The sequence below is a fragment of the Rhodococcus daqingensis genome, assembly GCF_042665615.1.
Taxonomy (GTDB): Bacteria; Actinomycetota; Actinomycetes; order Mycobacteriales; family Mycobacteriaceae; genus Rhodococcus_G; species Rhodococcus_G daqingensis.
The window spans coordinates 1-56,497 of sequence record NZ_JBHTCS010000029.1; the positions used below are offsets into that span (position 1 = coordinate 1).

General features: G+C 68.5%; 53 protein-coding genes and 1 pseudogene (1 of these 54 cut by a window edge). 36 read left to right on the top strand and 18 right to left on the bottom strand.

The window, feature by feature from the left end:
• Positions 1-15 precede the first annotated feature (15 nt).
• On the bottom strand, positions 16-996 hold the full coding sequence (locus ACFQS9_RS23980) for an NAD(P)H-dependent flavin oxidoreductase (protein ID WP_378409061.1): 981 nt from the start codon (positions 994-996) through the stop codon (positions 16-18).
• Between the two features lie 816 nt (positions 997-1,812).
• A complete protein-coding gene (locus ACFQS9_RS23985; RefSeq protein WP_378409127.1) occupies positions 1,813-2,475 on the bottom strand; it encodes an HNH endonuclease signature motif containing protein in 663 nt (220 codons plus the stop codon).
• Positions 2,476-2,570: 95 nt separating this feature from the next.
• Between ACFQS9_RS23985 and ACFQS9_RS26480 the strand changes: the two are divergent.
• A pseudogene (locus tag ACFQS9_RS26480) lies at positions 2,571-3,098 on the top strand (IS110 family transposase); the annotation flags it as partial.
• Positions 3,099-3,334: 236 nt separating this feature from the next.
• Here ACFQS9_RS26480 and ACFQS9_RS23995 read toward each other — a convergent pair.
• Positions 3,335-4,063, bottom strand: a complete 729-nt coding sequence (locus ACFQS9_RS23995) for a MerR family transcriptional regulator (protein ID WP_378409063.1) — start codon at positions 4,061-4,063, stop codon at positions 3,335-3,337.
• Between ACFQS9_RS23995 and ACFQS9_RS24000 the strand changes: the two genes are divergently transcribed.
• Positions 4,050-4,196, top strand: coding sequence for a hypothetical protein (locus ACFQS9_RS24000; RefSeq protein ID WP_378409064.1), 147 nt, complete (start codon positions 4,050-4,052; stop codon positions 4,194-4,196). The two genes, ACFQS9_RS23995 and ACFQS9_RS24000, sit on opposite strands and share 14 nt — an antisense overlap.
• A gap of 223 nt (positions 4,197-4,419) precedes the next feature.
• Here ACFQS9_RS24000 and yaaA read toward each other — a convergent pair whose 3' ends face one another.
• A complete protein-coding gene (gene yaaA / locus ACFQS9_RS24005) occupies positions 4,420-5,160 on the bottom strand; it encodes a peroxide stress protein YaaA (protein WP_378409065.1) in 741 nt (246 codons plus the stop codon).
• Positions 5,161-5,219: 59 nt separating this feature from the next.
• Here yaaA and ACFQS9_RS24010 point away from each other — a divergent pair, with 59 nt between their 5' ends.
• Positions 5,220-6,965 (top strand): proline--tRNA ligase, encoded by a 1,746-nt coding sequence (locus ACFQS9_RS24010; protein WP_378409066.1) that lies wholly within the window; start codon positions 5,220-5,222, stop codon positions 6,963-6,965.
• Positions 6,966-6,995: 30 nt separating this feature from the next.
• Here ACFQS9_RS24010 and ACFQS9_RS24015 read toward each other — a convergent pair whose 3' ends face one another.
• The 7 genes from ACFQS9_RS24015 to ACFQS9_RS24045 all read right to left on the bottom strand — a co-directional run bounded on the left by ACFQS9_RS24015 (position 6,996) and on the right by ACFQS9_RS24045 (position 14,490).
• Complete coding sequence (locus ACFQS9_RS24015) at positions 6,996-7,553, bottom strand: hypothetical protein (RefSeq protein ID WP_378409067.1); 558 nt, start codon at positions 7,551-7,553, stop codon at positions 6,996-6,998.
• 71 nt (positions 7,554-7,624) lie between these two features.
• On the bottom strand, positions 7,625-8,449 hold the full coding sequence (locus ACFQS9_RS24020; RefSeq protein WP_378409068.1) for an SDR family NAD(P)-dependent oxidoreductase: 825 nt from the start codon (positions 8,447-8,449) through the stop codon (positions 7,625-7,627).
• A complete protein-coding gene (locus ACFQS9_RS24025) occupies positions 8,446-10,053 on the bottom strand; it encodes an AMP-binding protein (RefSeq protein WP_378409069.1) in 1,608 nt (535 codons plus the stop codon). The genes ACFQS9_RS24020 and ACFQS9_RS24025 overlap by 4 nt, the downstream gene beginning before the upstream one ends.
• Positions 10,054-10,061: 8 nt before the next feature.
• Positions 10,062-11,588, bottom strand: a complete 1,527-nt coding sequence (locus tag ACFQS9_RS24030; RefSeq protein WP_378409070.1) for a succinic semialdehyde dehydrogenase — start codon at positions 11,586-11,588, stop codon at positions 10,062-10,064.
• A gap of 4 nt (positions 11,589-11,592) precedes the next feature.
• Positions 11,593-12,183: a TetR/AcrR family transcriptional regulator gene (locus ACFQS9_RS24035; RefSeq protein WP_378409071.1), complete on the bottom strand. Its 591-nt coding sequence runs from the start codon at positions 12,181-12,183 to the stop codon at positions 11,593-11,595.
• Between the two features lie 21 nt (positions 12,184-12,204).
• A complete protein-coding gene (locus ACFQS9_RS24040) occupies positions 12,205-13,548 on the bottom strand; it encodes a cytochrome P450 (protein ID WP_378409072.1) in 1,344 nt (447 codons plus the stop codon).
• A gap of 9 nt (positions 13,549-13,557) precedes the next feature.
• The gene (locus ACFQS9_RS24045; protein ID WP_378409073.1) at positions 13,558-14,490 is read right to left on the bottom strand and encodes an oxygenase MpaB family protein; all 933 of its coding nucleotides are present in this window, start codon (positions 14,488-14,490) and stop codon (positions 13,558-13,560) included.
• A gap of 153 nt (positions 14,491-14,643) precedes the next feature.
• Between ACFQS9_RS24045 and ACFQS9_RS24050 the strand changes: the two genes are divergently transcribed.
• From ACFQS9_RS24050 to ACFQS9_RS24075, 6 genes are all read left to right on the top strand, one after another.
• Entirely contained in the window at positions 14,644-16,377 is a 1,734-nt protein-coding gene (locus ACFQS9_RS24050) for an acyl-CoA dehydrogenase family protein (RefSeq protein ID WP_378409074.1), read from the top strand.
• Positions 16,378-16,399: 22 nt separating this feature from the next.
• Positions 16,400-16,876 (top strand): hypothetical protein, encoded by a 477-nt coding sequence (locus ACFQS9_RS24055; protein WP_378409075.1) that lies wholly within the window; start codon positions 16,400-16,402, stop codon positions 16,874-16,876.
• A 209-nt stretch (positions 16,877-17,085) separates the two neighbouring features.
• Positions 17,086-17,940 (top strand): LLM class F420-dependent oxidoreductase, encoded by an 855-nt coding sequence (locus ACFQS9_RS24060; protein ID WP_378409076.1) that lies wholly within the window; start codon positions 17,086-17,088, stop codon positions 17,938-17,940.
• A gap of 316 nt (positions 17,941-18,256) precedes the next feature.
• The gene (locus ACFQS9_RS24065) at positions 18,257-19,690 is read left to right on the top strand and encodes a UDP-glucose dehydrogenase family protein (protein WP_378409077.1); all 1,434 of its coding nucleotides are present in this window, start codon (positions 18,257-18,259) and stop codon (positions 19,688-19,690) included.
• A 9-nt stretch (positions 19,691-19,699) separates the two neighbouring features.
• The gene (locus ACFQS9_RS24070) at positions 19,700-20,674 is read left to right on the top strand and encodes a UDP-glucuronic acid decarboxylase family protein (RefSeq protein ID WP_378409078.1); all 975 of its coding nucleotides are present in this window, start codon (positions 19,700-19,702) and stop codon (positions 20,672-20,674) included.
• 238 nt (positions 20,675-20,912) lie between these two features.
• On the top strand, positions 20,913-22,106 hold the full coding sequence (locus ACFQS9_RS24075; RefSeq protein ID WP_378409079.1) for a glycosyltransferase: 1,194 nt from the start codon (positions 20,913-20,915) through the stop codon (positions 22,104-22,106).
• Between the two features lie 35 nt (positions 22,107-22,141).
• Here ACFQS9_RS24075 and ACFQS9_RS24080 read toward each other — a convergent pair whose 3' ends face one another.
• From ACFQS9_RS24080 to ACFQS9_RS24100, 5 genes are read right to left on the bottom strand one after another with little or no spacing between them, the layout of a single operon-like run.
• The gene (locus tag ACFQS9_RS24080; protein ID WP_378409080.1) at positions 22,142-23,644 is read right to left on the bottom strand and encodes an FAD-dependent oxidoreductase; all 1,503 of its coding nucleotides are present in this window, start codon (positions 23,642-23,644) and stop codon (positions 22,142-22,144) included.
• Positions 23,645-23,701: 57 nt separating this feature from the next.
• Entirely contained in the window at positions 23,702-24,139 is a 438-nt protein-coding gene (locus ACFQS9_RS24085) for a carboxymuconolactone decarboxylase family protein (protein WP_378409081.1), read from the bottom strand.
• Complete coding sequence (locus tag ACFQS9_RS24090; protein WP_378409082.1) at positions 24,136-25,035, bottom strand: NAD(P)-dependent oxidoreductase; 900 nt, start codon at positions 25,033-25,035, stop codon at positions 24,136-24,138. Before ACFQS9_RS24090 ends, ACFQS9_RS24085 begins: the two co-directional genes overlap by 4 nt.
• Positions 25,032-25,781: an SDR family oxidoreductase gene (locus tag ACFQS9_RS24095; protein ID WP_378409083.1), complete on the bottom strand. Its 750-nt coding sequence runs from the start codon at positions 25,779-25,781 to the stop codon at positions 25,032-25,034. The genes ACFQS9_RS24090 and ACFQS9_RS24095 overlap by 4 nt, the downstream gene beginning before the upstream one ends.
• Positions 25,782-25,823: 42 nt before the next feature.
• Positions 25,824-27,293 carry an aldehyde dehydrogenase gene (locus tag ACFQS9_RS24100; protein ID WP_378409084.1) on the bottom strand — a complete coding sequence of 490 codons (1,470 nt, stop codon included), beginning with the start codon at positions 27,291-27,293 and terminating at the stop codon, positions 25,824-25,826.
• A 114-nt stretch (positions 27,294-27,407) separates the two neighbouring features.
• On the opposite strand from ACFQS9_RS24100, the gene ACFQS9_RS24105 reads away from it, so the two are divergent.
• From ACFQS9_RS24105 to ACFQS9_RS24210, 22 genes are all read left to right on the top strand, one after another.
• Positions 27,408-28,265 (top strand): mycofactocin-coupled SDR family oxidoreductase, encoded by an 858-nt coding sequence (locus tag ACFQS9_RS24105; RefSeq protein WP_378409085.1) that lies wholly within the window; start codon positions 27,408-27,410, stop codon positions 28,263-28,265.
• Positions 28,266-28,302: 37 nt separating this feature from the next.
• The gene (locus ACFQS9_RS24110; protein WP_378409086.1) at positions 28,303-28,890 is read left to right on the top strand and encodes a TetR/AcrR family transcriptional regulator; all 588 of its coding nucleotides are present in this window, start codon (positions 28,303-28,305) and stop codon (positions 28,888-28,890) included.
• Positions 28,887-30,092, top strand: coding sequence for a cytochrome P450 (locus ACFQS9_RS24115; RefSeq protein ID WP_378409087.1), 1,206 nt, complete (start codon positions 28,887-28,889; stop codon positions 30,090-30,092). The genes ACFQS9_RS24110 and ACFQS9_RS24115 overlap by 4 nt, the downstream gene beginning before the upstream one ends.
• The gene (locus tag ACFQS9_RS24120) at positions 30,092-30,910 is read left to right on the top strand and encodes an SDR family oxidoreductase (protein ID WP_378409088.1); all 819 of its coding nucleotides are present in this window, start codon (positions 30,092-30,094) and stop codon (positions 30,908-30,910) included. The genes ACFQS9_RS24115 and ACFQS9_RS24120 overlap by 1 nt, the downstream gene beginning before the upstream one ends.
• Complete coding sequence (locus tag ACFQS9_RS24125) at positions 30,907-32,262, top strand: cytochrome P450 (RefSeq protein WP_378409089.1); 1,356 nt, start codon at positions 30,907-30,909, stop codon at positions 32,260-32,262. The genes ACFQS9_RS24120 and ACFQS9_RS24125 overlap by 4 nt, the downstream gene beginning before the upstream one ends.
• Positions 32,259-32,465 (top strand): ferredoxin, encoded by a 207-nt coding sequence (locus ACFQS9_RS24130; RefSeq protein ID WP_378409090.1) that lies wholly within the window; start codon positions 32,259-32,261, stop codon positions 32,463-32,465. Before ACFQS9_RS24125 ends, ACFQS9_RS24130 begins: the two co-directional genes overlap by 4 nt.
• Positions 32,465-33,016: a Cif family virulence factor gene (locus tag ACFQS9_RS24135; RefSeq protein ID WP_378409091.1), complete on the top strand. Its 552-nt coding sequence runs from the start codon at positions 32,465-32,467 to the stop codon at positions 33,014-33,016. Before ACFQS9_RS24130 ends, ACFQS9_RS24135 begins: the two co-directional genes overlap by 1 nt.
• Positions 33,010-34,269, top strand: a complete 1,260-nt coding sequence (locus ACFQS9_RS24140; RefSeq protein ID WP_378409092.1) for a hypothetical protein — start codon at positions 33,010-33,012, stop codon at positions 34,267-34,269. Before ACFQS9_RS24135 ends, ACFQS9_RS24140 begins: the two co-directional genes overlap by 7 nt.
• Positions 34,270-34,293: 24 nt before the next feature.
• The gene (locus ACFQS9_RS24145; protein WP_378409093.1) at positions 34,294-35,922 is read left to right on the top strand and encodes an acyl-CoA synthetase; all 1,629 of its coding nucleotides are present in this window, start codon (positions 34,294-34,296) and stop codon (positions 35,920-35,922) included.
• 22 nt (positions 35,923-35,944) lie between these two features.
• Entirely contained in the window at positions 35,945-37,216 is a 1,272-nt protein-coding gene (locus ACFQS9_RS24150; RefSeq protein WP_378409094.1) for a cytochrome P450, read from the top strand.
• A 57-nt stretch (positions 37,217-37,273) separates the two neighbouring features.
• The gene (locus tag ACFQS9_RS24155; RefSeq protein ID WP_083576757.1) at positions 37,274-38,014 is read left to right on the top strand and encodes an MlaE family ABC transporter permease; all 741 of its coding nucleotides are present in this window, start codon (positions 37,274-37,276) and stop codon (positions 38,012-38,014) included.
• A gap of 4 nt (positions 38,015-38,018) precedes the next feature.
• A complete protein-coding gene (locus ACFQS9_RS24160; RefSeq protein ID WP_378409095.1) occupies positions 38,019-38,870 on the top strand; it encodes an MlaE family ABC transporter permease in 852 nt (283 codons plus the stop codon).
• A gap of 7 nt (positions 38,871-38,877) precedes the next feature.
• Positions 38,878-40,047 (top strand): MCE family protein, encoded by a 1,170-nt coding sequence (locus ACFQS9_RS24165; RefSeq protein ID WP_378409096.1) that lies wholly within the window; start codon positions 38,878-38,880, stop codon positions 40,045-40,047.
• Entirely contained in the window at positions 40,044-41,081 is a 1,038-nt protein-coding gene (locus ACFQS9_RS24170; RefSeq protein WP_378409097.1) for an MCE family protein, read from the top strand. Before ACFQS9_RS24165 ends, ACFQS9_RS24170 begins: the two co-directional genes overlap by 4 nt.
• Positions 41,078-42,100: an MCE family protein gene (locus ACFQS9_RS24175; protein WP_378409098.1), complete on the top strand. Its 1,023-nt coding sequence runs from the start codon at positions 41,078-41,080 to the stop codon at positions 42,098-42,100. The genes ACFQS9_RS24170 and ACFQS9_RS24175 overlap by 4 nt, the downstream gene beginning before the upstream one ends.
• Positions 42,100-43,359 (top strand): MCE family protein, encoded by a 1,260-nt coding sequence (locus ACFQS9_RS24180; RefSeq protein ID WP_378409099.1) that lies wholly within the window; start codon positions 42,100-42,102, stop codon positions 43,357-43,359. The genes ACFQS9_RS24175 and ACFQS9_RS24180 overlap by 1 nt, the downstream gene beginning before the upstream one ends.
• Positions 43,356-44,459 carry an MCE family protein gene (locus tag ACFQS9_RS24185; protein ID WP_378409100.1) on the top strand — a complete coding sequence of 368 codons (1,104 nt, stop codon included), beginning with the start codon at positions 43,356-43,358 and terminating at the stop codon, positions 44,457-44,459. The genes ACFQS9_RS24180 and ACFQS9_RS24185 overlap by 4 nt, the downstream gene beginning before the upstream one ends.
• Positions 44,456-45,766, top strand: a complete 1,311-nt coding sequence (locus ACFQS9_RS24190) for an MCE family protein (RefSeq protein ID WP_378409101.1) — start codon at positions 44,456-44,458, stop codon at positions 45,764-45,766. The genes ACFQS9_RS24185 and ACFQS9_RS24190 overlap by 4 nt, the downstream gene beginning before the upstream one ends.
• On the top strand, positions 45,733-46,311 hold the full coding sequence (locus ACFQS9_RS24195) for a hypothetical protein (RefSeq protein ID WP_378409102.1): 579 nt from the start codon (positions 45,733-45,735) through the stop codon (positions 46,309-46,311). Before ACFQS9_RS24190 ends, ACFQS9_RS24195 begins: the two co-directional genes overlap by 34 nt.
• The gene (locus ACFQS9_RS24200) at positions 46,308-46,796 is read left to right on the top strand and encodes a hypothetical protein (RefSeq protein ID WP_378409103.1); all 489 of its coding nucleotides are present in this window, start codon (positions 46,308-46,310) and stop codon (positions 46,794-46,796) included. Before ACFQS9_RS24195 ends, ACFQS9_RS24200 begins: the two co-directional genes overlap by 4 nt.
• Positions 46,797-46,844: 48 nt before the next feature.
• Positions 46,845-47,702: a hypothetical protein gene (locus ACFQS9_RS24205; RefSeq protein WP_378409104.1), complete on the top strand. Its 858-nt coding sequence runs from the start codon at positions 46,845-46,847 to the stop codon at positions 47,700-47,702.
• 99 nt (positions 47,703-47,801) lie between these two features.
• Positions 47,802-49,139: a DUF1254 domain-containing protein gene (locus ACFQS9_RS24210; RefSeq protein ID WP_378409105.1), complete on the top strand. Its 1,338-nt coding sequence runs from the start codon at positions 47,802-47,804 to the stop codon at positions 49,137-49,139.
• A 56-nt stretch (positions 49,140-49,195) separates the two neighbouring features.
• On the opposite strand, the gene ACFQS9_RS24215 is transcribed toward ACFQS9_RS24210, so the two are convergent.
• Positions 49,196-50,035, bottom strand: a complete 840-nt coding sequence (locus ACFQS9_RS24215; RefSeq protein WP_378409128.1) for an alpha/beta fold hydrolase — start codon at positions 50,033-50,035, stop codon at positions 49,196-49,198.
• A gap of 197 nt (positions 50,036-50,232) precedes the next feature.
• Between ACFQS9_RS24215 and ACFQS9_RS24220 the strand changes: the two genes are divergently transcribed.
• The 3 genes from ACFQS9_RS24220 (at position 50,233) to ACFQS9_RS24230 (ending at position 53,732) form a co-directional block, all read left to right on the top strand.
• Entirely contained in the window at positions 50,233-50,586 is a 354-nt protein-coding gene (locus tag ACFQS9_RS24220) for a VOC family protein (RefSeq protein ID WP_378409106.1), read from the top strand.
• A gap of 63 nt (positions 50,587-50,649) precedes the next feature.
• Entirely contained in the window at positions 50,650-52,542 is a 1,893-nt protein-coding gene (locus ACFQS9_RS24225; protein ID WP_378409107.1) for an HNH endonuclease signature motif containing protein, read from the top strand.
• A 221-nt stretch (positions 52,543-52,763) separates the two neighbouring features.
• Entirely contained in the window at positions 52,764-53,732 is a 969-nt protein-coding gene (locus tag ACFQS9_RS24230; protein ID WP_378409108.1) for an alpha/beta fold hydrolase, read from the top strand.
• A 17-nt stretch (positions 53,733-53,749) separates the two neighbouring features.
• Here the strand turns inward: ACFQS9_RS24230 and ACFQS9_RS24235 are convergent, their stop codons facing one another.
• Positions 53,750-54,394: an FHA domain-containing protein gene (locus ACFQS9_RS24235; protein ID WP_378409109.1), complete on the bottom strand. Its 645-nt coding sequence runs from the start codon at positions 54,392-54,394 to the stop codon at positions 53,750-53,752.
• A 192-nt stretch (positions 54,395-54,586) separates the two neighbouring features.
• On the opposite strand from ACFQS9_RS24235, the gene ACFQS9_RS24240 reads away from it, so the two are divergent.
• Together ACFQS9_RS24240 and ACFQS9_RS24245 are read left to right on the top strand one after the other, a co-directional pair.
• The gene (locus tag ACFQS9_RS24240; protein WP_378409110.1) at positions 54,587-54,721 is read left to right on the top strand and encodes a hypothetical protein; all 135 of its coding nucleotides are present in this window, start codon (positions 54,587-54,589) and stop codon (positions 54,719-54,721) included.
• Positions 54,722-54,729: 8 nt separating this feature from the next.
• Positions 54,730-56,497, top strand: the 5' portion of a protein-coding gene (locus ACFQS9_RS24245) for a Kelch repeat-containing protein (protein WP_378409111.1). The gene runs 1,196 nt beyond the window's last position; the window shows 1,768 of its 2,964 coding nt (coding positions 1-1,768); it begins with the start codon at positions 54,730-54,732; its stop codon lies off the right edge, out of view.

The window sequence follows — 56,497 nt, forward strand, 5'->3', positions numbered from 1 at the left end:
GGTTGCCGGGCTGATTCAGCCGCGGAGCTGATCGGGCAGTGCGCGGGAGATGATCTGCCGAGCGTCGGCGATGATCGAGCCGACCACTTCCTCGCAACTGCCGATGTCGTGAATCAGGCCTTGGGCCTGGCCGGCCCACCAGAGTCCGCCTTCGACGTCACCGTTGCCGTACACCTGCTCGCGGCCTCGGGCACCGCTGGCCAGGTGGGCGATGTCGTCGAATGTCGCACCCGGTCGGCGTGAGATGGTCACGATCTCTTCGGAGACCGAGTTTCGTGCCACGCGAGCGGTATTGCGAAATTCGCGGAAGACGATGACGCTGTCGCGTTCGGTGTTGTCGACGATCTGTTGTTTGACGTTGTCGTGAATGGGCGCCTCGGTGGTCGCCATGAAACGGGTGCCCATGTTGACCGCGGATGCCCCGAGCGCGAGGGCGGCGACAAGACCTGCGCCGGTGGCGATTCCGCCGCTGGCGATGATCGGGATGGACAGTGCCCTGGCCGCGGCGGGGATCAGCACGAGCCCGGGGACGTCGTCTTCGCCGGGGTGGCCGGCGCATTCGAAGCCGTCGATGCTGATGGCGTCGACGCCGAGTTGCTGGGCCTTGAGGGCGTGCCGGACCGAGACCGCCTTGTGGATGACCTTGACACCGGCTGCCTTGAACGCGGGCAGGTGCGGTTGCGGGTTGCCGCCGGCGGTTTCGACGATGGTGATGCCGCTGTCGACTATTGCGTCGCGGTATTCGTCGTAGGGCACCGGTTGGATGGTCGGCAGGATCGTCAGATTGACGCCGAACGGCTTATCGGTGAGATCGCGGCAGCGGGCGATCTCCTTGACCAGTGCCTCTGGGGTGGGTTGGGTGAGGGCGGTGAGGAATCCGAGTGCCCCGGCGTTGGCAACGGCGCTGATCAGATCCGCGGTGCCGACGGCGGTCATGCCGCCGCACACGATGGGGTGCTCGATCCCGAAGGTCTCGGTGAAGGTGTTGGTGAACATGTGCTTCCTTCTTCTGGGTGATCCGCGTACCAGCGGGTGGTCGGACTCGGCAACTGCGCTTGGTGGCTAGCGGGCTGCTCCCCGGCTCGATCTTGCAGGACAACGTGATTCCCGCGTGGTGTGGCCGCTCCTCCGCGTAGTGAGGTCACGGTACGAGCCCTGTGAGCGCCGGTACCGTGAGTCACCGAATCCTCTACGACGTGCAGGTTCGCTGGAGCGCGGAAATCGCACGCGAGCCCACGCCGGCTCGCTCAGCCACACGAAAACGTTGGCGGCCGCGTCATGTGTGCCGCTCCGGGCAGAAGATCATGATGTCGGCACAGTTGGTCCGCTGATCGTGCGTAACGTAGGTCATGATCTGTGCTCCTTGTCCAAATGAGCAGTAACACGAATCATGGTGCCGCTCACGGTGTGGTCGCGACTAGGTCCATAGCCGTGCAGATCAACTCACCAGGGTGTGCAACTTGCATCACCCGACTCCTGCGTCGCTGGACGCACGTCGCGGAGTTCAGGGCCAGTCGCCGCCCTATACGGATGCGCAGGTGGGGAGCTGGCGCCGACCTCGCGGTCCGCGGAGTCTCCGTCACCCCGCAATCGGCCGCGGAGGTGAGTCGGCGAAAAGTCGCTCGACACTGTCGGTAACCGGTCTGCTGGATGGTGCGGGTGCTGTGGCTGCGGGTCAGGCCATCAGGTGGAGGTCGCGCCGGTTGTGAGCCGGCCGTAGTCTTCGTAGTGGGTCCAGCCACGCTGGTGGGGTGAACCTGGGGGTCCCCCCTGCACGAAGTGCTCGGGGCGGGTGGCCGTCGTCGCTGATCTTCACGTCCCAGTGGATTTGTGGATGATGGTGTGGTGCTTGCGGCACAGGAGCACGAGGTTCGACAGTGTGGTCGGTCCCCCCTTCGCCCAGTGCCAAATGTGGTGTCCTTCAGTCCATTCGGCGGGGCGGCCGCAGCCGGGGAAGGCGCATCCGCAGCCCCGTGCGATGAGGGCTCTGCGGATCCTCGATGGGATGATTCGGGCGGTGCGGCCGACGTCGAGTGGGGTTCGGTTGCTGTCCACCAGGATCGCGGTGACCATGGCGTCGCAGGACAGGCGGGGAGGGATGGAGGGGGAGATGGGTCCGAGCCATGGCATCGAGGCGGGGGCGCCGGGCCCGTATGCGGTGCCGGAGTGGTAGTCCCAGCCGTTCGTCCCCCAGGATCCGGTGGCCGGTTCCTTCGCGGCAACGGATAACGCCGCTACCAGCGCGTCGAGGTCGATGGTGATGGTGACGTGGGGGCGTTCGCCGCCTTCGGTGGGGCCGCGGCCGGCGTCGAGGTGTCCGCGGATGATGTCTTCGAGGGCGTCGGCGCGGCGTTTGGCGGCGGTGCGTGGTTCGTGGACGGGGTTTCCGACTTGTATGGCGGGGCGGCTCGTGTTCGAACCGGCGGGTTCGTAACGTGCCGTAGGAGACCGTGGTGAGTGGCTCTCCGTCCGCAGCCTGGCTCAACACAGGAACGTCACCGATCCTTGGTGACCGAAAGTCGGAATGCCGGCCGCGGATACCCCATCCACTCGGCATGGAGTTCGCATCGGTGATCGTGTTCGGAATCGACCCGCACAAGTCCACCCACACCGCGACCGCGGTCGACTCCACAACGAATACCGATCTCGGCTCGATCCGGATCAACGCCTCGTTCGACGACTACGCCCAGCTGATGACATGGTCGAAGCAGAGGCCGGACCGTATCTGGGCGGTGGAGAACGCCTCCGGCCTCGGGCACCACCTCACCCAATGGCTCATCAGCCGGGGAGAGGCCGTGGTGGACGTGCCGTCGACCGCGACCGCACGGGTGCGCGAGCTCTCACGCGGGGGCCGGCGCAAGAACGATCGCATCGATGCGGCCGCGGCCGCGGCCGCGTGTGTCGCGTTCAGCCAGGGCGACTTCCGGCCGGTCGCCCCGGAGGGACACACCGATGTGCTGCGGATACTCGACGAACGCCGAACCGACCTGGTCAAACAGAACGGCCGACTCGTCAACCAACTTCATGCCGTCCTGCGGGAACTCTTCCCAGGAGGGATTGAGCGGGACTTCGCCACCGAGGACGCCGCCGCACAGCTAGGACTTTGGACGGTGACCCGCGGTCACGATGGCAACATCGGAGTTCATTGGAGGCCCGTTGAAGCCCGCTACGCGAGCAAATGGTGCGGGCCGACGCTTCCCTCGTCGACCCGCACCAAGTCCCAACGGCCGGGTGTTCGAACAATCCGGCGCTTGACAGCACACACAGGAACGTTCCGCATTGACCGCGGAGGGGAAGCTCCATTGTCCGGGATACCCGGCTCCCGGTCCGAGGACTACTCGCCGAGCCGCTCGTCCGCGTATACGACCATCGCGTCCCGCTGATACTCGGCCAGTCCCTCGGCGATCTTCTCGTAGTTCACCTTGAACCGCTCGTCCTCCACATACATCTGCCCCAGGCATATGTACGCGTCCCGGTTTGGGGTCCACATGCGGCATATGCCCTGGTATTGAGTGTGGATCTCTGTCTGGACCGCCGCGTCGCCGACCGGGGTGCCTGCGGCCATGAACTCGGCCATACGGATCATCGCCGCGGTCAGCTCACGCTGCATACGCTCGACGTCCCCGGCAGTCATTGTTGCGGTGTTGCGCTGAGACTGCTCGAACTCCTCCGGCCAGCGTTCGCGGGCCTCGTCGTCGTACTGCGTGTGGTCGAAGCCCTCGAACAGGTTCTCCGGGCGGTTGATCTTGACTGTCATTTCCGTCTTCCCTTCGAGTTCGGCGATGGTGTGCGCCACGGTGTCAGCCATCCGCGTCAGGCGGTTGCGCTCTCCGAGGAGGCGGATGTGCTGGCGTTTGAGGGCGGCGAGCGTGTCCGGCTCGGAGTCGACCGCCTCGGCGATCTCGGCGAGGCCCAGGCCGAGTTCGCGCAGCACGAGGATCTGCTGCAAGCGCAGCAGTTGTTCCTCCTCGTAGTAGCGGTAGCCGTTGGTGCCCACGCAGGCGGGCTCGAGCAATCCGATGTCGTCGTAATGCCGCAAGGTGCGGGCGGTGACGCCCGACATCCTCGCCACATCCGCGATCGACCAGCTCATGGTGCTTCCCATCTTCCGTGAGGCCGGTCCGTCCGGCCTCGTCTTCGACCGTAAAAGTTGCCGCTACGTGAAGGTCAAGCGGGAAATGCGCCGGATCAGCTGAGAATTCGGTCCGCGCGCCGCATCGATGATGATGACGACGACAGACTCATCATCCCGCCGGCGCCGACACCCGGACGTCGACACCATCGCGGGCCCACCCGTCGAGTTCCATGCAACTACGCTACTCGAACACATGTTCTATACTCAATGGGTTTCTGCTGGTAGAAAAGGTGTGCGATCTCAGGGGGAGGCGGGCCCCGCCACAGCGGAGACATCTCACCTGCCTACGTCAGGATGACCAGCTCGCGGTCGGAGGCGATCTCGACCCGCAGCCCGGCCTTGGCCGCGACCCGGGCGACGCCCTTGATGTCCGACGGTTCGGCGCGTGAGATCACCAGGGCGCGGGCGAGCAGGCCCTTGTGGTGCTTGTTGAAGTGGCTGACCACCGAGCGGCTGCCGTCCGGCTTCTCGGTGAGCACGGTGGCGATCACGGCGCCGGGCACCGGGCCGAGCTGCTGGTAGGTGCCCGAGCGCAGGTCCACCACCAGGCCGTCGGCCTCCGCCTCGAGCGCCGAGGTCAGCTCCGGCTTCCACACCGACTGCAGGGTGCCCATCCCAGGCAGCTTCGAGCCGCCGGACAGCCGGTACGCCGGGATCGGATCGCCCGCGCGGACCACGCCGAACAGTGCGGAGCCGACCGCGAGGCGGGTCAGCGCCTTCGCCTTCTGCGCGCGGGTGAACGACTTCGCGTCGAGGGCGTCGAACAGCACCCCCGTGTAGCGCTCCAGGGCGGGGCGCGTCGACGAGGTCCACAGCGCCGCGTTGCGCGCGATCTCGTCGGACTGCCCGGAGCTCAGCCCCAGCGCGAGGCTCGACGCCTCGGCGTCGGCGGCCAGCTCGACGAGCGCGTTCACCAGCACCTCGCGGGTCGCGGTGAGCTTAGGCAGCGACAGCTCGCCCAGGTCCAGGGGGGCGCCCTTGCCGCCGTCGGACTTGGTCTCGGAGGGGGGAAGCAGCACCAGCACGAGCGGTAACGGTACCGGGCGGGCCGCGCCGCCCCGTGGGCCGACTATCCTGATACCCCGTGATCACCCGCCTGTCTCAGCTGTTCCTCCGCACGCTCCGCGACGATCCGGCCGACGCCGAGGTCGCCAGCCACAAGCTGCTCGTCCGCGCCGGCTACGTGCGGCGCATCGCGCCGGGCGTGTACTCCTGGCTGCCGCTGGGCCTGCGGGTGCTGCGCGAGGTCGAGCGGGTCGTCCGCGAGGAGATGGATGCGATTGGCGCGCAGGAGATCCTGTTGCCCGCGCTGCTCCCGCGCGAGCCCTACGAGACGTCGAACCGCTGGACCGAGTACGGCGCCGGCCTGTTCCGCCTCAAGGACCGCAAGGGCAACGACTACATGCTCGGCCCCACCCACGAGGAGCTGTTCGCGCTCACCGTGAAGGGCGAGTACAACTCGTACAAGGACTTCCCGGTCACCCTGTACCAGGTGCAGACCAAGTACCGCGACGAGGAGCGCCCGCGTGCCGGCATCCTGCGCGGCCGCGAGTTCGTGATGAAGGACTCGTACTCCTTCGACCTCACCGACGAGGGCCTGGAGGCCTCCTACCAGGCGCACCGCGACGCCTACGAGCGCATCCTGGAGCGGCTCGGCGTCAAGTACGTCATCGTCTCCGCGACCTCGGGCGCGATGGGCGGCAGCGCCTCGGAGGAGTTCCTGGCCGAGAGCCCGATCGGTGAGGACACCTACGTCCGGTGCATCGAGTCCGGCTACGCCGCGAACGTCGAGGCCGTCAAGACGCTCGCGCCCGCCGCGATCCCGTTCGACGGGCAGCCCGAGGCGAAGGTGTTCGACACCCCGGACACCCCGACCATCGAGTCGCTGGTCGACTGGGCCAACGGCGCGGACCTCGGCAAGACGGTGACCGCCGCGGACACGCTGAAGAACATCATGGTCAAGACCCGTGTACCCGGTGGCGAGTGGGAGCTTCTCGGCATCGGCATCCCCGGTGACCGCGAGGTCGACGAGAAGCGCCTCGAGGCCGCGCTCACGCCCGCCGAGTACGTGCTGATCACCGAGACCGACTTCAAGAACAACCCTTTCCTGGTCAAGGGTTACATCGGTCCGAAGGCGCTGCAGGCCAACGGTATCCGCTACGTCGTTGATCCCCGCGTCGTCGACGGCACCAGCTGGATCACCGGCGCCGACGAGGAGGGCAAGCACGTCGTCGGCCTCGTCGCCGGCCGCGACTTCACCCCGGACGGCACCATCGAGGCCGCCGAGGTGCGCGACGGCGACCCCTCGCCCGACGGTGCCGGGCCGCTGGTCGCGGCCCGCGGCATCGAGGTCGGCCACGTCTTCCAGCTCGGCCGCAAGTACACCGACGCGTTCGGCGTCGACGTGCTCGGCGAGAACGGCAAGCCGGTCCGTCCGACGATGGGCTCGTACGGCATCGGCGTCTCGCGGTTGGTTGCGGTGATGGCCGAGCAGCAGCACGACGACAAGGGCCTGCGCTGGCCGGCGGAGGTGTCGCCCGCGAACGTGCACCTGGTGATCGCGAACAAGGACGATGCGGCCCGCGAGGGCGCCGAGGCGCTCGCCGCGGAGCTGGACCGGGCCGGACTGTCGGTGATCCTCGACGACCGCAAGGCCTCGCCCGGCGTGAAGTTCAAGGACTCCGAGTTGCTCGGTGTGCCGCTCGTCGTCGTCGTCGGCCGCGGGTTCGCCGAGGGCAACGTGGAACTGCGGGACCGCTTCACCGGGGAGTCCCGGGAGGTGCCTGTCGGCTCCGCGCTTGCCGAGGTGCTCGCCGCCGTCCGCGGCTGACCCACGAAACAGCAGTACCGGACCGGGCCGTCAGCTGACGGCCCGGTCCAGTGCGTCGAGGCGGGCGTCCTCCGCGGCCAGCCGGCGCCGTTGGACGCTTACGTGTGCGACCGCGGCTGCCGCGGCCGTCGCGACGACCGCGGACAGCGCCCAGCCGGAGCCCGGAACGTGCTGTGAGAGGACCGCGGTGAGCGCGACGAAACCGCGGAAACCCCCGATGCAGAAGTAGGCGAGTGCCCCCGCCGCCACCCAACGCGCCTGCAGCACAGCGACATTGACCAGCGGCCTGCGTGGCTCGAGACCCAGTTGAGCGCGGCGCGTGGACTCACGGACGGCGGCCCGGTCCTGCGCGGTGGCGCGGGCGGCGAGGGGGAGGACGAGTACGGCCGCGCAGGCGAGGACCAGTGCGGTCTCGCCCGTCGGCCCCCTCCAGACGGCCACGGCCGCCAGCGTCAACAGTCCGGCCGCCAGCGCGTACGTCCGGACACGGGCCCACAGGTCGGCGCGCAGCGCCGGGTCGCGGCGCAGTCGTCGGTAGCCGACGTATCCGACCGTGGCAACGATCAGAAGTGCGGCGGCGGTGAACATTGCTGAAGCGGTCCCTCGGCTCGAGTGGTGTGCGGCACTGGATGCTCTCACACGCGTCGCGGCACCAGGATCTAGGTCGACCCGTCGCGGATCCGTGCGTCGTACGCGGCGCGACCGGAATCGACGTCCAGGAACACCCGGTCGAGCCCGGTCGCCCGCCGCAGCAGGCGCGTCAGCGGCCGCGGGAACAGCGGCCACAGCAGGGACCCGGACAGCCGGCGCGGGACCACCGCCCGGCGCCGGCCGGACCGCAACGTCGCGACGACTGCGTCGGCGACCGTCTTCGGCGGGATCGGGGTGAGCAGTCGGCCGGGGTGGGTGCCGTCCAGCAGCGCGGTGTTCGTGAACGACGGCAGCACCGTCGACACCCGCACCCCGGAGGCGGACAATTCGGCGTCCGCGGCGTCGCCGAAGCAGAGCACCGCGGCTTTGGTGGCGTTGTAGACGGCCATGCCCGGAACCGGGATACAGCCGGCGATCGAGGCGATGTTGACGATTCGTCCGCCGCCGGCCGCGGTCATCGCGCGTCCCGCGGCGCGCGTGCCGTTCAGGACGCCGCGAAGGTTGACGTCCACCGCCGCGTCGACGATGGCGTCGTCCTGCTCGAGCAGCGGGCCGAGCGGCATGATGCCGGCGTTATTCACCCAGCCCCACGGTCGGCCGAGGGCCGATTCCACCTGGGCGAGAAACGATGACACCGATTTCGGATCGGTGACGTCCAGCACGGCGCCGAGCACGCCGAGTTGCGCGGCCGTGCGGACCACCTCGGGCTCGTCGATGTCGCCGATCGCGACCCGGGCTCCCTCGGCCCGCAGCGCGGTCGCCGTGGCGCGGCCGATGCCGCGGGCCCCGCCGGTCACGACCACCACCCGGTCGGTGAGATCTGTGCGCCTCATCTGTGCTCCTCCTGCAGTTCGTCGAGTGTGCGGCGGGTGAGCTTGCCCGTCGAGCCTCGCGAGAGGTGGTCGACGAACACGATCTCGCGCGGCATCCGTGATCGGGGCAGTTCCGCGGCGAGGTACCGGCGGACCGCCTGCTCGTCGAGCGCGTCCCGACCGGCGGGGGTGTCGGCACGGACGAGATAGGCGCGCAGTCGATGCCCGAACTCGGCGTCCCGCACCGGCGTGACGGCGGCGTCCGCCACCTCCGGATGCGCGAGCAGCGCCATCTCGAGTTCCTCCGGGAAGACGTTCTCGCCGCCGGAGACGATCATGGCGTCGGAGCGGCCCGCCACGTGCAGGCGGCCGGCGGCGTCCAGGCGGCCGCGGTCGCCGGTGTCGAGGAACCCGTCGGAATCGCTCTTCCTGGTGCCGTCGGTGTACGCGTCGATCTGGCCCGGCGTGCGCACGAGGATCCGGCCCTCGGCGCCGACCGGTGTGCTCTCGCCGTCGTCGTCGGCGATGCGGACGACGGTGCCGCGCGGCGGGATTCCCGCGCAGTCCGGGGCCACGGCCAGGTCCTCCGGGGTCGCGATGCTGATGTACGAGGCCTCGGTGGAACCGTAGAGGTTGTGCAGCACCGGGCCGAGCGCCTCGGTGACCTGGGCGACCAGGGTGCCGTCGAGCCGCGCGCCGCCGCTCGCGACGATCCGCAGCGCGGACAGGTCGGCCACCGGAACCGCGTCCCCGAGCGCCACCAGTCGGCGCAACATGGTCGGCACCGCCACCAGGGTCGAGCAGCGGCGGCGCTCCAGGTCCGCCAGCACCCGCCCGGCGTCGAACCGGCGGTGCAGCACCAGCGTCGAGCCCAGGGTGAGGGTGAGCGTCGCGATGATCAGGCCCCAGCCGTGAAAGACCGGTGCGGACAGCAGCACCCGCTCGCCGCCGCGCAGCGGGATCTTGGTGAGCAGGCCGGCGGGGACCAGCAGGGACGGGGCCTGCGACCGCGGGGCGCCCTTGGGTAGCCCGCTGGTCCCGCTGGTGAGCACCACCAGCGCCGGGGGCCGAGGCGGCCGGGCAGGCAGCGAGGCGGACTCGCCGGTCAACAGCGCGGCCAGTGAGCTCTCCGCCCGGGCGTCCTCGGTCCAGGCGCACCACCGCGGACCGCCGAAACCCGATGCCGCGGTTGTGAATTCCTCGTCGTAGACCAGCGCGTCGAGACGCTCACGAGCGGCCACCTGGGCCACCTGACGCGGGCCGAAATCCGAGTTGAGCAGCACCACCCGGGCGCCCGCCGCCGACGCCGCGCAGAGCGCGACGACGGCATCGGCGTGATTGCGGCACAGGATGCCGATCCCCGGTTGGGGCGCAGGCAACCGAGACCGCAGCGCGTGCGCGAGCCGGTGTGTGCGATGGGCGAACTCGGCGAACGTCAGCTGACCTCGGTCGTCCACGAGGGTGACGCGGTCCGGGAAGGCCGCCGCCCCGAAGGCGGGCAGTCCGCCGAACGGCCCGAGTCGGGCGAGCGCGCGGGCACCGGCGGCCAGGGCTCGAGGGTCGCGCGGCACCGCGCCCGCCCGCCAGAGCGTGCCCGCGGCGTGCGTCTCGTCGAGGATTCGCATCGTTCTCCTCATGGTCGGTGTCGAATCGCCAGCAGCGCACGGGTGCCCGCGTTCATCGCGCGGAGCAGGGGCCCGCGGAATCGGTCGGGGTAGGCCGTGGCGATGCGCTGGGTGGTGACCGTCTGCGGCTCGGTGTAGCGGACGATGCCCTCGCGGCCGTGCCTGCGCCCGGTGCCGCTGGTGCGCATCCCGCCCATCGGCGCGCCGAGCGAAGCGATCGCGGACAGGTAGCCGTCGTTGACGTTCACCGCGCCGGCGACCACCTGGGCCGCGATCCGGCGCCCGCGCCGCAGGTCCCGGGTCCAGACGCTGGCGCTGAGGCCGTAATCGCCCTCGTTCGCGAGGCGGATCGCCTCCGCCTCCGAGGTCACCCGGTAGAGGGAGACCACCGGCCCGAAGGTCTCCTCGGCGTACACCGCCATCTCGGCGGTGACGCCGGTCAGCACGGTGGGCTCGTGGAAGAACGGACCGAGGTCGGGCCGGGCTCGGCCGCCGGTCGCGACGGTCGCGCCCTTGGCGAGGGCGTCGGCCACGTGGCTCCGGGTGAGGTCCAGCTGCCTACGTGAGGTGAGCGAGCCCATGTCCACGTCGTAGTCGTATCCGGCGCCGAGTCGCAGCCGCGCGGTGCGGCGGATGAGCTCGTCGCGGAACCCGTCGAACACCTTCTCGTGGACGTAGATTCGCTCGATACCGATGCACATCTGCCCGGCATTGGAGAAGGCAGCCTGCACGGCGCCGCGAGCGGCCGCCCGAAGGTCGGCGTCCGCGCAGACGATCATCGGGTTCTTGCCCCCGAGCTCGAGCGAGGCCCCGATCAGGCGGTCGGCGCAGCGACGCGCGATATCGCGACCCGTCGCGGTCGAGCCGGTGAAGCTGAGGTGGTCCACCTCGTCGATCAGGGCGGGCCCGAGCCGGCTCCCCGGTCCGGCGACCACCTGCCAGACGGCCTCGGGCACCCCCGCCCGGACGGCCAGGTGCCGTGCGTGCAAAAGGGTGAGCGGGGCCTGCGAATCGGCCTTGCTGAGGACCGCGTTGCCGGCGAGCAGGGCCGGGACCACGTCGCCGACCGCCAGGAACAGGGGGTAGTTCCACGGGGCGATCACCCCGACGAGCCCCTTCGGGCGGTACCCCACGCGGGCCCCGACGAGGCCGGGCACCGCACCGAGCGCGCGCCGTTCGCCCAGGTACGCGCCGCCGCGGGCCGCGTAGTGGCGGGCCACGGAGACGACGCCCTGCACCTCGATGGCGGCGTGCACGCGCGCCTTGCCGGTCTCCCACTGCATGAGGTCGCACAGCCGGTCGTGGTCGTCGACCAGCAGCCGCGCGAACCGCGCGAGCACCCGCTGCCGATCACGCACCGGCCTGGCCGCCCACCCGGGCTGCGCGGCGCGGCAGGCGAGCGCCGCCGCGGCCACCGACTCGGTGCCGGTCTGGGGGACGTCGGGGAGCGGTTCACCGGTGAAAGGGGCGGTGGCCGAAGCGAACTCGGTGGACGACGGCAGCTGGCGCAGCAGCGCCTCGATCGACGCCGTCATGGTGTCACCACACCAGTCGGGCGAGGTACCTCTCGGCGTAGTGACGCACCGCGTCGGGATCGGTGGTGTCGAGGCGGCCGTGCGGGTGCAGCAGCAGCGACAACGAGATGCGGATGAGGATCTCCGAGACCGCGAGCAGATCGTCCTCGGGCATCGTCGCCCCGCTGTGTCGCAGCGCGGCGGCCACTCGGGCGGCCGCGACCGCGATCGGTGCTCCCTCGGTGCGCGTCGTCACCTCGACCAGCATCTCCGGTTCGCTCTCGAAGATCCGGCCGATCAACGGGATCTCCTGCGTCAGTGCGATGCCCCGGGCAAAGCACTCGACCAGCGCCCGCGGCGGGTCCAGGTCCCGGGCCAGGGCGTCGAGCTGATCGAAGAACAGCCCCGCCTCGCGCAGCACCAGCACCTCGACCAGCGCATCCTTGTTCGGGAACTTCCGGTAGAGGGTGCTGCGGCTGATCCCGGCACGCTTGGCCACGTCGTCCATGTTGGTCCGACGGATCCCGTAGCGCTCGAACTCGTCCCGGGCGGCGTCGAGCATCGCCTGCTCCGCCGGGGGAGCGGTCGGCGCGACGGGGGCGGGACGCGTGTTCATCGCGTGCCAGCATATCCGCGGTCACGGCGCCCGCAGCGTGACGGGCAGGTGGTCCTTGGGCACCGGCAGCGTGGAATTGTCCAGTTTCCAGGTGTAATCCGCGGGTACCGACCACTCGTACTCGAGGAGCAGGTTGTGCATGATCGTCTTGATCTCCATCTGGGCGAAGTAGAGGCCGATGCACTTGTGCACGCCGCCGCCGAACGGCATCCACGCGTAGCGGTGTGACTTGTCCTCGGCGCGTTCGGGGGAGAAGCGGTCCGGGTCGAAGTGCTCGGGGTGGGTCCACAGGTCCGGGTTGTGATGGTTGACCATGCCCACCGCGCTGACGTAGGTGCCCTTCGGGACGAAGTGCCCGTTGATCTCGGTGTCCTCCAACGCCCGTCGAGCCAGCCCGGGCACCGGGGAGTTCAGCCGCAGCGACTCCTTCATCACGGCGTCGAGCACGGTGAACTCGTCGAGGTTGTCGTAGGTGATCTCGCGGGGCAGCGAACGGGACTGGGCCCGCGCCCGGTCCTGCCATTCGGGATGCTTGGCCAGGTAGTAGGCCATGGTGGTGAGGGTGATCGTCGAGGTGTCGTGCGCGGCCATCAGCACGAAGATCATGTGGTTGACGACGTCCTCGTCGGTGAAGGTGTGGCCCTCCTCGGACCGCGCATGGCAGAGCACCGAGAACAGATCGGGGGTCTCGGACGCGCGCTTGGCGGGCAGGTGCCGATAGAAGAACTCCTCGAGCACGCGTCGTCCGGCCAGCCCCCTGGCCCACTTGGTCCCCGGAATGTCCTTGCGGATGATCGACATTCCGGCGTTCACACAGTCGATGAAGGCCTTGTTGATCCGATCGGCCTCGGCGCGAGGCAGGTCCATCCCGAGGAAGATCTCCAGGGCGAGGTCGAGGGTGAGCGACTTGAGCTCGTCCAGGACGAGCACCTTCTCGCCGGTGGGCAGGCGCTCGACCCCCGTGCGCAGCATCGGCTGCATCTCGTCCAGGTACCCGCGCAGGCGCTTGTTGTTGAAGGCCTGCTGGAGGATCAGCCGGTGGTGGCGGTGCTCCTCGAAGTCCATCAGCAGGATGCCGCGGCGGAAGAACGGACCGATGAGGAAGCCCCAGGCGGGTTCGGCGGCCAGCGCCTTCTGGCGGTTCATGGCCACCGACTCGGTGCCGTCGGCGGTGAGCGGGATGGCGAATTCGAGGCCGAATGCCTTGATGTAGGTGATGTCCCCGAAGGCCGCGCGGCGCCGGGCCACCAGCTCGATCGGGTTACGGAAGAAGCGGAGCAGCTCGATCACGCCGGGGTCGCCGGTGCCGTAGATCGGTCGGAGGCCGCTACCGGCCGGCGGTGCTGCCAACACTTTGGTGCGCACTTCGAACTCCTAGCGGGCGGGGACGACGGTGGGTGTGTTCATCAGGGGGCGGGGGTCGACGCCGACCCGGCGCCAGGCGTCGTAGGCCCACGGCAGGTACAGCGCGCGCAGCGGCAGCCGGGTGACCAGCGGGTTGATCCTGCGGGAGAATGCCGCGAATCGCTGGAACCGCTTCTCCTTCTTGGCATCCCAGTCGAGGTTGCACACCTCGCGCATCTGCGGGGGCAGCGTGCCGACGACCACGGTGCGGATGAAGGCGTTCAGGGGTGCCGACAGGATTCGCCACACCGGTGCCGGGATCCGCCTGGGACCGGGCACGCCCTTCCTGATGTACCCGGTGGCGTACACGATGGTGCGGGTCGGGACGAACCGGTCGAGCATCTGCTCCCAGTACTCGAGGAACTCCTCATAGGTCTGTGGTTGACCCCGGTCGCTGACCCCGTAGAGGCGGTACCAGGTCTTGCCCTCCTCGAAGATCTGGACCTTCTCCTCGTGGGACAGGCGCCGGATGAAGGTGTCGGTGACGTAGAGGACCTGGTCGACGAAGGTGGCGTGCGCCCAGTAGAAGAGTTCCGGGTTGAGCGCGTGGTAGCGCGATCCGTCGGCGACGGTGCCCTTGATCGGCCTGTGGAAGTCGCGGACGGTGCGGCCCCAGTGGTGGGGGTCCTCGCTGTAGACGGTCTTCATGATGGGCGGCCCGCTGCGCCGGGCCCGGCCGAGGGTGTCCGAGAAGATCACCGAATGGTCCTCGACCGCCTTGCCGAGTTGTTCGATGCAGTTCTCGGTCCCGGCGATTCGCTGAAAGCCCAGCAGTCCGCGCACGTCGCCGTAGTACTTCCAGATCAGGGAATCGGGGCCGAGCCGCGGTGAGGTCGAGGTGATCTCGTCGTCGACCGGCATGGGGACGGCCTCGCGGATGGCGGAATCGAAGTCGAGCGGCATCGTGGGTTCCTGTCAGCATTGGACGATGAAACAAATTTGTGTCGCTGTGTCAGAAACGTAGCAGTGGAGTGACCTGTGACACAAGGGGAGGAATTGCTACTCGCTGGTAGGTTCTTCTCAGACGCGAGCTGATCTGCGAGAGAGGGGCAACCCATGTCCGCGAACGGACAACTGTTCAACCCGGCCACCAGCGACTTCGCCGAATTCGACGAGGAAACCCGGCGGTTGCTGCGCGCGACCGTCGACTGGTTCGAGAACCGGGGCAAGAAGCAACTGCTCCAGGACGATCTGGACGCGACCTGGGTGTCGGACTTCCTGGAGTTCGTGAAGAGCGAGAAGCTCTTCGCCACCTTCCAGACCCCGGCCGAGTTCGGTGAGGGCGACCCGAACCGTCGCTGGGATGCGGCCCGCAACGCCGCCCTCAGCGAGATCTTCGGGTTCTACGGCCTGGCGTACTGGTACGCCTGGCAGGTCACCATCCTCGGCCTCGGGCCGATCTGGATGAGCGAGAACACGGCCGCGAAGCAGCGGGCCGCCCGCGAGCTGGCGGACGGCGGCGTGATGGCGTTCGGTCTCTCGGAGCGCGAGCACGGCGCCGATGTGTACTCCACCGACATGCTGCTCGATCCGCAGTCGGGCGACGACGGCGTGGCCTTCCGGGCCACGGGCGAGAAGTACTACATCGGCAACGGCAATGTCGCGGGCATGGTGTCGGTGTTCGGTCGACGGACCGACGTCGAGGGGTCCGACGGGTACGTCTTCTTCGTCGCGGACAGCCAGCATCCGAACTACAAGCTCATCGACAACGTCATCCACGGCCAGATGTACGTGAGCACCTTCCGGCTCGAGGACTACCCGGTGCGCGAGGAGGACATCCTGCACACCGGGGTGCAGGCGTTCGAGGCGGCGCTCAACACCGTCAACGTCGGCAAGTTCAACCTGTGCACCGGCTCGATCGGCATCACCGAGCACGCCTTCTACGAGGCGATCACCCACGCGCAGAACCGGATCCTCTACGGCAACCCGGTCACCGACTTCACGCACGTGCGGGCGGCGTTCGTCGACGCGTACGCCCGGATGGTCGCGATGAAGCAGTTCAGCGCCAGGGCCGTCGACTACTTCCGCAGCGCGAGCCTCGAGGACCGTCGGTACCTGCTGTTCAACCCGATGACCAAGGCGAAGGTCACCTCCGAGGGCGAGCGCGTGATCGCGCTGCTGCACGATGTGGTCGCGGCCAAGGGGTACGAGAAGAACACCTACTTCCGTGAGGCCGTCGAGGTCATCGGCTGCCTGCCCAAGCTGGAGGGCACGGTCCACGTCAACGTCGGGCTGATCCTCAAGTTCATGCCCAACTACATGTTCAACCCCGCCGAGTACCCCGAGATCGGGACCCGACTGGACGCCGCCGACGACGAGTTCTTCTGGAACCAGGGCCCCACCCGCGGCGCGGCCAAGGTGCAGTTCCACGATTGGACCAAGGTCTACGAGCGATTCGCCGACATCCCGAACGTGGTGCGGTTCTACGAGCAGGCACTCGAGCTCAAGAAGCTGCTCACCACCGCGGCACCCGACGCCGCGCAGCAGAAGGACCTGGACTTCCTGCTCAACGTCGGGCACCTGTTCTCGCTCGTCGTCTACGGGCAGCTGGTCCTCGAGCAGGCCGAGATCACCGGGCTGGACCGGGACCTGGTCGATCAGATCTTCGACTTCCAGATCCGCGACTTCTCCGGCTATGCGGTTGCCCTGCACGGGAAGCCGTCGTCGACGCCCGCCCAGCAGGAATGGGCGCTCGGCGCGATCCGCAAGCCCGTGGTGGACGAGGATCGGTTCGGCCGGGTGTGGGAGCAGGTGCGGGCCTACGATGGCGCCTACGAGATGACGCCGTAGCGTCGACTGGGGGGCAGGGACGATGAAAACCACTCGGGCAGTTGTGGTGTCGGTCGCGGTGGCGGCGTCGCTGACAGGGGGGACCGCAGCGGCGTCGACCGGGTCGTGGGCGGACCCGGTGGGGATCTCACCGACCTACACACTCGGTGGCGGGGCCCTTGGATGCGTAGGGACCGTGGACGCGCACTACGACCCGAACGCCCTCTTCTTCGGGCAGAACCCGACGATCTGGGTGCGGCCGGAGTTCACCTTCGTCCCCGGCCTGTTCCAGGCCCCCTACTGCGGCGTCGAAGCCACCCTGCGCTGGAAGAACCTGGACACCGGAGCGAACGGAGTTTTCCCGGGGCCGCCGGTGCCGCTCGGCGACGACACACCGCTGTCGCCGACGGACGGGCCGTGGGTGCCGATGACCGCGGACACCGGGGTCGGGCGGATCGAAGTCCAGATCGACACGAACTTCCCGCACATCCCGGGCCGCGGCACGATCGTGGTCTCCTAGCCGGCTCGCGATTCGGCTGATGTGGAACGTGTGTCATGACGCCGGGTGCGGCTAGGCAAGATCGGCTGGTCCTGGGTGAATCGACGCGGGGTGAACGAGTTCTAGATCGGGGCCGGAACCGGGGGGTCTGGACACCTTGTTAAACAGGTGTCCGGCTAATAGTCTCGGTCTGACTCGAGCGCTCGCTCACGGTGGCAAGGGAGACCCTGGTGAAGTTTGGAATCACGCTGTTCACGAGTGATCGCGGGATCACGCCCGCGGCGGCTGCCGTCGCCTCGGAGGGCGCCGGCTTCGATTCCTTCTACGTCCCCGAGCACACCCACATCCCGGCTCGCCGGGACGCCGCACACCCGCAGACCGGGGACGAGACGCTGCCCGACGACCGCTACATGCGCACTCTCGACCCCTGGGTGGCGCTGGCGACGGCGGCCTCGGTGACCGAACGCATCGCGCTCGGCACCGCGGTCGCGCTCCCGGTCGAACACGATCCGATCACCCTGGCCAAGACCATCGCCTCGCTCGACCACCTGTCCGGGGGGCGGGTGGTGCTCGGCGTCGGGTACGGCTGGAACCTCGACGAGCTGACCGACCACGGTGTGCCGCCGGGGCGGCGGCGGACCATGCTGCGCGAGTACCTCGAGGCCATGCAGGCACTGTGGTCGCAGCAGGAGGCCGAGTACGACGGCGAGTTCGTCAAGTTCGGGCCGAGCTGGGCCTGGCCGAAAACCATTCAGCAGCCCCGTGTTCCGGTGATCGTCGGCGCCGCGGGAAACGAGAAGAACTTCAAGTGGATTGCCCGGTCCGCGGACGGCTGGATGACCACCCCGATCGAGCAGGACATCGACGACAACGTGCTGCTGCTGCGACGCATCTGGCGGGAGGCCGGCCGCGAGGGCGCGCCCCGGATCGTGGTGCTGGCCGGCAAGCCCGACCCGGAGAAGCTCGCCCGCTGGGAGGACCTCGGCGTGACCGAGGTCGTGTTCGGGGTGCCCGACAAGTCCGAGGCCGAGGTGGAGGCCTACCTGCAGCGCCTCGCGGGCAAGCTGAACCGCACCAGCGTCTGACGCGCATACGGCGCCTGTGCGCGCTTTACACCCAGGGGTCCACTCTGCCTCGGAGCGGAATTCGATAGCCCCATTCATCACGGCTGGTCTTGACGGGCCCGTCAGAATGAGTAGATGGGTTCGCGGTTTCCGCGACTCGCGGACCGGGTTTCGAACCGTGTGTCGCCGTCGGGCCGGAGTTGAGGCGGCGCGGATACGGGGTGTGCTGGGTGGAATCGACGTGGATGCGTTTTGGCGCACAGTGTGACGGGTCCTGAGGCCGGGTATCGAACAGCAGCTGGTCAAGGCCGTCTGGTTCGATCGAAGGAGGTCGTTCATGAACGGGCGCGAGCGGATTTCGGTTGCGGTGGTGGGTTCCGGATACGTCGGTACCGTTGTCGCCGCGTGCTTCGCCAGCCTGGGCCATTCGGTAGTCGGTATCGAGAACGATCCTGCCAAGCTCGCCCAGCTGCGGGCCGGGCGAATTCCCTTCCATGAGCCAGGACTCGAGGACCTCTTGAACTCCTGCAGCCGAGATGGCCGGCTGCGATTTACGGCGAACTACGATGACGGGGTCGCCAATGCCGACGTGGTCTTCCTGTGCGTCGGAACGCCGATCCTGCCGGACGGCACCGTGGACATGTCGGCGATAACGAACGCCGCGCGCTCTGTCGCGTCAGCTATCCGCCGTGCGGTGATCGTGGTCAGCAAGAGCACGATCACCATTGGCGGCGCGCGGTTGATCGAAGCTGTCATCCGGGACGAACTCGACCGTGGCGACGGCCGTCCGGCGCCGCTTGGCAGTGCAGTACTCGTGCACAACCCAGAGTTCCTCCGTGAAGGCAGCGCGATCGCGGACTTCCTGCACCCGGACCGAGTGATTCTCGGCGGCGACGACCCACAGGCTCTCGAGCGGGTCAGCGAGCTGTACCGGCCAATCCTTCAACAGTGCTTCGCGGGTGGCATCCCGGCAAGGAGACCTGCGTTGATGTGTGTGGATGTCACGACAGCCGAAATGATGAAGTATGCGAGCAACGCTTTCCTCGCAGCGAAGGTCAGTTTCATCAACGAACTAGCCAACGTCTGCGACCTGGTCGGCGCCGACGTGAAGGTTCTCGCCACCGGCATGGGGCTCGACCGGCGCATCGCGCCCGAATTCCTGTCCGCGGGCCTCGGCTGGGGTGGCTCATGCTTGGGTAAGGACTTGTCGGCGCTCATAGCGACCGCTCGCGACGGGGGCTATGAGCCGTCGCTGCTCACCGCTGTCGTTCAGGTGAACGCACAGCAGCAGGAGGTGGTGCTTCGCAAGCTCGGTATGCACTTCTCCGACTTACAAGGTCGTCGCATCGGATTGCTCGGACTCACATTCAAGCCCGACACCGACGACCTACGCGATTCCCCAGCGGTCGAGTTGGCCCGCCGGTTGCTCGCCTTGGGGGCGGAGGTCATCGCCTACGACCCCGTAGCGACCGAAGCTCCTGCGGTCACCGGCATCGCCATCGTTGGCGACCTCTACCAGGTAGCTGACGGTGCCGACGCCGTTGTGTTGGCTACGGATTGGCCCGACTTCCTCCGACTGGATCCAGCGAAGCTCCGAATCCGCATGCGTGGAAACGTGTTCGTTGACGGTCGCAATGTCTTCGACGGTGGGGCCATAGAATCCGCTGGACTGAAGTACGTGGCCGTTGGGCGCTCAGCTGGACCGCAGGCGACCTGGGATTCCGACTTCGAGGCACCGACTTTCGACGGGAAGCCGACCTCCCGGCACTGAGGGAGCCAAATGAGAATCGTCGTCACCGGAGCGGCCGGATTCGTTGGATCCCACGTTTGTGACAATCTGCTCGCGCGTGGCGACGAGGTGGTCGGCCTGGACAATCTGTGCACGGGAACGCTCGAGAACATAGAGCATCTGTCCAGCCACGCGGGTTTCAGATTCATTCACCATGACGTCACGGAACCTGTGCAAGTCAGCGGCCACATCGACGCAGTGATGCATCTCGCCAGTCCCGCGTCTCCTAAGGATTACCTCCGGATGCCCATCGAGACGATGCGAGTCGGAAGCTTGGGAACGCTGCACACCCTGGCCCTGGCCGAGGCGAATGGCGCCCGCTACCTACTGGCTTCGACCAGCGAGGTCTACGGTGATCCGCAGGTGCACCCGCAACCGGAGGGCTACTGGGGTCACGTGAACCCGCTCGGGCCGCGGGGCGTGTACGACGAGGCGAAGCGCTTCGCCGAGGCGTTGACGATGGCTCACCATCGCAGTCACGGCGTGGATGTGTGCATCAGCCGTACGTTCAACACGTATGGGCCACGAATGCGCCCGAACGACGGACGGGTGGTGTCCACCTTCATCACCCAGGCGATGCGTGGCATGCCCCTGACGGTGTACGGGGACGGAACTCAGACCCGAAGCTTCTGCTACGTCGATGACCAGGTCAGAGGGATCGTCGACCTGCTCGATTCGACCCATGTCGGGGCGGTCAACATCGGCAACCCTGACGAGTTCACCATTCTGGAATTGGCGGATGCGGTCCTCGAGATAACTGGTTCAACCTCGCAGATCTGCTTCGAACCGCTGCCGGTCGATGACCCTGCTCAACGCCGACCTGATATTTCGCTGGCGCAATCCGCGCTCCGCTGGAACCCTGAGATCGACCTGCGTCGGGGTTTGGCGCTTTCCGTCGCCTGGTTCCGCACCCAACTTGTCGGTCCCCACCTGCGGGATCGACCGGAAACCTCCACGAAGGAATAGCGCCAATCCAGCCCAAGTAGTGACAGTTCCGGAATTCTTCCAGTTGGTATCGATGCGGTGTCTTGTTGCTCGTCCGAATCTCCACTAAGTTCGACGATAAGTTCGGGGGCCGAAGACTGCTGAAGTTGCTGCGCGCACTTCAGGTTCGGGAGCGACAGAATGACGCGGACCCAGTCGTCGCGGGATCTGGTAGTCGGCTGTGCCCACCCGCGCCCTCCCGGCTGAAGGGCGACACATCATGAGCCGCTTTCTCTTCGTCGTCCCACCGCTGACCGGGCACATCAACCCGTCGGTGGCCGTGGGTGCAGCGCTGACGCAGCGCGGGCACGACGTTTCCTGGGTGGGCCACCTCGAGGCGCTCACCCCGCTGCTCCCTGCGCACGCCGCCGTGTTCCCGGTCGCGCACGACGTCTCCGGAGAGGCCCTACACGCCCTCGCGGGACGTTGGCTGCAACTCCGAGGGACCGCGGAGTTGAGATTCTTCTGGGAGGAGTTCCTCGTTCCGCTGGCACAGCAGATGCTGCCGGCCGTCGAAGCGGCCGTCGATGCGTTCGCCCCGGACGTCGTGGTGTCCGATCAACAGGCGCTCGCAGGCGCACTCGTCGCCCGGCGGGCCGGGCTGCCGTGGGCAACTTCTGCGATCACCTCCTCCGAGCTGGTACGGCCGCTGGCTGCGATGCCCAAGGTCGAGGAGTGGGTGACCGAGTGCATGACCAGCTTCCAGCGAGTTCACGGTGTCGCCGATCCGGTCGATCTGCGCTGGTCCGAGCACTTGGTGCTGATCTACTCCACCGCGGCGCTGATCGGCTCGGTGGACTCGCTGCCGCCGCACTACGCGCTGACGGGACCGGTTCTGACGGCGAGACCGGACACGATCCCCTTCCCATGGGAGTGGCTCGATCCGGGGCGCCGAACGGTGCTGGCATCGCTGGGAACATTGAACGTCGGCGTGGGCGAGCGGTTCTTCCGAACCCTCGTAGACGCCGTGGCCGACGAAGGTGACCGGTTGCAGCTGATCATCGTGGCCCCACCGGACATGCTGGAGTCGCCGCCGCCGCACGTGTTGGTGCGCGAGTCCGTGCCGCAACTCTCGTTGCTCGACCACGTCGACGCCGTCGTTACGCACGCGGGCCACAACACGGTGTGCGAGTCCCTTGCGCACGGATTACCGCTTGTGGTCGCCCCGATCCGCGACGACCAGCCGATCGTCGCCCAGCAGGTCGTCGATGCCGGCGCCGGTATTCGCGTGAAGTTTGCTCGGATACGCCCACCGGAACTGCGCGAAGCAGTGCGTGCCGTCCTCGCGGAGCCCTCCTATCGGGAGCGGGCTCGTCGGATCGCGGAGTCGTTCGCCTCGGCGGGTGGCGCGGCGACCGCAGCGGATCGGCTGGAGCAGCTGGCGAATGGTCAGCCGATCTCGGCATACCGGTAGGCCCGACGTGGTTGACCTGGTGTCGCACAGCCGCGTTACCCCTTTGCGGCCGCGATGCCGGCGCGGCGACCGTAGAAGCTGCCGTCGCCGAGCGAGGTTCCGCTCGCGTATCCACCGGCGCACACACCTGAGGTGCAGCGGCCCGCCGCGAACAGGCCGGGGATCGGCTCACCACTGACGTGCAGCACCTCCGAGTTGATCGTGGTCCGCAGCCCGCCGAGGGTGAACCCGGCGGTGAAGTTGCGCAGGTCGAGCGCGGCGACGGGGGAGCCGATCGGCTTGCACCACTCGGACTTCTTGCCCAGCACCGGGTCCTCGCCGTTCTCGGCGTGCTGGTTGTACACCGCGACGGTCGAGACCAGCGTGCCGGTGGGAAGGCCCATCTCCGACTCGAGCTCCTCGACCGTCTCGGCCACCCACTTCGGCTGGAAGCGGAAGAAGGGCGTCGAGCTGTCGGCGGCGACGCCCTCCTCGTAGGCTGCCTCGTCGATGATGAGGTAGGCCTGGTTGTCGTTGCGCAGCAACGTCTCCTGGCCGATCCTGCCCGGGTAGGTGTCCTCGTTGACGTACCGCTGACCGCGGGCGTTGACGAGGATGCCGCGGACCATCAGCTGCGGGTCGCCGAAGAACGCGACCTCGGTGGCGTCCATGTGTGCCAGGTCGGCGCCGAGTGCCTGCGCCATCTGGATGGCCCTGCCGTCGTGCTCCTCGATCGACGCGCCGGGCTTGCCGATCAGTCGCGGCGCGTAGTTCTGGACCATCTCCTTGTTGTAGGCGAAGCTGCCGGTGGCCAGCACGACCCCGGTCCTGGCGCGGACCGCGATCTCCTTGCCGTACTGCTTGGCGATGATCCCGACGACCCGGCCTTCCCCCTCGGGCGAAGCCTCGGGCCCAATGGCGCTGTAATCCACGACCAGGCGCTGCACGCGCATGTCGTATTCGGCACGGACGCCGAGCTTTTCGGCGGTCTCCACCAGCGGCTTCATCAGCATGTAGCCGCCGCCCTTCTCGCCGGTGCGCTTGTCGGCCATCTGCGGGACGTGCCCGCGGGGCGCCGGGCTGGCGATCGTGTTGAACGGCGCCGCGTTCTCGCCGCCGGAGTACATCAGCCCGTCGTCGAACGGGGTCTCCCAGCCCGGCTGGCCGTAGAAGCTCTCCTTGAACGGCACCCCATTGTCGACGAGCCAGTTGTAGTGTTCGACGCTGCCGTTGCAGTAGTCGGTGATCTTCTCCTCGTCGGCCCCGGGGCCGAGCGCCGCCATCATGAAGGCCTTCATGTTCTCGGGGGAGTCCTCGAACCCGAGCGCCTGCTGCAGCGGGGTGCCGCCACCGAGATAGATGAATCCGCCGGCCAGCGCCGCGGCGCCGCCCCAGCCGCTGGTCCGTTCGAGCACCAGGACGTCCGCGCCTGCACGCGCGGCCTCGATCGCGGCGCTGACGCCCGCGATGCCGTAGCCCGCGACGACGACGTCGGCTTCGTACTGCCAGGTCTCGACGGTGTCGGCCGGTTGCGGACGGATGGGAGTGGCCTCGGCCATGAATCGGGTCCTTCTCTCGAGAGTTGTTGCCTTGAGTGCAGTATTTCCGGTCCGGCCTCAGCCGGTGGCGGTTTCCGTGGAGTTCGCCTCGGCGGCCGTCGCCGCGGCGCGGGCGGCCTTGCGACGATCCGCCTTCACGGCGATCAGGGCGTTGTTGAGTCCGGTGCCCAACGGCCACCCGACGTAGTGGCAGAGGAAGATCGCCGCCTCCTCGACCTGCTCCTCGGTCAGTTCCTCGTTGTGCAGCGCCGCGTTGATCTGGATCTTCGCGACGTCGCCCTGGCCCTGCGCGGTGATGGCGCCGAGCAGGAGGAGTCTGCGGTCGCGCAGGCTCAGCCCGGGCCGGGTCCAGATGTCGGCGAACAGGTGGTCCGCGGTGACCGCGAAGAAGTCGCCGGGGATGTCGGCGGGCATCTCCCAGCCGTAGACCTGGTTCATCATCGCGACTCCGCGTGCCCGCGCCTCGCTGAGGCCGTTGCCGTTCCCGTCGGTCATGCGTGCTCCTTGGTAGCAGATTCGGACAGTGCGCCGGTCCCGACCCCGAGTCCGGGGCCGAGGTCTGAGAGGGCCCGCCGGGCGAGCGGCAGGTCGACGTCGAGCCGTTCGCCGAGGTCGAGCGCCAGGGACAGGTCCTTCTCACCGAGGTTGCGGACATGCCCGAGGATGGGGTGCCAGAAGTCGTCCTCGGCGACCGGGGCGGTGGTCTCGCGCAACATGATCGCGCCCGCACCCCCGGTGATCGCGTCGGTGTGCCGGACGACCTTGCCGAGCTCTCGGATGTCCAGTCCCGCGGCTTCGGCGAGGCGCTGCGCCTCGCTCGCCGCCGTGAACGAGACGAAGTGGAGCAGGTTGCGCGCCAGCTTCATCCGCGTGCCGGCGCCGATCGGACCGGCATGCACGATCAGCTCGGCCCAGCGTCCGAACGGGCCGCTGACCGCGGCGAACGCCTCCTCGGAGCCGCCGACCATCACCGCGAGTCTGCCCTGCTTGGCCCCGGGCGCGCCGCCGCTGACGGGCGCGTCGACCAGGTCGACCCCCCGCTCCCGGCAGCGACGCTCGAGGTCGGCGGCGGTGAGGTCGCTGATCGTCGAGTGCACGGCGATCACCGTGCCGGGCGCCGCGGTGGTGAGGATTCCATCGGGACCGTCGACCACGTCCCGGACCTGTGCGTCGTCGAGGACGGTCACCGAGATCACCTGGGCCTGCGTGGCGACCGCCGCCGGAGTCTCGGCCGCGGTGGCACCCGCGCCGGTGAACGGTGCCAGGGCCTCGGGGCGCGCGTCGCACACCACCAGTCCGCCGGGCCAGTCGAGCAGCCGGGTGGCCATGGGCGCGCCCATGTTGCCGAGGCCGATGTAGCCGACCGTGATGTCGGTGTCGTTCGCCGTCATGACCGGTACACCTGTCCGCCGTCGACGTTGAAGATCTGTCCGGTGACCCAGCCCGCTTCGTCGGAGAGCAGGAACAGGCACATGCCGACCAGGTCCTCGGTGGTCCCCATGCGCTGCAGGGGAATTCGCTTCACGATGTCCTTGACGATGTTGCCGGGGGTGACGGTGCGGGTGGCTTCGGTGTCGATCGGGCCGGGCGCGATGGCGTTGATGCGGATGTTCGACCAGCCCAGCTCGGTGGCGAGCTGCTGGGTGAGGCTGTTGATGCCTGCCTTCGCCAGCCCGTAGTAGTTCGAGTAGAGCCAGGCCGCGGTGGAGGACTGGTTGACGATCGAGCCGCCATTGGCCCGCATGTGCGGGACCACCGCCCGGCAGACCTGCAGCGCGCCGTCCATGTTCACGCTCATGAACTTGCGGTAGTAATCCCAGTCCACGGTGAGCAGCGAGTCGATCTTCATGCCGCCGTAGATCGCTGCGTTGTTGACCAGGTGCTCGATGCCGCCGAACCGCTCGACCGTGAAGTCGGCGAGTGCGAGGGCCGAATCCGCCTCGGCCACATCGACTTCCTTGAACGCGGCGGAGCCCCCGTCCGCGGTGATCTGCTTGGCCACGGTCTCGCCGAGCTCCCGGTTGAGATCGGCGACCACCACGTTGGCGCCCTCGGCGGCGAGTGCTCGTGCGTAGCCCTCGCCGATGCCCTGCGCCGCGCCGGTGACGATGGCGGTGCGTCCGTCGAAACGTCCCATCTGAAGTTCTCCTCGGTTGTGTGCGTCGGTCGGGGGTCTGGATCAGGTGGCAGGGGAGGCGACGAGCTTGGTCTCCAGGTACTCCTCGAAGCCGGCCACGCCCATCTCGCGGCCGATCCCGGACTGCTTGTAGCCGCCGAACGGGGCGTCCGCGGAGTACCAGACCCCGCCGTTGACGCTGAGCGTTCCGGTGCGCACGCCTGCGACCACGCGGTTCACCCGCTCCGGGTCGGTGCCCCACACCGAGCCGGACAGTCCGTAGGGCGAGTCGTTGGCGATCCGGACGGCGTCGTCGTCACCGTCGTGCGGGAGGATCACCAGGACCGGGCCGAAGATCTCCTCCTGAGCGACCCGTGCGGAGTTGTCCACGCCTGCGATCAGGGTCGGCTCGACGAAGAATCCGCGCTCCTGGTCGGCGGGGCGGCCGCCGCCGGTGACGATGGTGCCGCCCTCCTCGACGGCGAGGGTGAGGTAGCCCTCGACCCGTTCGCGTTGGCGCGCGGAGATCAGTGGCCCGCAGACAGTTCCCGGCTTGCCGGGATCGCCCGCGCGGATGCCGGACATCGTCTTGGCCGTCGCGGCGACGGCCTCGTCGTAGCGTTCGCGCGGCACCAGCAGTCGGGTGGTCAGCGCGCAGCCCTGACCGGCGTGCACACAGACCGAGAAGGCCGCGACCGAACAGGCGCCCGCCAGGTCGGCATCGTCGAGCACGATGAACGCGGACTTGCCGCCGAGCTCGAGGAACACCTTCTTGAGGCTGTCGGCCGCCGAGGCCATCACCGCGCGGCCGGTGGCGGTGGACCCGGTGAACGAGACCAGGTCGACGCGGGGGTCGGTGCACAGCTGCGCGCCGAGCGCGTGGTCGGTGGAGGTCACGATGTTGACCACACCCGCAGGGATCTCGGTCTCCTCGGCGATCACCTTGCCGACGAGCGCCGCGCACCACGGGGTGTCGGGTGCGGGCTTGAGCACGACGGTGTTGCCTGCGGCCAGGGCAGGTCCGAGCTTGGCGAAGTTGATCTGGTGCGGGAAATTCCACGGGGTGATCGCGCCGACGACCCCGACGGCCTCCTTGAGCAGCCGGCGAGAGGTGGGGATCCCCATCGGTGTCGCCGCACCGAGATCCTGTTCCCAGGAATAGCTTTCGGCCAGATCGGCCCAGTAGCGCAGGTCCTCGACCGGGCCCTCGAGCTGGGGGCCGTTGGTCAGCATCGCGGGCGCACCGACCTCGGCGATGGTCACCTCGCGCAACTCCTCGATGTGCGACTGCAGGGCGTCGCACAGCTGGCGCAGGCATCGGGCGCGGAACGCGTGGTCACGGGACCAGGTGCCCTCGTCGAACGCCAGGCGGGCGGCCGCGATGGCGGCGTCCATGTCGGCGGCGGTGGCCTCGGCCGCCGATCCGAGCACCTCCTCGGTGGCGGGGTTGAGCACCTCGAAGGTGCCGCCGGAGCCGGGGACGAGCTTTCCGTCGATCAGCAGGGCCGAACTGTCGGTCGGACGAAGCGTCATGCTCAATTCCTCCACATCTGGACAGGTGTCTGGACTATAGTTCGCACAGAGATACCTCGCAACGGTTTCAGTAGGAGAACGTCGAACGTTCCATCGATTGCAGGGAGTGATCCGATGAATCGAGTCGCAGGCAAGGTCGCGTTCGTGACCGGCGCAGCACGGGGACAGGGCCGCAGTCACGCGGTCCACCTCGCCGAAGAGGGCGCGGACATCATCGCGTTCGATCTGTGCGCGGACATCGCGAGCAACGAATACCCGCTCGCCACCGAGGCCGACCTGGAGGAGACGGCGCGTCTGGTCGAAAAGATCGGGCGCAAGATCGTCACCGCCCGCGTCGACGTTCGGGACCGGGCGGCCGTCGAAGCCGTGCTGGCCGAGGCGGTTGGCAAGTTGGGTGGTCTTGACGTCGTAGTGGCCAACGCGGGAATTTGCCCCCTGGGCAACCACATTCCGAATGCCGGCTTCGTCGACGCCTTCGACGTGAACTTCGTCGGCGTGGTGAACACCGTGCACGCGGCGATGGAGTACCTGGGCGAGGGTGGCTCGATCATCGCGATCGGTTCGGTCGCAGGCCTGGTGCCGCAGACCGGGATCAACGGCCAGCAGGCGATGCAGGGTCCGGGCGGCGACGGGTACGGGTTGGCCAAGAAGCTGATCCAGGCCTACACGAGCTCTCTGGCGCTGACGTTGGGGCCGAGTTCGATCAGGGTCAACGCGATCCATCCGACGAACGTGAACACCGACATGCTGCAGAGTCCGCCGATGTACAAGACGTTCCGGCCCGACCTCGAGAACCCGACCGCCGAGGATGCGGCGCTGACCTTCCCGTTCATGCAGGCGATGCCGATCCCGTGGGTCGAGCCCGAGGACATCTCGCACGCGGTGGTGTACCTGGCCTCCGACGAGTCCCGGTACGTGACCGGTCAGCAACTCCGAGTGGACGGCGGCGCGGGCATGAAGATCGGGCTCTGAGCGGCGAAATCGTTGTCCCGGACGGGAGACCGTAGTAATGTCCAGACATGTGTCCAGTCGAAGTTTCGAGTCGACCCGAAGGCGGTTGACCGAGAAGCAGGCCGACACCGTCGAGCGGCTCGCCAGTGCGGCGGTCGAGGTGCTGCGTGAGCAGGAGTTCGGCGGATTGACCGTGCGCGCGGTGGCCGCGCGAGCGGGTGTCGGTCCGGCGACCGCGTACACCTACTTCTCCTCGAAGGAGCATCTCGTCGCCGAGGTCTTCTGGCGTCGGCTCGACACCGCCGAGGTACCGGACGGCACCGGCCTGGACCGCACCGAGCGGGTGCTGGCGGTGCTGCGGGGCATTGCCCTGTTGCTGGCCGACGAGCCGGAGGTGTCCGCCGCGGTGACCAATGCGCTACTCGGCGCCGATCCGGACGTCGAGCACCTGCGCGGCCGGATCGGCGTCGAGATCCACAACCGGCTCGGGCAGGCCCTGGGGCCTGGGCACGACCCCGAACTGCTCGAAACCCTCGAACTCCTCTATGCGGGAGCCCTTCTGCGCGCGGGCATGGGATACGGGTCCTACCCGGAGCTCGCTCAGCGACTCGAAACCTCCGCCAAACTGATCCTGGAGCGACCATGACCGAAGCCCTGATCACCCCGGTGGTGTTCAATCCGTACGACTACGACTTCCACGACGATCCGTACCCCACGTACAAGCGGCTGCGGGAGGAGTCGCCGATCTATCACAATCCGGACATCGGGTTCTGGGCGCTCTCGCGGCACGGCGACGTCGCCGACGCCTTCAAGGACAATCGCCGGCTCTCGAGCGCCAACGGGGTCTCGCTCGATCCTGCCGCGTACGGACCGCACGCGCACCTGGTGATGTCCTTCCTCGCGATGGACGATCCGAGGCATATGCGGTTGCGCCAGTTGGTCTCTCGGGGATTCACGCCGCGCCGGGTGGCCGAGCTCGAGGGTCGCATCCTGGAACTGACCGATCAGTACCTGGAGCCGGCACTGGCGGCGGGAGAGTTCGACTGGATCGCCGAGGTAGCGGGCAGGCTGCCGATGGACGTGATCTCCGAGCTGATAGGGGTGCCGGCGCCGGATCGCGCGGAATTGCGACGGATGGCGGACCTGGTGGTGCACCGGGAGGACGGGGTCCAGGACGTCCCGCAGGCCGCGGTGGAGTCCTCGATCAGCCTGATGGGCTACTACCGGGCCATGATCGCCGAGCGCAGGCGGTCGGCGACCGAGGACCTGACCTCCGCGCTCCTCGAAGCCGAGATCGACGGGGACCGGCTCAGCGACGAGGAGATCCTCGGGTTCATGTTCCTGATGGTGGTGGCGGGCAACGAGACCACCACGAAGTTGCTGGGCAACGCGCTGTACTGGGGTTCGCGCAATCCCGGACAGGTCGCGCCGGTGCTCGCCGACCCGAACCGGGCACCGGACTGGGTGGAGGAGACGCTGCGTTACGACACGTCGAGCCAGATCGTCGCGCGGACCACCGCGGAGGATCTCGAGTACTACGGCCAGACGGTGCCCGCGGGGGAGAAGATGCTGCTCCTGATCGGCTCCGCGAACCGTGACTCCGAGGTGTTCGAGGACGCCGACGAGTTCCAGATCGGCCGGAACTCGACCAACAAGCTGGCGAGCTTCGGTGGTGGCGTGCACTTTTGCCTCGGTGCTCACCTGGCCAGGCTCGAGGCGAACATCGCGCTCGCCGAGTTCGCCAGGAAGGTGACCGATTTCGAGGTCGACGAATCCGGGATCGAGCGCGTCCATTCGACGAACGTCAGGGGCTTCGCCGCCCTCCCGGTGAAGGTGCAGGTGCGCTGATGCCACGATTCGAACCCAACCCGGAGCGCAGGCCCGCGGTGATCTCCGGCGCGTCCTCGGGGATCGGCACCGCCACCGCCTACGCCCTCGCCGAGCTCGGCCACCCGGTGGCACTGGGCGCCCGCCGCGTGGCGGAGTGCGAGGCGATCGCGGCGAAGATCCGCGACGCCGGGGGTGAGGCGTACGCACACTTTCTCGACATCACCGACGGTGCCTCGGTGGACGAGTTCGTCACGGCCGCCGAGGACACGCTGGGACCGACCGAGATCGTGCTCTCCGGCGCGGGCGACCTCGAGTTCGGCGCGGCCGACCAGATGGAACCCGAGCGATTCCTGAAGCAGGTCGAGGTGCACCTGGTCGGTGCGCAACGGCTGGCGCACCGAATCATTCCCGGCATGCGGGAGCGGCGCCGCGGCGACTTCGTGCTGATCGGATCCGACTGCGCGGTCCGTCAACGGCCGCTGATGGGCGCCTACGACGCGGCCAAGGCCGGACTCGAGGCGATGGGGCGTCAGATGCGAATGGAGCTCGAGGGAACCGGAATTCGTGCCTCCATTGTCCGACCCGGGCCGACGCTCACCGGGATGGGGATGGATGCCACCCCGGAGGTCATCGGCCCACTTGCCGAATCCTGGAAGACCTGGGGCTTCGCCAGGCATGGGTATTTCCTGCGCGCCTCCGACATCGCCAATGCCGTCGTCGCTGTGGTGTCGGCACCGCGCGGCGCCCACATGGTGCTGATCGAGGTCCAACCCGAGGCGCCGCTACGCGAACGCGCAGCCGGGAACCACCCCGACTCGAAGGAGGCGATGAGATGAGTCCGCAAGCCCCCCAACGCGTGTCCGGCGGCGAGCACGAGCACGGCCACCTCGAGGAGTTGCGCACCGATCCGATCGCGCTGATGCGCCGGGTTCGTGAGGAGTGTGGCGATGTCGGGACCTTCCGACTCGCGGACCGCGAGGTGGTGCTGCTGTCCGGGGCCGAGGCCAACGAGTTCTTCTTCCGCTCGTCGGACGAGGACCTCGACCAACAGGCGGCCTACCCGTTCATGAAACCGATCTTCGGGGAGGGCGTGGTGTTCGACGCCAGCCCGGAGCGGCGCAAGGAGATGCTGCACAACCAGGCTCTGCGCGGTGAGCAGATGAAGGGTCACGCCGCGACGATCGGTGCCGAGGTCCAGGCGATGGTCGCCGGCTGGGGCGACGAGGGCGAGATCGACCTGCTCGACTTCTTCGCGGAGCTGACCATCTACACCTCGTCGGCCTGCCTGATCGGCAAGAAGTTCCGCGACCAACTCGACGACCGGTTCGCCAAGCTCTACCACGAGCTCGAACAGGGCACAGACGCGCTCGCATTCGTCGACCCGTACGCACCGATCGAGAGCTTCCGGCGCCGCGACGAGGCGCGGCTGGCGCTGGTGGCGCTCGTGCAGGAGATCATGACCGGACGGATCGCCAACCCACCGCAGGGCAGAGAAGACCGGGACATGCTCGACGTGCTGGTCTCGATCAAGGACGAGTCCGGTGCCGAGCGGTTCAGCGCCGACGAGATCACCGGCATCTTCATCTCGATGATGTTCGCGGGGCACCACACCACGTCCGGCACCGCGGCCTGGAGCCTGATCGAACTGCTCCGGCACCCCGACGCGATGAAGCAGGTGGTGATCGAGCTCGACGAGCTGTACTCGGACGGCGCCGACATCAGCTTCCACGCGCTCCGACAGATCCCGGTGCTGGAGGCGGTGGTCAAGGAGACCCTGCGGCTGCACCCGCCGCTGATCATCCTGCTGCGACTGGCGCGCGACGACTTCGAGGTCGGTGGCTACCGGATCGAGGAGGGCAACCTGGTCGCGGCGACACCGGCCATCTCCAATCGGATCCCCGAGGACTTCCCGCGCCCGGACGACTTCGATCCGGGTCGATACATCGATCCGAACCAGGAGGACATCGTCAACCGGTGGACCTGGATCCCGTTCGGGGCCGGCAGGCACCGCTGCGTCGGGGCCGCGTTCGCACAGATGCAGCTCAAGGCGATCTTCTCGATTCTGTTGCGGGACTACGAGTTCGAGATGTCGCAGCCGTCGGAGTCGTACCGGAACGACCACAGCAAGATGGTGGTCCAGCTCGAGCAACCGTGCCGGGTCCGGTATCGCAGGCGGGGAACTCGATGAGGATCGAGGTCGACGCGGACCTGTGTCAGGGACATGCGGCCTGCGAGATGGAGGCACCGGAGGTCTTCTCCGTGCCCAAACACGGAACGGTGCAGATCCTCGACACCGACCCGCCCCAGTCCCTGCGCGCGGACGTGGAGAACGCGGTGAAGTTCTGTCCCACCCGTGCGCTGAGAGTGATCGAATCAGAAGGAGACCGATGATGTCCCAGTTCGACCGCGCGGAACTCGACGAGATGGTGCAGCGTTGGGTCGAGGAGAACAAACGGTGCGAGGCCGCGGGCGACTGGAAGCCGTTGGCGCAGATGTACACCGAGGATGCCACCTACGGCTGGAACTACGGCCCGCAGCAGGACTTCATGGCCGTCGGCCGCGACGAGATCCGTGACATCGCGCTCGGCCAGGAGATGTTCGGCCTCGAGGGCTGGCAGTACCCGTACCAGGAGTTCGTCGTCGACGAGCGCAGCGGCAACGTGATCGGCCTGTGGAAACAGATCGCCGACGCCACCCGCGCCGACGGCAGCAACTACTCCGTCCACGGCATCGGCGGCAGCTGGTTTCGCTACGGCGGCGATTTCCAGTGGTCCTGGCAGCGCGACTTCTTCGACTTCGGAAACGTCTCGGCGCTGTTCATGGAGATGATCACCGACGGTGCGCTCTCGGACGGAATGAACGCGCGCATCCAGCGGTCGGTCTCCGGGGAGAAGCTCCCAGGCTGGTACCCGGCGGGCACCGCCCCGGTTCCACTGTGGTGAGCGGGGTGGCGGTCGGCGATTCGTTCGCGGCCCTGTCGAGGGCCGACCTGGCGACGCTGGTGCCGGAACTGCTGCTCTGTGGTCAGCTGATCGATCGCTCGGGAATGGCGCACCTGATCGTCGATTTCGGGCGCGAGGGCATGGCGGCCGTCGCGATCGAGGAGTGGCAGGCGTCGAGCCCTTGGTACACGCGCCGGATGCAGAGGGCGCTGGGGTACGAGGGCGACGACGTGGTCACCATCTTCAAGGGGCTGCAGTTCGACATCGGGGCACCGCCCCAGTTCATGGACTTCCGGTACCGGGTCGACGATCCTTCACACGGCGAGTTCTGGCTGGACCACTGCGGGGCGCTGATGGACGTCGAGCCGCTCGGCGACGAGTACGTGACGACGATGTGCCATGACATCGAGGACCCCACCTTCGATGCGACCGCGCTGGCCACCAACCCGCACGCGCAGGTGCGGCCCATCCACCGGCCGCCCCGCCGGCCGACGGATCGCGCGCCGCACTGCGCGTGGACGGTGGTCATCGACCCGTCGCACGTGCCGCCCCAGATGGCCGCGCACACCAAGCAGATCGGCCGCACCGCGGCCAACGCGGTGGAGCTGAGCCCCATCGACCGCACCGGTGAGGGCGCCCACGACTACGCGGGTCCGTTGCTCTCCGACGTCCGTTTCGCGGACTTCTCGCATTCGGCCCTGGTGCGGATCGCGGAGGAGGTCTGCCTGCAGCACCACCTGCTCGCGCTGGGGTTCCTCCTCGCCGTCCGCAAGAGGGCGGAGGAGGACAAGGCGCTCGAGATCACCCGCAAGCAACTCACCGGGATCGCGGGGGTGGCCGCGCAGCGGATCCGCGATGCGCTCGGGCTGCCGCGTGACCTGGAGGGCCTCGCCGAGGTGCTGGCGCTGCATCCGCTGCTGAACCCGAAGCAGTACGTGGACAGCGACATCCGGCTGCGCGGCGGCCGACTGGAGTTGCAGCTGGGCCGAGGCGGCCCGGCGGACGCCGACGGTGGCTGGCCGACCCTGATCGACGGCGACCACCTCGAGCCGCTGCAGGCGCTGGTCCGCGGGGTCGACCCCCGGTTCACGGTCCGGGTGCTCTCGGAGGACGATCACGCACTCCTCGTCGAGGTGGTGACCGCGGACGAACCCGCGCCGGAGTGTGTCGAGGTCGCCATCACCCGGGTCAGTACCGGGGCCGGGTTTGCGTTCACCGATCGTGGAATCCCCTTGCCGCTCACGGTGATCTGAGCGCCCAACGCTGGAAGGACTCGCATGGCATATACGTTCGCGGACCTGTTCGAGCACGCCGTCGACGCCATGGGCGACCGCGTCGCCGTGATCGCGGGGGACGGGCAGGTGACCTACCGCGAGCTGGACGAGCACGCGAACCGGCTTGCCCACCATCTCGAGTCCGTCGGGCTCGGCGCGGGAGCACACGTCGGTATCCAGATGCACAACTCGATCGAGACCATGGTGGCGGTGCTGGCGGCCTTCAAGATCCGGGCGGTGCCGCTGACCGTCAATTATCGCTACACGGCCGACGAATTGGCGTACCTCTACGACGACGCCGACCTGGATGCGGTGGTCTATCACCGCGGCTTCGGTGAGCGGGTCGCGGAGGTCGCACCCGCCATGCCGCGGATCCGGCATCTCGTCGAGGTGCCGGACGAGCTCGCGCCGGCCGCCGTCGACGCCCCGACGCTCGTCCCTGGTGCGGTCCGGTACGGGGAAGCATTGGCCGCCGCGTCGCCGGTACGCGCCTTCGACGAACGCAGCGGCGACGACGTCTACATCCTGTACACCGGCGGCACCACCGGCATGCCGAAGGGCGTGGTGTGGCGGCAGGAAGACATGTGGCGGGTCCTTGGCGGCGGCCTCGACTTCTTCACCGGGGAACCGGTTGCGGACGAGTACCAGCAGTCCCGCACCGGGGCGGCGGGCGAGCAGATCCGGATGCTGATCCTGCCGCCGCTGATCCACACCTCCGCGCTGATGCCGACGTTCACCGCGCTGCTGGCGGGCAACGCGGTGATCTACGACGCGAAGTTCGACGCCGCGCGCACCTGGGACCTGGTCGCGCGGCACCGGCCGACGGCGATGGTCATCACCGGCGACGCGATGGGCCGGCCGCTCGTCGAGGCGTACCGGAACACCAGCGCAGACACGTCGAGCCTGGCCGTGGTGGCCTCGGGCGCGGCGTTGTTCTCCGCGTCGGTCAAGGACGCGTTCTTCGAGGCCCTCCCGAACCTGATGATCTCGGACTCGGTGGGTTCGTCTGAGACCGGCTTCGGTGGTATCGGATTCGCCACGAAGGGGTTCGAGCAGCAGGGCGGGCCCAAGGTGGGCTCGCACCGGCACACCGTGGTGGTCGATGACGAGAACCGGGTCCTCGCACCGGGATCGGGCGGGGAGGGTTGGCTGGCCAAGCTTGGCTACGTCCCGCTCGGCTACTACAACGACCCGGTCAAGTCGGCCGAGATCTTCCGCGAGATCGACGGGGCGCGTGCTGTGGTGACGGGGGACCGGGCCCGGATCGAGGACGACGGGTCGATCACCCTGCTCGGTCGCGGCAACATGGTGATCAACACCGGAGGCGAGAAGGTGTTCGCGGAGGAGGTCGAGGCGATCGTCAAGGCCCATCCGGACGTGTACGACGCGATCGTGATCGGGGTGCCCGACGAGCGCTGGGGCAACCGGGTGGCCACGGTGCTGTGCCCCCGCGCAGGCACGCCCGACTTCGAGAGCCTCGAGAAGCACGCCCGCAGCCATCTGGCCGGCTACAAGATCCCGCGATCGTTCTGGATCGCCGCGGAGGTCGAGCGGACGCCGAGCGGCAAGCCCGACTACCGCTGGGCCAAGGACCATGCGGCCGGCCGCGCGCCCGATCACCGAATCGACTGACCTCGCACCCGAAAGGCCTGCCATGACCGATCTGCACGTCCCGGCGCTCGATCTGCCGAAGGGCTTCGACGTCACCGACCCCAAGCTGTACGGCGAACGCGTGCCCTTCGCCGAGTTCGCGCAACTGCGCCGCTGCGCCCCGGTGTGGTGGAACGAGCAGGACTCCGGCACCGGCGGCTTTCACGACGGCGGTTGCTGGGTGGTCTCGCGACACGCCGACGTGCGCGACATCTCGCGCCGCCCCGAGCACTTCTCGAACCACGTGAACGGGTCGATCCCGCGGCACCAGGACGACATCTCCGCCGAGGAGCTGGAGGTGACCAAGAACGTCCTGATCAACAAGGACGCACCCGAGCACACCCAGCTGCGCAAGCTCGTCTCGCGGCTGTTCACCCCGCGCGCGGTCGAGTCGATGCGGGCCGCACTCGACGAGCGCGCAGAGCTGATCACCCGCACCGCGGTGGCGAACCCGAGCGGGGATTTCGTCTCCGAGGTTGCCAGTGAGCTTCCGATGCAGGCGATCTCGGAGCTGCTCGGGGTGCCGCAGGAGGCCAGGAAGCAGCTCTTCGAGTGGTCCAACCAGATGACCGGATATGACGACGAGACCCTCGAGGGCGCGTCACGGATGGCGTCGGCACAGATCCTCGGGTACGCCTACCAGCTCGCGGAGGCACGCCGCACGGAGCCGCTCGAGGACATCATCTCCACGCTCGTGCACGCCGACGTCGACGGGGAGGCCCTGACCCCCGAGCAGTTCGGCTTCTTCGTGATCATGCTCGCGGTCGCGGGCAACGAAACGACCCGAAACGCGACGACGCTCGGCATGATGGCGTTCATGGAGCACCCCGAGCAGTGGGAGCTGTACAAGCGTGAGCGGCCCCGCACCGCGGCGGACGAGATCATCCGTTGGGCGTCGCCATTGACCTCACTGCAGCGAACGGCGCTGGTGGACACGGAAATCAGCGGAACCGCCATCAAGGCGGGACAGCGAGTGGTACTTCTGTACGGGTCCGCGAATTTCGACGAAGACGTGTTCGACAATCCACGCACCTTCGACATCACCAGGGATCCGAACCCGCACCTCGCCTTCGGCGGGACAGGGCCGCACTACTGCATCGGGGCCAATCTGGCCCGCATGGAGTTGGACTTGATCTTCAACAAGATCGCAGACCACATGCCCGACATCTCGAAGCTCGGTGATCCTCGCCGCCTGCAGTCCGGATGGATCAACGGGGTGACGAGCTTCGAGGTCGATTACGGCACCCGCGCGTCTGGGTGTCCCGTAGCGCACTAGGAGGGCGTGCACACGACGAGGGGAGGGCTCGTGGCGAGTACGACGCTGAAGGGGCCGATGCGCGAGCTGGGCCACTTCTACCGGATGGGGGCGGATGTCGCGGTCGGGTTGGTACGCACCCGATTCCAGGTCCAGGAGTTCCTGGAACAGAGCTGGATGATCGCGCGCGTGTCGATCGTGCCGACGGTGCTGGTCGCGGTGCCGTTCACCGTGCTGGTCAGCTTCACACTCAACATCCTGCTCCGTGAGATCGGCGCGGCCGACCTCAGCGGGGCCGGGGCCGCGCTCGGCGCGGTGACCCAGGTGGGCCCGGTGGTGACCGTGCTGATCGTCGCGGGTGCCGGGGCCACCGCGATCTGCGCCGACCTCGGTTCGCGAACCATCCGCGAGGAGATCGATGCGATGGAGGTGCTCGGCATCGATCCGGTCACCCGGCTGGTGATCCCGCGCGTGGTGGCGTCGACTGTGGTCGCGCTACTGCTCAACGGGCTGGTGTGTGTGATCGGCATCGCCGGCGGTTTCGTCTTCTCGGTGTTCCTGCAGGGCGTGAATCCCGGCGCGTTCGCGGACGGCATCACGCTGCTGACCGGCCTGCCGGAGGTGGCGATCTCGATGGTGAAGGCGGCGCTGTTCGGTCTGCTTGCCGGCCTGGTCGCCTGCTACCGGGGCCTGACGGTGCGCGGTGGCCCCAAGGGCGTGGGCGAGGCGGTCAACGAGACCGTGGTCTATGCCTTCATGGCGCTCTTCGTGGTCAACACCATCGTCACCGCGGTGGGCATCCGGCTGACGGCGGGCTGACCCGATGGCACTCGCGACGACCGGCAAGTTCGGCCGCGCCCGCTACCGGGCGGCGGGCCTGTCCCGAGCCGTGGACGACATCGGCCGCCAGGCGGTGTTCTTCGTCCGCGCGCTCGCGCACGTGCCGTGGGCGCTGCGCAAGCACCCCAAGGAGGTGCTCCGGCTGATCGCGGAGATCAGCATGGGCACAGGCGCATTGGCGCTGATCGGCGGGACCGTGGCGGTGGTCGGGTTTCTCACCCTGGCCTCCGGCGGCACGATCGCGATCCAGGGCTTCAGCTCGCTGGGCAACATCGGGGTCGAGGCGCTGACCGGGTTCTTTTCCGCCTTCATCAACGTTCGGATCGCGGCGCCGGTGATCGCAGGCATCGGCCTCTCGGCCACCATCGGCGCCGGTTCGACCGCTCAGCTCGGCGCGATGCGGATCAGCGAGGAGATCGACGCGCTCGAATCGATGGCGATCAGTCCCGTTCCGTACGTGGTCAGTACCCGGGTGGTCGCGGGCATGATCTCGATCCTGCCGCTCTACTCGCTGGCGCTGGTGGCCTCGTTCCTGGCGGGCCGGTTCACCACCGTGGTGTTGTTCGGCCAGTCGTCCGGGCTCTACGACCACTACTTCTCGACCTTCTTGGACCCGATCGATGTGATGTGGTCGTTCGTGCAGGTCCTCGCGATGGCGATGCTGGTCATGCTGATCCACACCTTTTACGGCTACCACGCGACGGGCGGGCCCTCCGGGGTCGGCACCGCGGTCGGTCGTGCGGTTCGGCTGTCGCTGATCTGTGTGGTCGCGGTGACGTTGCTCGTCTCGCTCGCCATCTACGGCGGCTCCGGCAACTTCAACCTGTCCGGCTAGGAGGCAGATGCGTACGAACGGGTACAAACTGGCCGCACTCGCGCTGGTCGCCGCGGTCGGCGGCGTCGTGGCACTGGCGGTGGCGATGTTCGATCAGGCCTTCTCCGACCGGGTTCCGGTGACCGTGGTCGCTCAGCGCGCGGGCCTGGTGATGGATTCGGGGGCCAGGGTGAAGATGGCGGGCGTGACCGTCGGCACCGTCGAGTCGATCGCGTACGGGGACGACTCGACCGCGCTGCTGTCGCTACTGATCGATCCGGACGCGCTCGACGCGATCCCGGAGAACGTCGACGTGCAGATCACCTCGAACACCGCGTTCGGGGCGAAGTTCGTGAGCATGTCCCCGCCCGAGCATCCCAGCACGGAGCGGCTCGCCGCGGGTTCGACCATCGATGCCTCGCACGTGACGGTGGAGATGAACACGGTCTTCGAGAACCTGACCGAGGTGCTGCGCACCGTCCAGCCGGAGAAACTGGACGCCACGCTGGCCGCCTTGGCGAGCGCGCTGCAGGGGCGCGGTGACCGGCTCGGTGTCGCACTCGGGCAGGCGGACTCGTCGCTGGTCGAGTTCGCGGCGGCCCGCGGCGCGCTCGACCAGGTGCTGACCGAGCTGCCGCCCGTGACCGACACCTACGCCACGGTTGCCCCGGATCTGATGCGTTCGCTCGGGGCGCTGACCACCACCGGGAACACCGTGGTGGACCGGCAGGCGGACCTGGACCTGTTGCTGCTCGAGGTGACCGGGCTCGCGAACACCGGTGGCGAGGTGCTGACGCAGAACCGGGACGCTGCCGTCGATGTGGTCTCGCTGCTGCGCCCGACCATGGTGCTCCTCGAGGAGTACTCGCCGGTGATCCCCTGCATGTTCCGCGGACTGCAGGAGAGCAAGAAGATCGGTGACGGCGCGTACAACGGCCAGCCGGGGATCAAGATGTCGATCGGACTGATCGCGGGCACCGAGCCCTACCGCTACCCCGACGACCTGCCCAAGGTCGCCGCGACCGGCGGCCCACACTGCATGGGATTGCCACTGCGCGACCCGAACGTCAACGCACCCTTCCTGGTCACCGATATCGGGGTGAATCCCTTTGCCCCGGAGCGTCAGCCGAACGGCGGCATGCCGAGCGGACCGACCGCGAACCTGATGAGCTACCTGTTCGGGACGGAGGTCCGATGACGGTGCTGGGGCACAAGGTGCGGGGGTACACCGTCAAATTCGGGATCTTCGTGCTGGTGATGCTGCTGGTGAACGCGGGACTGATCCTCGTGTTCGGGCAGGTGCGCGGCGGAGGCGCGAGCGCGTATGCCGCCGAGTTCACCAGCGTGTCCGGGCTCAAGTCCGGCGACAAGGTGCGGATCGCGGGGGTGCCGGTGGGCGCGGTCAGCGCGGTCGAGCTCGGCGAGAACCGCCGGGCACAGGTGGAGTTCACGGTCGACGCCGGGAACACCGTGACCGTCGCGACCAGGGCCGCGGTGCGATACCAGGACCTGGTCGGCAACCGGTACCTCGAGCTGCTCGACAGCCCGGGCACCGCAGAGCCGCTCGTCGAGGGCGCGACCATCCCGGTCGAACGCACCGCGCCCGCACTGGATCTCGACGCGCTGCTCGGCGGCTTCAAACCGCTCTTCCAGGCCCTGGACCCGGAGCAGGTGAACGCGCTGTCGATGTCGTTGCTGGAGGTGTTCCAGGGGCAGTCCGGGACCGTCACCTCGGTGCTCGCGCACACGGGCTCGCTCACGAACACCCTGGCGGACCGAGACGAGCTGATCGGCCGCGTGATCGACAATCTCGACGGGGTACTGAGCGAACTGCGCACTCGCGGTGGGCAGTTCAGCGGAACCCTGGACCACCTCCAGCAACTGGTCAGCGGCCTGGATGCGGACCGTCAGCTGATCGGCAACGCGGTGACGAGCGTGAACACCGCAACCGGCACCTTCGCCGACCTGCTCACCAACACGCGGCCGAACATCGCGGGCACGCTGACCGAGCTGAACACGAGCCTGGATCCACTGATCGAGCAGCAGGGCGAGCTGAACCGGATCGTGGAATCGATGCCCGCGAACTACCGGCAGCTCATCCGGGTCGGCGCGTACGGCTCGTTCTTCAACTTCTACCTGTGCGGGATCGCGATGAAGGTCGACGGTGCCGACGGCAGGCCGATCACGGTCGACCTGGTCGACCAGAAGACCGGAAGGTGTGCGCCGCGATGAGGAACATGGTGGAGGGACAGGCGGTGCGGGTCGGGGTGATCGGTCTCGCCGTCACCGCGGCCGTGGTGCTGACCGCGCTGCAGTACCAGAACCTCCCGTTCGTGAAGTCCGGGGTGGGCTACAGCGCGGTGTTCGACGATGCCAGCGGGCTGGCCGTCGGCGACGAGGTCAACGCCGCGGGCGTGAAGATCGGCACCGTCGCGGAGATCGGTGTCGAGGGTGGGCGCGCCCGAGTGGGATTCACCCTCGACGGGTCGATCGGCATGGGGGAGAGCACCGCCGCCGCAATCACCACCATGTCGCTGCTCGGCAAGCGGGCGGTCACCCTCGACCTGACGGACGACGGCCGAATACCGGTCGGCGGGCAGATCCCGCTCGAACGCACCCGATCGGCGTACTCGCTGCCGGATGTCCTGGGGGACCTGACGACCACCGTGGAGGACATCGACCTCGACCAGCTGTCGGCCTCGCTGGACGAGGTGGGGAAGGTGATGGCGGACAGCGCCCCGAACCTGCGGCCCGCCCTCGACGGCGTCGGCCGGATCTCCACCAGCCTCAGCAGCCGCGACGAGACATTGCGGGCGCTGCTCGCCGACGCGAACAACGTGGCCGGACTGCTCGCCGAGCGTGGCCCGCAGGTCAATTCGTTGCTCGTGGACGGCAACGCCCTGCTCGGTGAGCTCGTCCGGCGCCAGGGCGCCCTGTCCGAGGTGATCACCAACGTCTCCGCGGTCTCGACCCAGTTGAGCGGGCTGGTGCGCGACAACGAGGCACAGTTGAGACCGGTCCTCGACGAGCTCAACACCGTGGTGGGGATCCTGCAGAAGAACCGGGACAACCTGGCGCAGGGCATCGACGGGTTGGGAACCTACGTCGGCACCCTCGGCGACACCGTGGCCAGCGGGCCGTTCTACTACGCGTACATCCAGAACCTGATGCCCGCCCAGTACACCCAGCCGCTGATCAATTCGATGTTCGGGCTGCCGCCCGCGCCGCTGCCGATTCCGGAGGTCCGCTGATGATCACCTGGCGCAGGATGGCTGTGGGCGGGGTGGGCCTCGCGCTGGCTGCCGCGGTCGTGGCGTCCGGTTATCTTGCGGTGGACCACTTCCGGCACTACCGGGTGACCGCCTACTTCACCTCCGTCACCGGCCTGTACGTCGGCGACGACGTCCGGGTCGTCGGGGTCGACGTCGGCCGGGTGACCGGCATCGACCCGGAGGGCGACCGGATGCGGGTGCGCCTCGAACTGGATCGCTCGGTGCCCGTCGCGGCGGACGCGAAGGCGGTGATCGTCGCCCAGTCCCTCGTCTCCGCCCGGTTCGTGCAGCTGACCCCGGCGGTGACCGAGGACTCGACACCCGCCCTGGCCGACGGTGCCGAGATCGGCCTCGATCGCACCGCCGTCCCCGTCGAATGGGACCGGGTCAAGCAGGAGTTGGGGCGGGCGGCGGAGGCGTTGGGGCCGAGCGGGGATGATCGCGGTCCCGCGGCGAACCTGCTCGACGGGGCCGGAACCGCGTTGCAGGGCAACGGCGCCGCGCTGGGGGAGTCGGTGGTGGAGCTGTCGCGGGCGATGAGCACCCTGGCCGGCAGCGGCGGCGACCTGTTCGGCACGATCCGCGGTCTGCAGGCGTTCACCACCGCGCTGGCCGCCAGCAACGAGCAGATCGTGCAGTTCCAGGGCCGCCTCGCGACCGTGACGGGGGTACTGGCCGAGAGCCGAACGCAATTGGCGCCCGCGCTGACACAGTTGGACACCGCGATCGCCGACGTGCAGCGGTTCGTCGCGCAGAACCGGGCCGGGCTGACCGAACAGGTGCGCACGCTCGCGGACGTGTCGCAGGTGCTGGTGGACAAGAAGGACGGCCTCGAGAAGGTGCTGCACCTGGGGCCGACCGCACTGTCGAACTACTACAACGTCTATCGCCCTGCGCAGGGCGCGATGGTCGGGGTGCCCGCCTTCCAGAACATCGGCAACCCGATCGACCTGATCTGCGGCGGCATCGCCGGCCTGGCGAACGAGACCTCCGAGAAGGGCGCGGAACTGTGCGCCCAGTACCTCGGTCCGCTGCTGAACACCGTCCGGGCCAACTACCCGGACCTGAGCATCAATCCGACGCGTGCGCTCGGCGCCACCCCGGACCAGTTGGTGTACAGCGAACCGCAGTTGAAGCCGGCGGCGGCCGCCACGTCGATGCCGGCGCTGACCATGCCGACGGTGCCGGTGCCGCCGAACCTGGCCGATCTGATGACACCCGGGAGGTCGACCCGATGACGAAGCGCGCGTGGGGGATCGGCGCGGTGGTGGCCGCCGCGACGCTGCTCTCCGGCTGCCAATGGAGCGGGCTGAACTCGGTGGCCCTGCCCGGCGCGGCCGGCCGGGGCGAGGGGAGCTACACCGTGGTGATCGAGATGCCCGACGTCACCACGATCAGCCCGAACTCGCCGGTGCTCGTCGATGACGTCACGGTCGGCAGCATCAGCTCGATCGAGACGCAGAACTGGCATGCGAGAGTGACCGTGTCGCTGGAGGACTCGGTACAGCTCCCGGCCAACGCGACCGCGAAGATCGGCCAGACCAGCCTGCTCGGCTCCAAGCACATCGCGCTGGCGGCTCCGATCGACGTCGCGCCGGAGGGCAGGCTCGAAGAGGGGTCCGTGATCCCGCTGGCCTCGGCGGGGGTGTACCCGACCACCGAGGAGGCGCTGACCGCACTGTCCGTCGTCCTCAACGGCGGCGGGCTCGCTCAGGTGCAGACCATCACCACCGAACTGAACAAGGCGCTCGACGGCAGGCAGGACGCGGTGCGGGACCTGTTGCCGCAGCTGGACTCGCTCACCGAGATCCTGGACCGGCAGCGGGACGCGATGGTGACCACCATGGCGAACCTGGACCTGTTCGCGGGCGAGATCGCCACTCAGCGAGACGTTCTCGGTCAGGCCCTCGAGACCCTGGACCCGGCGATGGAGGTGCTGGCCGCGCAGCGCGCCGACCTGACGGCTGCCCTCGACGCGGTCGGGAGATTCGGCGACGTCGGGACCGAGCTCGTGAACAGGAGCCGCGAGGATCTCAAGGCCGATCTCGCGGCACTGGAGCCCACCCTGGCCAAGGTCGTCGAGGCGGGGCCGGACCTGATCAACAACCTCGGCAACCTCAGCACCTTCCCGTTCCCGCAGACGGCGATCGACCAGGGCATGCGCGGCGACTACACGAATCTATGGGCGTTGATGGACCTGACCTCGGATCGGTTGCGGACCGGGCTCGGCTTCGGCACGCCGTTCGGTCCGCCGCCCTCCGTGTCCGACGGCAGGCCCACCAACCCGATGACCGCGCCGCTGACGGCCGCGGCAGGCCAGCAGGGGAGCGGTCGATGATCCTGACGCGAATGGTCCGCACGCAGTTGACGATCTTCGCGGTCATCGCGGTGATCGGCATGACCGCGGCCGCGGTCTCCTACCTGAGGGTCCCGACGGCGCTCGGTATCGGCCGCTACACGGTGACCGTGGAACTGCCGAATGCCGGTGGCCTGTACCGCAATGCGAACGTCACCTACCGCGGTGACACCGTCGGCCGGGTGCGGGAGGTGCGCCTCGACCCGGACAGCGTGCGCGCCGAGTTGACCCTGGAGAGCGCGGTGCCGGTGCCCAGCAGCGACCTCGCGGTCGCGGTGCGCAGCGTGTCGGCGATCGGTGAGCAGTACCTGGACCTGCAGCCTGCCGGCACCGCGGGGCCTTTCCTCGCCGACGGCGACGTCATCGCGGCCACGCAGGTGACCGTGCCGCAGGAGATCGGCCCGGTCCTCGACCAGGCGAAGGCGATGCTGGAATCGGTACCGCAGGACAAGTTGCGCGCGGTGATCGACGAATCCGCGGCCGCCTTCGCTGGCCGGGCACCGGATCTCGCGCGGCTGCTGGACTCGACCACCTCGTTCGTCGACCAGGCGTCGGCGGCGACCACCCCCGCGACCACGCTGGTGCAGCAACTCGCCCCGCTGCTCGAGACCCAGGTGGTGACGGGCGATCAGATCCGGCAGTGGACCACGAATGTGGCGCACCTGAGCGACCAGTTGGCCACCGCCGACGGGTCGGTGCGGGGTGTCCTCGACAAGGGACCCGGGTTCGCCGACGAGGCCGACGCGCTGTTCCAGGACCTGCGTCCGACCCTGCCCCTGCTGCTGGCGAATCTGACCAGCACCTCGCAGGTCGCGGTGACGTACAACGCGTCCCTCGAGCAGGTCCTGGTGATCCTGCCCCCGCTCATCGCCGCCCAGGAGACGGTGGTGCAGCGCGGCCAGGCCGACGGCGCCGCCAACGTCAACTTCCACCTGGAGGCGCAGGATCCGGCGGCCTGCTCGACGGGGTACCTGCCCGCCTCCGAGCGGCGCGATCCCACCCAGATGAGCGTCCCCGAGACGCCCCCGGACCTGTACTGCAAGGTGCCGCAGGACTCGATCTTCGCGGTGCGCGGATCCCGGAACATCCCGTGCACGGAGGTGCCCGGCAAGCGGGCGCCGAGCCCCCAGATCTGCCGCAGCCCCGAGCCGTTCGTCCCGAGCGGGACCAACGCGCCGGACGAGCTGTACACCGGCCCAGGGGGCGCCCGGCACACCGACCTCGCCCCCGCCTCCGCGCCCCCTGCGGGGGAGCCGTGGCAGCAGCTGCTGACCGGACCGCAGCCGTGACCGAGGTCGACACGGCGGTCCCGGACCCGTCCGTCACGGATGACGGCGCCCGATCGTCGTGGGGACGGCGTCGAATCCTGTTGTCCGCGTTGGTCGGCGCGGCGGCGATCGCGTTGGCGGCCGGCGCCGTCGTGGCGACCGGGACCTACCTCGGTGATCGCGCGCGTGAGTCACATCGCCTCGAACTGGTCGAGGCCGCCGAGGACGGAGTGCTGGCCCTGATCGACATGCACACCGACTCCGCGGACGAGGATCTCGAGCAACTGCGCGAGCGGAGCACCGGTGCGTTCGCGCAGGAGCTGAGCGACGGCTCCGACGGCCTCGCGGCGTCGATCCGGGACGCGGCGGTGAATTCGGACGGGCGGATCGATTCCGCCGCGCTGGTGAGTGAATCGGCGGACTCCTCGGTGGTGATCGTGGCGGCGTCGGCACGGGTCGGCAACGCGGACAGCCCGACGGCGACGCCGCGCAGCTACCGGTTGCGGGTGACGATCGACGAGACGGAGGGCGGGCTGCGGATGTCGAATGTGGAGTTCGTGCCGTGAGCGGGCGGGCACGTCGGGTGCTGGGTGCCGGGGCAGCCCTGTTGCTTGTCGCATCGCTGCTGGTGACGGCGTGGCTGGTGTGGACGAATCGGACGGCAGCGGAACGGGAGTCGGCTCGCGGCGAGGCACTGGCCGCCGCGCCTGGGTACATCGAGGCGCTGCTGAGTTATGACGCCGCGACGGTGGACGCCGATCTCGACGAGGCGGCACGCGGCGCGACGGGGGAGTTCGCGGGCCGGTTCCGCGAGTTCGCCGCGAACACCGTGGCGCCGGAATCGAAGAGACAGGGATTGAGCACCAGGGCGCGGATCGCGGAGGCCGGATACGTCAGCGGGGACGCGGATCGGGCGCGACTGCTCGTGTTCATCGACCAGATCACCACGAGCACGCAGTCTCCTGCGCCGACCTCGACGTCGAGCCGGGTGCTCGTGTCGATGGAGCGCGTCGGCGACAACTGGCTGGTGGCCGAGATGACCCCGATCTGACCCGGTGGGTCGACCACGCGACAGCGAGGTCGGTGACAGGATCGAGGCGTGGACCTTGACGACGTCACCGACGAGCTCTACGCCCTCGACCCTGCCGAGTTCGTCGAGACCAGGACGGCACGCGCAGCCCTGGCGCGTGAGAACGGGGATCGGGCGCTGGCGACCGCGATCACGGGCCTGCGGAAGCCGACGACGGTGGGGTGGTTGGTGAACATCCTGGTCCGCGAGTCGCCGGACGAGATCGAGGCGCTGCTGCTGTTGGGTGCGGAGCTCCGCGATGCCCAGCGGCAGCTGTCCGGTGACGATCTGCGGCAGCTGTCCTCGCAACGGCAGCAGGTGGTCCATGCACTCGCCCGGCGGGCCGGCCGAATTGCCGCTGGTCGCGGGCGAAAGGTCGGCGAGGACTCGCTGCGGGAGGTCGGGCAGACCCTGCACGCGGCCCTCGCGGATCCCGAGGTCGCGGACCAGGTTCGTGCGGGCCGTGTGGTCGCCGCGGCCAGCTACAGCGGCTTCGGGCCCGCGGGACTGAGCGTCGTCGCCGAGCAAGCTCCGGGGGCAATGGTCGCGGAGCCGGCGGCGGAGATGGTTGTGCCGGCCGAGGCGGAGGCTGACGTGCTGGCCGGCGCGCACACCGAGCTCGCCGAGGCGACCGCGGCCCTGGAGCAGGCGACCGAGACCGCAGAGCGCGCACGGGTCGACCTCGAACAGGCCTCGGAGGGGACGGCGGGGATCGAGGTCCGGATCGCCGCGCTGCGCGGTGAACTCGAACGCGCAGAGCAGGAACGGCAATTCGCATTGAGCGCGGAGAAGGCGGCGGCAGAGGCCTCGAAGCGGAGCGAGAGCGACCTCCTCGGCGCCCGCCGGCGGGTCGAGGAAGCTCAGCGGCGACTCGACGAACTCGGGTAGGACGTTCGCCGTTCCGTCAGGGCGATGGTCGTGTCCTCCATGGTCCGTTCACCCTCGCCGGATGATGCACTCCGGGACGGGCCGTGGGGCAATATGTCCATGGATAGCCAACTGATTCGGGATGCGTTCGTCTACGTACAGCCGCTGGTGGAAACCCGCCGCCAGCACCTGATGCACAATTCCACGCTGGGACCCGACAACGCCCTTTTCGCATTCCGCACGCTGGTGGACCACACCCACCGCAATGTGCCCAGCCCGAACAGCGACACCGCCTACACCGCATTCGGGTACAACCTGGCGGACGGGCCGCTGGTGATCGAGTTCCCGGAGGTCGAGTCCGAGCGCTACTGGGTGCTGCCGTTCTACGACGCGTTCACCAACGTCTACGCCTCGTTCGGCACCCGCACCAAGCGCGGTCGGCCAGGGCCGCACCTGCTGGTCGGCCCCGGCTATGACGGCGAGCTGCCCGCCGATGTGGAGGTGATCACCTCTCCGACCGAACGCGGCGCGATGCTCGGCCGGTTCCTGGTCTACGGGCCCGACGACCTGGCCGCCGTGCACCGGCTACAGGACGCCATGTCGGTGACTCCGCTGTCCGACTGGCTGGCGGGTAAGCGCGGCATGACCTACACCGGCGAGCAACCCTGGCCGGGACGCGGAGCCGAGGTGCCCGACGCCAAGGGCGATCCGGCATCGTTCTGGAGAATGGTCGACGAAATGCTGCCCGGCACCCCGATCCCGGAGCGTGATCGCGAGTACTTCGCGCGATTCGCACCGCTGGGCCTGACCGAATCCGGCTTCACCGAACCCGCCGATCCCGCCGTCCGCGACGCGCTGTACCGGGGCACCCTGGACGGCTGGAAGTTCCTGGAGGGCATGGCAGCCGACCAGACGCAGGCGGAGAAGTTGGGCGTGCACTTCCTGCACCGGAACGGATGGGACTGGTCGGCCGTCGGCTCGGACCCGGACAACACCGGTGTCCGCGATTACGGCACCGACTACCTGCTGCGAGCCTGGGTCAACACCCTCTACTACGGCATGCTCCCGCCCGAAGAAGCCCTTTACCCGACCTCGTTCGGCGATGACACGGGTGCACGGCTGAACGGCGCCGAGCACGCCTACACCCTCACCGTCGACACAGCGGATCTTCCCAATCGCCCCGACGGGTTCTGGTCGGTCACCCTGTATGGCACCGACGGGTATATGGTCGACAACCCCGCGAAGCGGTTCAAGGTCGGCAGTCACGACGCCGACCTCACCCCGGATTCCGACGGACGCATCACGATCACCGTCGCGCACGAGCAGCCCGCCGACACCAAGGCGAACTGGCTACCCGCGCCGGCCTCGGAGTTTTACCTCATGTTCCGGGCATACCTGCCCGTTTCCGCCGTGGTCGCGGGCACCTACCCATTCCCTCAGGTAACGCGCCGGCACTGACGAGCCGCGCCGCCCGGGACGTCCCCCGATTCGTTGGTCGGTTCGCTGCCGAGCGGTCAGAGGGCGAGCATGGCGGCGGCGACCTGGTCGGCCGCGGCGTGCCGCAGGGCGGTACCCATGTCGTCGAGGACGAGAAGTCGCGCCGTGGGGATCTCGGCGGCGAGGACCTCGCCGTTGCCGACCGGGAAGAACGGGTCGGCGCGGCCGTGCACCACGAGCGTGGGCACGTCGAGCTCACCGAGCCGCTCCCGCCATCGCGGGGCGCAGTCGATCCGGGAGAACACCATCCCGAGCTGGTTCGCCTGGTGCACCGCGGGATCGCCCGACGGCGTCCGGTCCCAGATCCGGGCCGCCGTCGCCCGCGCCTCCTCCGGATCGTCGCCCATCGGCTCGGCACCCTCGGCGGCGAACGCCGCGACGGCATCCCGGTCGGTCCAGTCCGGCCGCGGGCGGGCGAACAGCGCGCCCATGACCGCGGGGTCGTGGTCCGGCAGGTCCTCGTCGACCGTGCCCGGCGCCACGGGCCGGGTGCCGACGAGCGTCAGTGCGGAGAACACGCCCGGGTGGTCCAGCGCGGCGACCTGAGCGACCATCCCGCCGACGCCGACCCCACCGAGATGGGCGGTCCCGGCGCCGAGCACCCCGACCAGCGCGGCCGCGTCGGCAACCAGATCCCGCAGGTCGTACCCCGGATTCTCCGGGTCGAGGGTCGTCGACGCGCCGGAGTCACGCAGGTCGTAGCGGACCACGCGCCGCCCACCCGACGCGAGCCGCTCGCACAGCGCGTCGGGCCAGGACAACATCGTTGTGCCGCCGACCAGCAGGACCAGCGGATCGTCCTCGCGGCCGAAGCTCTCGATGCCGAGATCCACACCGTTCACCCGTACCGAGGTCATGCCAAATCGAAACGGTCTCGTCATGCCTGGACTCCTGTCTGTCGGTATATCCAGAGGTATCGACTACGGATTCACCCGAAAGTCATCGGTGCAGCCGAAATCGTGTGCACACCCGTAATGCGTGGCGCACGGCGAAGCCGGTGTTCTAGAACGTTCGGAAGCCGTTGACCGCCCGGTAGTTCCGCAATACTTGTGGAATGGGGAACCGATGGGTTGGAGTGACGATCGATTGCGTGGACGTGGAACAGGTCGCGACCTTCTGGAGTGCGCTGCTGGACCGCGAGCGGGGACCGTCCGAACCCGGGTGGGTTTATCTCGGGCGTTCAGGTGATCAACAGCCTCGCCTGGTCTTCCAGCCCGTGACCGAGCCGAAGTACGGCAAGATACGACTCCACCTCGACGTCGCCGTGGACGACATCGACGAAGGGATTGCTCAGGTCATCGCACTCGGCGGTCGGTTCACTGGTGAGCGGCACGACCATGACGAAGGTGTCGTTGTTGTGATGGCAGATCCCGAGGGACACGAATTCTGCCTAGTGAACAGGGGCTGAGTCACGCCCGCGGGTGACGCATTTCCATCATCAACGTCGGTGGCCAGGCGTAGACTCGTACACATGTTCGATGCCGGGGGGTTTCGAGGTAGCGCAGGTGAGAGTGCCTGCGGCGACGAACCCGTCGTGGATTTCGAGGACGGGACGGCGGCGCTGGCTGCGTTGCAGGGATATGCGCGGGCGGAGAACATCGCCGCGGCCCGGAAGGTGTTGACGGCGGCGGCGTTTGCGCGGCGGCAGTTCGCGTGCGAGGTGGATCTGTTCGGGGAGGAGTTTGCCTACCGGGCGGGTCGGTCCGCGGAGATGGAGACCGCCCTCGCGTTGGGGGTGAGTGCGTTCACGGCGGAACGGTATGTGGCGGTGGGTAATGCGTTGGATCTGCGGTTGCCGCTGATCCGTGCGGTGTTTGTGTCGGGTCGGGTGGATTTTCCGCGGGTGTTCGCGATTGTCGAGGCGACCGCCGAGATCAGCGACGCCACCCTCGGGCGGATGGAGCCGCATCTGGCCGACGCCGCGTTGTATTTGACGCCGAGGAAGTTGGTGGCGGAGGTGATGCGGGAGTTGATCCGCGTCAACCCGGCGGAGGCGGAGGAACTCCGCAAGCGGCGGGAGCGGCATTCTCGGCGGGTGTCGGTGACCGCGGACGTGCATGGCATGGCGCAGGTGTATGCGACGCTGACCGCCGCGGAGGGCCGGACCCTCGATTCCCTGATCTGCGAGATGGCGGGGACCGTGTGCCGGGAGGACCCGCGGACGGTCGACACTCTGCGGACGGATGCGTTCATGGCGCTGGTGCACGGCGAGAGCTATCTGCACTGCCAGTGCGGACGCGACGACTGCCCCACATCGAAACTGCCGCGGCCGGAGCGCCCGAAGCCCGAGGTCCACATCCACATCGACCTGGACACCCTGCTGCGACTGGCCGACAACCCCAGCCACCTCGAAGGCCACGGACCGATCGATCCGGAGTTGGCGCGGCTGCTCGCCGGCGATGCGACGTGGCAGGCGGTGATCAGTGATGCCCGGCGGATACATGCGGAGGGAGGTATCGGCCGCGACAGGGCCAGCGATGACAATCGGCCTGAGCACACCAGCGCTGGCGGCGTTGTGGCGCCGCGGGAACCGAAGCGCGACAACGGTTCAGGGGACAGCTCTGCCTCGGCCCCGCCACCCGACGTACCCGCCCGCTATCGCCTGCGGCGCAGACCTGCCGGGCGATTACCTGCCCGGCATGATCCGCCGCCGCCGCCGTCGGATGCGAACTCTCGCGGGCCGCGGGTCACCGACGTCGTCGACGCGATCGCCGCCGACCCCGCCCTGCTGGTCGGCCAGTTCCCGGACGGGCACGGCGGATACACCCACCCGCCCCGCGGCGCGCTGACCTACCGGCCCAGCAACGCCGTCCGCGGCGCGGTCTTCGACAAGTACGACACCTGCACCTTCCCCGGCTGCACCGTCAAGGCCCGCGACTGCCAGTTCGACCACATCGTCGAATACGACCCCGACAACCCCCACGCCGGCGGCTGGAGCGTCGAGAGCAACGGCGAACCCGCCTGCACCCGCCACCACCAGGCCAAGACCGACCGCCGCTTCCGCGTCGTCCGCCTCGACGGTGATGTCATCGTCTGGATCGGCGAGCACGGCACCATCGGCGTCACCCTGCCACTACCGATCGACCAGCGACGCAGCGCCCGCGCGAAGCCCACACCCAGGCCGGCCCCGACACCGAACCCGGCGTCGCCCGCACCGCCCTCACCCGAGCCCGACGACCCGATCTACGAGCCGACCTGGTGGGAAACCCACATGCACCCCGACGACCAGCCACCCACCCTTGCCGAGCTCGCCACCATCACCGACCCCACCCACCTCGCCCGATGCGCACAACTCCGTACCCACCACATCGAACACGAAGCGATCCTGGGCGAACGCGAGAGACACCGGCCCCCTCCGTTCTGAGCACCGGGTGAGACATTTGCGCCCCATTGGTGATGGTGGGGCAAGCCCGGGAGAAGACATGCTTGATTGGGAAGAAATCCCCACCTGAGGTGTAAGAAACCGCACCCTCGGGTCGATATAGCGAGTACTGGGGTTGCTGGCTCCAGAACACTGCACGGGGCAAATTGGTCAGTACCCGCAGAAGCGGGCAGACCAGGTCGAATCCGGGTATGGAGGACGCAATGTTGAGCACGCCGAGCGCACGACAGCACACCGGTCGCCGCGTCACCGTCCTCGCGGACGACGGCGTGCCCCTCGCCGTCCAGGAATACGGCCGTGTCGACGCCCCGATCACCGCCGTCTTCGTCCACGGTCACTGCCTGCGTACGGAATCGTGGTCCTTCCTCCGTGAGTACCTGTCGTACTCCTGGGGAGCCGACGTCCGCATGGTCTTCTACGACCACCGTGGGCACGGCGACTCCGGTCACGGCCACGTCGACACCTACACGATCGACCAGCTCGGCCGCGATCTGGACGCCGTCATCCGCACGGTGGTACCCGAGGGCCCCGTGGTGTTGATCGGCCACTCGATGGGCGGAATGACCGCTCTGGCCTATGCGCGCCAGTACCCGGAATCGATCGGCTCGAGGATCGTCGGCATGGCGCTCATCGCATCCGCGGCCAGCGGCCTCACCGAGGCCGGCCTCGGCCGTCTCCTGCACTCGCCCATGGTGTCGGTCTTCCGCACGGCGGTCCGCCGGGCGCCCCGGGTCATGCAGGGCTCGAAGCACCTCAGCCGCATGCTGTGTGCCGGCCTCGTCCGGGTCGTCGGGTGCGGCAGCCGCCGCGTCGATTCGCGGGTCGTCGCGCTCGCTGCCGCGATGGTCAACGACACCTCGGTGGTGACGATGTCCAGCTTCCTGGAGTCGCTGATCGGCTTCGACGAGTCGGCCTCGCTGTCCTCGCTGGCGAACATCCCCTCGTTGGTCCTGTGCGGCGACGAGGACGTGATGACCCCGTTCGAGCACTCCGCCGCGATGGCGTCGCGACTGCCGGCCTCGGAGTTGGTCCGCGTCAGCGGTGCCGGCCACTCGGTGATCCTGGAACGGGCGGCCGAGGTCGCACACGCGGTGGCCGCTCTCGTCGCGCGGGCGGGTCACGGCGGGTCCGCTACCTCGGCAAACCGCGGGGTGCTCGCCAACGCCGGCTGATCTTCACCGCCTGCCGGTCACAGATCGCGTTCGTTGATGATCCCACTCTGCATGGCCAGTTCGGCGAGCCGCACCCGTTTCTGGTTCTGCGGAAGGTCCTCGACATCGAACTTGGCGAACAGCGCGCGCAGGTGCGTCTTGATCGCGTCCACGCTGAGGAACAGCTCCGCGGCGATCGCCTGATTCGACGCCGGGTTCGCGAAGGTCGCCCCGTGCTTGTAGGGCCGGCACAGCCCCGTCAGCACCGCTCGCTGGGTTTCCGTCAACGAGCGCACATTCGGCATGTTCGCCGCGATCATGGTCGCGTCGTCGAGCGCGCCGCCGAACTCGTTGTAGGTCAACAGGGTTCCGCCGATCCTGATGGTGTCGCCTTGGCGTAGCCGCCGGCGGCCTGCGATCCGCTCGCCGTTGACGAAGGTGCCGTTGCGGGACATGCCGTCGTCGACAACGGTCCAGTGGCTGCCCACACATTCGATGACCGCGTGCAGCCGCGAGACCTCCTCGTCGAAGGACAACGCCAGGCCGGAATCCGGTGAGCGGCCGACCGTCAGGCGCGGGTTATCGGGGGAGAGGTCCAGCCGGTGCTGGCGACCTTCCCTGTCTGAGTAGATCAGACGAGACTCAGTGGCTCGGTCCACGACATCCCCAGGGCACGGTTCCATCGTGCCCTCCGGATGTGCGCGCAGCAAGATCGGAAACTCGATAGGCCCCCTGGGGAGGGAATCTGTCACCTTGACGCCCATCTCAACCGGTCGAATACTTTTTCGCACAGGCTGGATGCGAGCGAATCGCGTGGCTGACTACTTGTCAGACCTTCGGCGTATCCTGATACACCTGCGTCAAAGGTGGTTTTGATGAACGCTAACCTGCAGGCCGGCGCACCCGTCGGCGCGATGCCCGCCTATTCGAGCGGCGGGCAGCAGGCGCGCATCGCAGTTCTTCGATCATGGTGTTCGCCCGACGTCCTGATGGGCGCCGGGGGGATCTGAGGCGCCCGATGGTCGACTTCGACCCCGAGGTAACCCAGGCAGCGGGCCGCGGCATCGCGGCCGAGTTGGCCGCGGCCGGGTTCGAGGGGGCGACCGAGGTCGGCCGCGGCGGATTCGGCGTCGTGTACCGCTGCCTGCAGCCATCGCTCGGGCGGATCGTCGCCATCAAGGTCCTGACCTCCGATCTGGACGCCGAGAACCGCGAACGCTTCCTGCGTGAGGGCTACGCGATGGGCGGTCTGTCCGGTCACCCGAACATCGTCAACGTCCTTCAGGTCGGCGTGACCGCAACCGGGCGGCCGTACATCGTCATGCACTACCACCCGCGCGACTCGCTGGCGATCCAGGTGCGTCGGGAGGGACCGCTGCCCTGGCCTGACGCGATCCGCATCGGGGTGAAGCTGGCCGGGGCGCTGGAGACCGCGCACCGGGCCGGCACGCTGCACCGCGACGTCAAGCCGGCGAACATCCTGCTCACCGACTACGGCGAGCCGCAGCTGACCGATTTCGGCATCGCTCACATCGCCGGCGGCTACGAGACGGCGACGGGCGGCTTCACCGGTTCGCTGGCCTTCACCGCGCCCGAGGTGCTCAAGGGCGAATCGCCCACCGCCAGATCGGACGTCTACGGCCTCGGGGCGACGATCTTCGCGCTCATCACGGGCCGGGCGGCGTTCGAACGCAGAACCGGCGAGCCCCTGGTCGCGCAGTTCCTGAGAATCGGTTCCCAGCCGGTCCCCGATCTGCGGCCCCAGGGCATTCCGAACGACGTGTGCGCCGCGATCGAGAAGGCTGTTGCGACCGATCCCGCCGACCGGTATGCCTCGGCGGCAGACTTCGGCTACGACCTCCAGGTCGCCCAGCGTCACCTCGGCCTGCGATCGGACCAGATGGCCCTGGCCGCGGAAGTCCAGACCGGGCAGGTGACCGAGGCGCACCATCCGGGGTACGCCGTGCACTCGGAGCCGCCGTATCGGCCCCAGCTCGAACCGCACCCCTCGGGCCCCCCGGCGTGGCCGTCGACGGGGCCGCAGTGGCCTGCTCCCGGGCCGCCCGGTGGACCGCCGACGGGCAGGCGGCGGGGGGTCCTGGTGGCGCTCGCGCTGATCACGGTGGTGGTCGCCGTCGTGGGCGGCGGCTACCTGTTGGCCCGCCAGACCTCCGGCGGGAACGGTCGGGGCGCCGAGGGCGGTACCGTCGCGGCGCCCGTCGACCCGACCGCCGCCTGGCGTTCGGTCAGGGACGCCCGCGTGGCGCGCCAGCAGACCGCGGTGACGGAGGCCGACGGGACGATCTGGGTGTTCGGCGGGCTCGACGAGGACGGAGTCTCCGCGAAACAGGAGGGTTACGACCCGGCCATCGACACCTGGAAGGCCGGGCCAGACCTGCCGGTCCCGCTCAACCACGCGATGGCTGTCACCTTCAACGAGGAGCCGGTGGTGATCGGTGGTTGGCAGGCGGACGGTCAGAACCTGACCGCGGTCGCTTCCGATCGGGTGATGGCGATGCGGGACGGGCGCTGGGTCGACCTCCCGCCGCTGAACCGGCCCCGCGCGGCGGGGGCCGCGGCCGTCGTCGGGGGCAAGATCGTGGTGACGGGTGGGCAGGCCGACGGCGCGCTGGTGCCGACGACCGAGGTGTTCGACGGCGCCACGTGGACAACCGCGCGGGACCTGCCGACCCCGCGGGAGCACCTGGCCGCGGTGTCCGATGGCACGTACGTCTACGCCGTCGGCGGCCGAGATCTGGCCTCGGACAAGAACTCAGCGGCGCTCG

What these genes read in the sequence shown, in the direction of transcription:
- ACFQS9_RS24015 (WP_378409067.1), bottom strand. Translation starts at nt 7,553, where the DNA reads ATGTTCACCGCCGCCGCACTTCTGATCGTTGCCACGGTCGGATACGTC.
- ACFQS9_RS24150 (WP_378409094.1), top strand. Translation starts at nt 35,945, where the DNA reads ATGACCGATCTGCACGTCCCGGCGCTCGATCTGCCGAAGGGCTTCGAC.
- ACFQS9_RS24045 (WP_378409073.1), bottom strand. Translation starts at nt 14,490, where the DNA reads ATGCCGCTCGACTTCGATTCCGCCATCCGCGAGGCCGTCCCCATGCCG.
- ACFQS9_RS24105 (WP_378409085.1), top strand. Translation starts at nt 27,408, where the DNA reads ATGAATCGAGTCGCAGGCAAGGTCGCGTTCGTGACCGGCGCAGCACGG.
- ACFQS9_RS24035 (WP_378409071.1), bottom strand. Translation starts at nt 12,183, where the DNA reads ATGAACACGCGTCCCGCCCCCGTCGCGCCGACCGCTCCCCCGGCGGAG.
- ACFQS9_RS24120 (WP_378409088.1), top strand. Translation starts at nt 30,092, where the DNA reads ATGCCACGATTCGAACCCAACCCGGAGCGCAGGCCCGCGGTGATCTCC.
- ACFQS9_RS23980 (WP_378409061.1), bottom strand. Translation starts at nt 996, where the DNA reads ATGTTCACCAACACCTTCACCGAGACCTTCGGGATCGAGCACCCCATC.
- ACFQS9_RS24190 (WP_378409101.1), top strand. Translation starts at nt 44,456, where the DNA reads ATGATCCTGACGCGAATGGTCCGCACGCAGTTGACGATCTTCGCGGTC.
- ACFQS9_RS24220 (WP_378409106.1), top strand. Translation starts at nt 50,233, where the DNA reads ATGGGGAACCGATGGGTTGGAGTGACGATCGATTGCGTGGACGTGGAA.
- ACFQS9_RS24210 (WP_378409105.1), top strand. Translation starts at nt 47,802, where the DNA reads ATGGATAGCCAACTGATTCGGGATGCGTTCGTCTACGTACAGCCGCTG.
- ACFQS9_RS24100 (WP_378409084.1), bottom strand. Translation starts at nt 27,293, where the DNA reads ATGACGCTTCGTCCGACCGACAGTTCGGCCCTGCTGATCGACGGAAAG.
- ACFQS9_RS24175 (WP_378409098.1), top strand. Translation starts at nt 41,078, where the DNA reads ATGAGGAACATGGTGGAGGGACAGGCGGTGCGGGTCGGGGTGATCGGT.
- ACFQS9_RS24125 (WP_378409089.1), top strand. Translation starts at nt 30,907, where the DNA reads ATGAGTCCGCAAGCCCCCCAACGCGTGTCCGGCGGCGAGCACGAGCAC.
- ACFQS9_RS24070 (WP_378409078.1), top strand. Translation starts at nt 19,700, where the DNA reads ATGAGAATCGTCGTCACCGGAGCGGCCGGATTCGTTGGATCCCACGTT.
- ACFQS9_RS24115 (WP_378409087.1), top strand. Translation starts at nt 28,887, where the DNA reads ATGACCGAAGCCCTGATCACCCCGGTGGTGTTCAATCCGTACGACTAC.
- ACFQS9_RS24185 (WP_378409100.1), top strand. Translation starts at nt 43,356, where the DNA reads ATGACGAAGCGCGCGTGGGGGATCGGCGCGGTGGTGGCCGCCGCGACG.
- ACFQS9_RS24165 (WP_378409096.1), top strand. Translation starts at nt 38,878, where the DNA reads ATGCGTACGAACGGGTACAAACTGGCCGCACTCGCGCTGGTCGCCGCG.
- ACFQS9_RS24170 (WP_378409097.1), top strand. Translation starts at nt 40,044, where the DNA reads ATGACGGTGCTGGGGCACAAGGTGCGGGGGTACACCGTCAAATTCGGG.
- ACFQS9_RS24180 (WP_378409099.1), top strand. Translation starts at nt 42,100, where the DNA reads ATGATCACCTGGCGCAGGATGGCTGTGGGCGGGGTGGGCCTCGCGCTG.
- ACFQS9_RS24025 (WP_378409069.1), bottom strand. Translation starts at nt 10,053, where the DNA reads ATGCGAATCCTCGACGAGACGCACGCCGCGGGCACGCTCTGGCGGGCG.
- ACFQS9_RS24030 (WP_378409070.1), bottom strand. Translation starts at nt 11,588, where the DNA reads ATGACGGCGTCGATCGAGGCGCTGCTGCGCCAGCTGCCGTCGTCCACC.
- ACFQS9_RS24080 (WP_378409080.1), bottom strand. Translation starts at nt 23,644, where the DNA reads ATGGCCGAGGCCACTCCCATCCGTCCGCAACCGGCCGACACCGTCGAG.
- ACFQS9_RS24050 (WP_378409074.1), top strand. Translation starts at nt 14,644, where the DNA reads ATGTCCGCGAACGGACAACTGTTCAACCCGGCCACCAGCGACTTCGCC.
- ACFQS9_RS24020 (WP_378409068.1), bottom strand. Translation starts at nt 8,449, where the DNA reads ATGAGGCGCACAGATCTCACCGACCGGGTGGTGGTCGTGACCGGCGGG.
- ACFQS9_RS24075 (WP_378409079.1), top strand. Translation starts at nt 20,913, where the DNA reads ATGAGCCGCTTTCTCTTCGTCGTCCCACCGCTGACCGGGCACATCAAC.
- ACFQS9_RS24225 (WP_378409107.1), top strand. Translation starts at nt 50,650, where the DNA reads ATGTTCGATGCCGGGGGGTTTCGAGGTAGCGCAGGTGAGAGTGCCTGC.
- ACFQS9_RS24065 (WP_378409077.1), top strand. Translation starts at nt 18,257, where the DNA reads ATGAACGGGCGCGAGCGGATTTCGGTTGCGGTGGTGGGTTCCGGATAC.
- ACFQS9_RS24160 (WP_378409095.1), top strand. Translation starts at nt 38,019, where the DNA reads ATGGCACTCGCGACGACCGGCAAGTTCGGCCGCGCCCGCTACCGGGCG.
- ACFQS9_RS24090 (WP_378409082.1), bottom strand. Translation starts at nt 25,035, where the DNA reads ATGACGGCGAACGACACCGACATCACGGTCGGCTACATCGGCCTCGGC.
- ACFQS9_RS23995 (WP_378409063.1), bottom strand. Translation starts at nt 4,063, where the DNA reads ATGTCGGGCGTCACCGCCCGCACCTTGCGGCATTACGACGACATCGGA.
- ACFQS9_RS24130 (WP_378409090.1), top strand. Translation starts at nt 32,259, where the DNA reads ATGAGGATCGAGGTCGACGCGGACCTGTGTCAGGGACATGCGGCCTGC.
- ACFQS9_RS24240 (WP_378409110.1), top strand. Translation starts at nt 54,587, where the DNA reads ATGAACGCTAACCTGCAGGCCGGCGCACCCGTCGGCGCGATGCCCGCC.
- ACFQS9_RS24230 (WP_378409108.1), top strand. Translation starts at nt 52,764, where the DNA reads ATGTTGAGCACGCCGAGCGCACGACAGCACACCGGTCGCCGCGTCACC.
- ACFQS9_RS24055 (WP_378409075.1), top strand. Translation starts at nt 16,400, where the DNA reads ATGAAAACCACTCGGGCAGTTGTGGTGTCGGTCGCGGTGGCGGCGTCG.
- ACFQS9_RS24215 (WP_378409128.1), bottom strand. Translation starts at nt 50,035, where the DNA reads ATGACCTCGGTACGGGTGAACGGTGTGGATCTCGGCATCGAGAGCTTC.
- ACFQS9_RS24155 (WP_083576757.1), top strand. Translation starts at nt 37,274, where the DNA reads ATGCGCGAGCTGGGCCACTTCTACCGGATGGGGGCGGATGTCGCGGTC.
- ACFQS9_RS24135 (WP_378409091.1), top strand. Translation starts at nt 32,465, where the DNA reads ATGTCCCAGTTCGACCGCGCGGAACTCGACGAGATGGTGCAGCGTTGG.
- ACFQS9_RS24145 (WP_378409093.1), top strand. Translation starts at nt 34,294, where the DNA reads ATGGCATATACGTTCGCGGACCTGTTCGAGCACGCCGTCGACGCCATG.
- ACFQS9_RS24085 (WP_378409081.1), bottom strand. Translation starts at nt 24,139, where the DNA reads ATGACCGACGGGAACGGCAACGGCCTCAGCGAGGCGCGGGCACGCGGA.
- ACFQS9_RS24095 (WP_378409083.1), bottom strand. Translation starts at nt 25,781, where the DNA reads ATGGGACGTTTCGACGGACGCACCGCCATCGTCACCGGCGCGGCGCAG.
- ACFQS9_RS24235 (WP_378409109.1), bottom strand. Translation starts at nt 54,394, where the DNA reads ATGGAACCGTGCCCTGGGGATGTCGTGGACCGAGCCACTGAGTCTCGT.
- ACFQS9_RS24110 (WP_378409086.1), top strand. Translation starts at nt 28,303, where the DNA reads ATGTCCAGACATGTGTCCAGTCGAAGTTTCGAGTCGACCCGAAGGCGG.